The organism is Delftia sp. PX-1 (assembly GCF_055797465.1).
In genome coordinates, this window is the sequence record NZ_CP184763.1 from 1001661 (window position 1) to 1057123 (window position 55463).

Here is a 55463-nt window from a genome sequence, read left to right on the forward strand (position 1 = left end):
TAGAGGCATTCCACAACCCCGCCTCAAACCCCAGGCCGAGCGAAGCGACGGCCCGCACCCACTCCCCGTATGAACGCGCCTGCGGCGTGATGGTTGCGGGGTTGCAGTCCTGCCGAAGGACAGGACTGCTTCGTCATCCGGCTCGCTGCGGTCGGCCGCCGGGCCGAAACCCGGCTCTCGCCCGCAGGGCGGGCATGCCCTCACAAGCCATAAAAAGCCCCCATCCAAAACACACCCAGACACACCTCTGTCATTCATTTCCCACACGTCTCCGTGTTTTCCCCAATCCCACCCCGAACCATCAGTCCTAAACTCACGCTTGTTTCAAGAAAAAAGTGTCATTTCAAATTTGAAACAGACACAAACCCCCTTCGATTGAGGTACGCCATGAACACCACGCCCTCCACAGGCCAGCTTGCCGGCCGCCGCATCCTCGTCACAGGCTCGGCGCGCGGCCTGGGCTTTGCGTTCGCCAAGGCCTTTTGCGAGCAGGGCGCGCGCGTCGCCATGGCCGATCTGCGCGAGGAGCTGCTGGCCGAGTCCGTGGCCCGGCTGCGTGCGCAGGGCTTCGAGGCCCATGGCTTCGGGCTGGATGCCGGCAATCCGGAGTCGATAGAGCGCTGCGCGCAGCAGGCCGTGCAGGCGCTGGGCGGGCTGGACGGCCTGGTGAACAACGCGGCCGTGACCGATTCGGGCGGCAAGGGCATGGACGACATCGATCTGGACAAGTGGGACCAGGTGATGAACGTGAACGTGCGCGGCGTGTGGCTGATGACGCGCGCCTGCCGCGCCGCGCTGCGCGACAGCGGCCGGGGCGCCATCGTCAACCTGGCGTCCGACACCGCGATGTGGGGCGCCCCCAACCTGATGGCCTATGTGGCCAGCAAGGGCGCGGTGATGGCCATGACGCGTTCCATGGCGCGCGAGCTGGGCGCCGACGGCATCACCATCAACGCCGTGGCGCCGGGCCTGGTGCTGGTGGAGGCCACGGAATACGTGCCCGAGCACCGCCACCGCCTGTACATCGACCAGCGCGCGTTGCAGCGCGAGCAGCGGCCCGAGGATGTGTCGGGCGCCGTGGCCTATGCGCTGTCCGATGGCGCGCGCTTCGTGACGGGGCAGGTGCTGCCCGTCAACGGCGGCTTCGTCATGAATTGAAGGGGTTTCGCCATGACCGACACCCCCTCTTCCGGGAATGCCGAGAGCGCCGAGAGCGCGGACAACGGCGCCGACAAGTACATGGTGCCCGCGCTGGAGCGCGGCCTGCGCCTGCTGCAGGAGTTCGGGCGCGGCAATGCCACGCTGGGCGCGCCCGAGCTGGCCCGCCGCCTGCAGCTGCCGCGCGCCACGGTGTTCCGCATGCTCAACACGCTGGAGGCCATGGGCTTTCTGCAGCGTGCCGAGGGCAGCAATGACTACCGGCTGGGCCTGTCCGTGCTGCGCCTGGGCTTCGAGTTCCTGTCGTCCATGGACCTGACCGAGCTGGGCCAGCCCGTGATCGCGCGGCTGTGCGGCGAGATCCGCTATCCCTGCAACATCGTGGTGCGCGATGGCCGCTCCATCGTCTATGTGGCCAAGGTCACGCCGCCCACGCCGCTGACCAGTTCGGTGCGCGTGGGCACGCGCCTGCCCGCCCATGCCACGGCCCTGGGCCGCGTGCTGCTGGCCGACCTGTCCCTGCCCGAGCTGCGCGCGCTCTACCCCGAGGACCACCTGGAAGCGCACACGCCCAAGACGCCGCGCACGGTGCTGGACCTGTTCAACCTGGTCGAGGCCGACCGCGAGCGCGGCCATGTGTTCAGCGAAGGCTTCTACGAAAGCTCCATCTGCACCATCGCCGCCCCCGTGCGCGACCACAGCGGCCGCGTGGTGGCGGCGCTGGGCACGACGGTCCCCGCGCCCCATGTGGAGGAGGGCCGTGCCGAGACCCTGATCGCCGGCGTCTGCGACGCGGCGGCCGAGCTGTCCGAGCTGCTGAACTACCGCCCGCAAACGCAGACGGCACAGCTGCTTTCCCTCAATTCCCGGCGCGCAGGAGGCGGCCATGTTTGATTCCCAACTCAAGGACACCACGGCCGTCGTCACCGGCGGCTCTTCGGGCATTGGCCTGGCCACGGTCGATCTGCTGCTGTCGCAGGGCGCGCGTGTCGCCCTGTGCGGGCGCAGCGCCGAACGCCTGGAGCAGGCTGTGCAGCAGCTGCGCGGACGCCATCCCGAGGCCCGCCTGTTCGCCCAGGCCTGCGACGTGCTCGACGCCGCCCAGGTGCAGCAGTTCGCGCGTGACAGTGAGGCTGCGCTGGGTCCGGCCTCCATCCTCGTGAACAACGCGGGCCAGGGCCGGGTCTCGACGTTTGCCAGCACCGACGATGCGGCCTGGACCGAGGAGCTGCACCTGAAGTTCTTCTCGGTGCTGCATCCCACGCGCGCCTTTTTGCCGCAGCTCGAGCGCACGGCTGAGCCGGCCATCGTCTGCGTCAATTCGCTGCTGGCCTCGCAGCCCGAGCCGCACATGGTGGCCACCTCGGCCGCGCGCGCCGGCCTCAAGAACCTGGTGCGCTCCATGGCCACCGAGTTCGCGCCCAAGGGCGTGCGCGTCAACGGCATCCTGGTCGGCCTGATCGAGTCCGGCCAGTGGCGCCGCCGCTTCGAGGCGCGCGAGGACCGCAGCCAGGACTGGAACGCCTGGAGCGCCGACCTCGCCCGCAAGAAGTCCATTCCGCTGGGCCGCCTGGGCTCGCCCGACGAGGCCGCGCGCGCCATCTTCTATCTCGCCACGCCCCTGTCCTCCTACACGACCGGCAGCCACATCGACGTCTCCGGTGGTCTTGCACGGCAAGCGTAGTGCTCCAGCCCCTTCACCCGATTCAAAGCAGAACATGACTTCTTCCGCATCCAAAATCACCGTCGGCGCCGTTGTGGCCCAGTTCCTCGAACACTGCGGCGTGCAGGCCGCGTTCGGGGTGATCTCCATCCACAACATGCCCATCCTGGACGCGATGCATGCGCGCGGCAGGGTCCGCTTCGTGATGGCGCGCGGCGAGGCCGGCGCCGGCAACATGGCCGATGCCTGCGCGCGTTCCACCTCCAGCCTGGGCGTGTGCATCACCAGCACCGGCCCGGCCGCCGGCAACATTGCGGGCAGCCTGGTGGAGGCCTATACGGCCGGCACGCCGCTGCTGCACATCACGGGCCAGATCGAGACGCAGTACCTGGACCAGAAGCTGTCGTACATCCACGAGGCGCCCGACCAGCTGACCATGCTGGGCGCCGTGTCCAAGGCGGCGTTCCGCGTGCGCAGCGCCGAGACCTGCCTGTCCACCCTGAAGGCCGCCGTGCAGGCCGCCATGACCGCGCCGACCGGCCCGGTGAGCGTGGAGATTCCCATCGACATCCAGCAGACCGTGATCGACATGCCGGCCGACCTGTCGCCGCTGCCGGTGGCCGTGCTGGCTCCCAGCGAGGCATCGCTGGATGCGCTGGCCGACACGCTGGCCAAGGCACGCCGCCCGCTGCTGTGGCTGGGTGGCGGCGCACGCCACGCAGTCGCTGCCGTGCAGCGCCTGAAGGCGCTGGGCTTCGGCATCGTCAGCACGGGCCAGGGCCGCGGCATCGTGGCCGAGGACGATCCGGCCTCGCTGGGCGCCTACAACATCCAAAAGCCCGTGGAGGCCTTCTACCAGCGCTGCGACGCCATGCTGGCCGTAGGCACGCGCCTGCGCAGCAACGAGACGCTGAAGTACGAACTGAAGCTGCCGCGCCCGCTGCTGCGCATCGATGTGGACGCCGCCCAGCAGGGCCGCTGCTATGCCGATGACGGCTTTGTCTGCGGCGACTCGGCCCTGGCGCTTACGGGCCTGGCCGACCGGCTGGAGGCGCGCGGCTACAAGGCCGACCCCGAGCTGCTGGCCGACCTGCGCCAGGTGCACGACGAGGCCGTGGCCACCATGCGCGACGGCCTGGGCCCGTACAGCGTGCTGGTGCAGGAGCTGCAAAAGGCCGTGGGCCGCAACTTCAACTGGGTGCGCGACGTGACCGTCTCCAACAGCACCTGGGGCAACCGCGAGCTGCGCTTTTTCGAGCCCAACGCGGGTGTGCACGCCACGGGCGGCGGCATCGGCATGGGCATGCCCATGGCCATCGGCGCGGCCGTGGGCGCGGCGGTCAGCGGCTCGGGCCGCAAGACGCTGGGCCTGGCGGGCGATGGCGGCTTCATCCTGAACCTGGGCGAGCTGGCCACGCTGGTGCAGGAAGAGTGCGACACCCTGATCGTGCTGATGAACGACCAGCGCTACGGCGTGATCCAGAACATCCAGGACGCCTCCTACGGCGGCCGCCGCTGCTATGTGGAGCTGCACACGCCCGACTACGCGCAGCTGTGCGCCTCCATCCAGCTGCCCCATGCCCGCGTGCAAGACCTCAAAGAGCTGCCGGCGGTGCTGCAGTCGGCCTGGACGAAGAAGGGCCCCTTCCTGCTGGAGATCGACATGCGTGCCATCGGCAATTTCAAGGCCACGTTCTCTGGCCCGCCCGTGAACAAGCTGGACCAGATCCCGGCCACCAGCACGGCGTCCAAGGCCGCCTGAGGCGGCTGGATTCGAACGAACGAGAGAGGCTCACCATGTCGAACCTGGAACTGCTCCCCATCAATATCGCCGGCGAATGGCGCCTGGGCGGCGGTGGCGAATCCACCACGCTCTATCCCGCCACCGGCGAAGTGGTGGGCCGCCTGCGCGCGCCCAGCCTGGAGGATGTGGAAGAGGCCATCCAGAAGGCCGACCACGCCTTCCGCACCAGCGGCTGGGCCCAGAAAAAGCCCCATGAGCGCGCGGCCGTGCTGCACCGCGTGGCCCAGCTGATCCGCGAGCGCGCCGAGCCCCTGGCCCAGCTGCAGCGCCTGGACAACGGCAAGCCCATCAAGGAAACACGCATGCTGGTGGCCAGCGCCGCCGCCACCTTCCAGTTCTTTGCAGCGGCCTGCGAGACCATGGAGGAAACCATCACGCCCTCGCGCGGCGACTTCATGACCATGAGCGTGTACGAGCCCATGGGCGTGGTGGCGGCCATCACGCCGTGGAACTCGCCGATCGCCAGCGAGGCGCAAAAGCTGGCGCCCGCGCTGGCCGCCGGCAACGCCGTGGTCGTCAAGCCCGCCGAGGCCACGCCGCTGCTGGCGCTGGAGCTGGCGAAGATCTGCGAAGAGGCCGGCGTGCCCAAGGGCCTGGTCAGCGTGCTGCCGGGCCGGGGCTCGGTGATCGGCGACGCCATCACCAAGCATCCGCTGGTCAAGCGCGTGTCGTTCACGGGCGGCACGTCCACGGGCAAGCACATCGCCCACATCGCGGCCGACAAGATGATGCCGGTCTCGCTGGAGCTGGGCGGCAAGTCGGCCACCATGGTGCTGGCCGATGCCGACATCGACCATGCCGTCAACGGCGTGCTCTACGGCATCTTCAGCTCCTCGGGCGAGTCGTGCATCGCGGGCTCGCGCCTGTTCGTGGCGCGCAGCCTGCATGCCGAATTCATGCAGCGCCTGACGGCCAAGGCCGCTGCGCTGCAGGTGGGCGACCCGGCCGACGAGCGCACGCAGATGGGGCCGCTGATCACCGCCAAGCACCGCGAATCCATAGAGAGCTATGTGGCCCTGGGCCTGTCCGAGGGCGGCCGGCTGCTCACGGGCGGCCAGCGGCCCGAGGGCGCGCAGTTCGAGCGCGGCTACTACTACCGCCCCACCATCATCGACGGCGTGAAGAACGACTGGCAGATCTGCCAGCAGGAAATCTTCGGCCCCGTGCTCGTGGCCATGCCCTTCGACAACGAGGACGACCTGCTCGCCCAGGCCAACGACAGCGTCTACGCGCTGGCCGCCGGCATCTGGACGCGCGACTACAAGAGCGCCTGGCGCATTGGCCGCGCCGTGCAGGCCGGCACCGTCTGGATCAACACCTACAAGCAGTTCTCCATCTCCACGCCCTTCGGCGGCTGGCGCGACAGCGGCCTGGGCCGCGAGAAGGGACGGCTGGGCATACAGCAGTACATGGAGCAAAAGAGCATGTACTGGGGCTTGAACGACCAGCCTTTGGCCTGGGCGAACTGAAAGGGAATCGACATGAGCGTACTGGGCATAGACGAAATCACCTACGGCGCGGACGACCTGGCCACCTGCCGCCGCTTCTTCCTGGACTGGGGCCTGGCGCTGGTGCAGGAAGCGGACGACCGGCTGGTGTTCGAGACCCTCAACGGCTGCCGCGTGATCGTGGCCGCCGTGGACCATCCCGATCTGCCGCCCGCCATCGAGGCCGGCCCCACGCTGCGCGAGGTGGTCTGGGGTGTGGAAAGCGAGGCGGACCTTGCGCTGTACGCCAGCCGCATTGCCGCGCTGCCGGGCTTCACACAGGGCCAGGGGCGCATAGGCTGCACCGACCCCAACGGCCTGTCCGTGCGCCTGCAGGTCACGCAAAAGCGTGATGTGGATGTGCAAGGCGCCGCCTACAACACCTGGAACCGCAAGGACCGCGTCAACCAGGCCAGCCCGGCCTACGAACGCGCCCAGCCCATCGAGGTCGGCCATGTGGTGTTCTTCGTCAAGGACGTGCAGGCCTGCGAGCGCTTCTACGTGGACAACTTCGGCTTCGCGGCCTCGGACCGCTACCCCGAGCGCGGTGCCTTCCTGCGCTGCGCGCCCGACGGCGGCCACCACGACATCTTCCTGCTGCAGCGCCCCGCCAAGGACGCGGGCCTGAACCACGTGGCCTTCACGGTGCGCGACATCCACGAGGTCTTCGGCGGCGGCATGCACATCTCGCGCTGCGGCTGGGACACCCAGCTGGGCCCGGGCCGCCATCCCGTGTCCTCGGCCTATTTCTGGTACTTCCGCAATCCGGCCGGCGCCCTGGTCGAGTACTACGCCGACGAGGACCAGCTCACCGCCGACTGGCAGCCCCGCGAGTTCGAGCCCGGCCCCACGGTGTTTGCAGAATGGGCCATCGATGGCGGCATCGACGGCAACACCCGGCGCCAAAAGGGCGTGGGTACCAGCGACGGGAAATTCATCACCGACAAGCGGCATTGAGACCGCGCCTGACGGCCTACCCCCACAACCCAACCACCCCACGGCCCCCCACCATGAACAAGACACGTCGCCAGGTTTCTCTTGCCGCTGCATTCCTGGCTGCAGCCACGCTGTCCGGCACCGCGATGGCCCAGGCCTATCCGGCCAAGCCCATCACCATCATCGTGGCCTATCCGGCCGGTGGCGACACCGATGCCATGGCGCGCCTGTATGCCGAGAAGCTGTCCACGCGCCTGGGCCAGCCCGTGCTGGTGGACAACCGCCCCGGCGCCAGCGGCACCATCGGCAGCGTGCATGTGGCCAAGGCCTCGCCGGACGGCTACACGCTGCTGCTGGCGCCCAATACCTTCGCCATCGCGCAGTTCGTGCTCAAGACGGCCTCGGGCTCCAGCTACGACGTGCTGCACGGCTTCACGCCCATCGTGCAGACCAGCGTGCAGCCCATGTTCGTGGCCACCAACCAGGCCTCGGGCATCAAGGACATGAAGACCCTGATCGCCCAGGGCAAGCGCGACGGCCTGACCTACGCCAGCCCCGGCAGCGGCTCGCCCATGCACATCCTGGGCGAGATGTTCAACCGCGCCGCCGGCACGCGCATCGCCCACATCCCCTACAAGGGCGTGGCGCCTGCCGTCAACGACCTGATCGGCGGCCATGTGCCCACGACCTTCATGACCTGGGGACCGATCGCGCCCTACGTCGGCGGCAAGGTCGCCGCCCTGGCCGTGGCCGACAGCCAGCGCAGCGCGCTGGCCCCCAATGTGCCCACCCTGGCCGAGCTGGGCGTCAAGGATGTGGAAGTGTCCGCATGGCAGGGCCTGTTCGGCCCCAAGGGCATGTCGCCCGAGACCGTGAAGCTGCTGAACACGCACCTCAACGAGATCCTGAAGATGCCCGACGTGGTCTCCAAGATGGCCACCTTCGGCGCGCTGCCCGCAGGCGGCGAGCCCGCGCGCCTGGAAAAGACGAATGCCGCCGATTTCAATCGCTTCGGCAAGCTCATCAAAGACCTGGATATCAGGGCTGATTGAGCACCCCCCACACAAGACAGTTTTCGAAGGAGAGAACCATGGCCGCTGATCGCTATCTCGAGCCGCACCAGGCGCGCGAACGTGCCCCCACCCTGATGGAAGACCTGCTGGGCGATTCCATCGAACGCGCCTTCGGCGAAGGCGTGCAGACCCTGCCCGAACTGGTGGCCTACCTCAACCGCAGCGGCCCCTCCGGCGAGAACGGCGAGGCCTGGACCGAAGACAGCTTCCAGGCGCTGATGGCGCGGCTGGGCTATTGATACCGAGCAGGACTGGAGAGCCCCATGAACGTACAAACCATCACCATCGATCCGGTGGACGGCCTGCTCAACAAAGGCCTGAAGAACCTCTGGTACGCGGTCTGCCCCTCGGACTTCGTGAAGACCCAGCCCGTGTCCGTGCGCCGCTTCGGCCGCAAGATCGCGCTGTGGCGCGATGCCGCCGGCCAGGTCCACGCGCTGGAAGACCATTGCCCGCACCGCGGCGCGCCGCTGTCGCAGGGCGTGATCCTGGGCGACCGCCTGGCCTGCCCCTACCACGGCGTGGAAGTGCGCTGCGACGGCACCGTGACCAAGGTGCCCGGCAGCCCCGGCTGCAAGCTCGAAGGCTCGCGCGCGGCGCTGGCCTTCCATGCGCGCGAGGCGCATGGCGCCATCTTTCTCTACAACAGCGACAAGGCCGTTGAAGAGGCGCCCGAGTTCACGCTGCCCGAGGAGCTGACCTCGCCCGAGTACTCCAACTTCCTGTGCTATGCCGAGTGGCGCAGCGACTACCGCTATGCGCTGGACAACGTCATGGACCCCATGCACGGCACCTTCCTGCACAAGCAGTCGCACTCCATGGCCGAGGGTGACAGCAAGGCCACGTTCCAGGTGCGCGAGACCGATGACGGCTTCGTCTTCGAGAAGGTGGGCCAGCGCGGCGTGAACTTCGACTGGACCGAGTGGGGCAGCACGGGCGTGCACTGGATGCGCCTGGAAATCCCCTATCCCAAGACCGGCGGCCCCGGCGGCAACTTCGCCATCGTGGCCTGCGTCACGCCCATCAGCGCCGACCTGTGCTCCGTGTTCTTCTGGCGCTGCCGCAAGGTGCAGGGCTGGATGCGCGACACCTGGCGCTTCCTGTACCGCAACCGCCTGGAGGCGCGCCACTGGGCCGTGCTGGAGCAGGACCGGATCATGATGGAGCAGATGGAGCTGGACGCCAACGAGCGCGAGAACCTCTACCAGCACGACATCGGCCTGGTGCGCCTGCGCCGCCACCTGCGCCGCCTGGCCCAGGAGCAGATCGACGAAGGCGCCGCATCATGAGCACCAACCTCCAGGCCTTCGTGCACACGCTGCGCTTCGAGGCCCAGGACACCATCAGCGTGGACCTGCGGCCCGTGGCGGGCGGGGAGCTTCCCGCCTTCACGCCGGGCTCGCACATCGATCTGCACCTGCCCAACGGCCTGGTGCGCAGCTACTCGCTGAGCAACCCCAGCGAGGAGCGCCACCGCTACGTGGTCGGCGTGCTGCGCGACCGCGCCAGCCGCGGCGGCTCGCGCTGCGTGCACGAGTCGCTGCGCGTGGGCATGCCCATCACCATCTCCGAGCCGCGCAACCATTTCGCGCTGGACGAAAGCGCCGCGCACACCGTGCTGGTGGCCGGCGGCATCGGCATCACGCCGCTGCTGTGCATGGCACGCCGCCTCAAGGGCCAGGGCCGCTCGTTCGAGATGCTGTACTTCGCCCGCGAGCGCAAGGGCGCGGCCTTCCTGGAAGAGCTGCAGGCGCTGGGCATGCCGCTGCACCTGCACTTCGACAGCGAGGCCGGCGGCCCGCCCGACCTGCGCGCGCTGCTGGCCCAACGCCAGCCCGACGCGGGCACGCACCACTACGCCTGCGGCCCCACGCCCATGCTGGACGCCTTCGAGAAGTTCTGCGCCGAGCTGGGCCACGCCAACGCCCACATCGAGCGCTTCACGCCCGTGGAGGTCAAGGCCGCCGACGATGCGCGCAGCAACTACACGGTGGAGCTCAAGCGCAGCGGCCGCTTCATCGAGATCACGCCCGAGAAGTCGCTGCTCGACACCCTGCTGGATGCCGGCATCCAGATGGACCACAGCTGCTGCGAAGGTGTCTGCGGCTCCTGCGAGACGCGCGTGCTCGAAGGCATTCCGGACCACCGCGACTCGGTGCTCAGCCCCAAGGAAAAGGCCAGCAACAAAGTGATGATGGTCTGCGTTTCCGGCTGCAAGAGCGAACGTTTAGTGCTCGATATCTGAGCAGGCAATCAGACCTGCACGGCAACAACCCACCACCCCCAAGCCCCCCAAGTCACCACCCCAGAGGAGACAACCCCATGAAAACCATCCATACGCCCATGCTGGGCGTGGCGCTAGCCTGCCTGGCGTCCTTGCCCGGTGCCGCTTCGGCGCAGTCCAAGGTCGAGATCTTCGGCGTCGTCGATGTCGGCGTCACGCACCTGAACGGCTCCGGCCCGTCCAAGACCGGCCTGTCCACGGGCGGCGCCAACATCAGCCGCCTCGGCTTTCGCGGCACGGAAGAGCTGGGCGGCGGCCTGCGCGCTGGCTTCTGGCTGGAGGCGGGCATGGACGTGGACAGCGGCTCGGGCAAGGCCAGCGGTGGCGGCCTGAGCTTCAACCGCCGCTCCACCGTGAGCCTGTCGGGCGACTTCGGCGAAGTGCGCCTGGGCCGCGATGACTCGGCCACCTTCCTGAGCACGCTGATCTTCGACCCCTTCCTCACCAACGGCGTGGGCGGCACCATGGGCTTCACCATGCTGGGCATTCCCGGCACGGGCACGGCCACGGGCGGCGCGCCCATCCAGATCAGCAACGCGGTCAGCTACTTCCTGCCGCAGAACCTGGGCGGCTTCTACGGCCAGGTGCAGGTGGCCATGGGCGAGCAGGCGCGCAGCGCGCCCAACAAGAACCAGGGCGACTACCGCGGCCTGCGCTTCGGCTACCGCCAGGGCCCCTTCAACGGCGCGCTGGCCACGGGCAAGTTCTATGGCGACAGCGATGCGACCAACCTCACGGCCAGCAACGTGGGCCTGAGCTGGGACTTCGGCGTGGCCAAGCCCATGCTGCTGTGGGCCAGCGAAAAGCGCGGCGCCCTCAAGGTCACCGCCCTGCAGCTGGGCGTGACCGCGCCCGTGGGCATGGGCGAGTTCAAGGCCTCCTACGGCCACTACAACACCGACGGCAGCAATGCCGACTGGAACAAGATCAGCGTGGGCTACGGGCACAACCTGTCCAAGCGCACCCAGGTCTACGGCACGGTGGCCTTCCTCAAGAACAAGGACGGCGCGGCCAAGTCCATCGGCGTGCAGGGCCTGTCGGCCCCGGGCACCACGCTGGGCGGCCGCTCCTCCGGCTTCGAGGTGGGCGTGCGCCACTTCTTCTGATACAGCCCATCGGGCGATAGAGACTTGCCATGAAAGATATGCGTGCGGCCCGCTGGTGGGGGGTGATCAGCCTCTTCATCATCGTCGCCATCTCCTATGTGGACCGGATCAACCTTTCGATCCTCATCCTCGACCAGGGATTTCTGGACCACATCGGGCTGACGCACGACGACCGCACGCGCCAGGGCCTGCTGGCCACGGCCTTCATGGTGGGCTACGGCGTTTCTTCCTTCGTGTTGACGCCGTTTTGCGCGGCGCTCTTCGGCGTGCGCCGGAGCCTGGTGGTCGGCCTGCTGCTGTGGGGCGCCGTGTCCTTTCTGTCCCCGGCCATGAACAGCTATGGCCTGCTGCTGGCCTCGCGCATCCTGCTGGGCATCTCCGAAGGACCGCTGTACTCGCTGGCGGGCAGCTACATCAAGGCGCATTTCCAGAGCCACGAGAACGGCTTGCCCAACTCTTTCGTGAACATGGGCACGGGACTGGGGCTGGCGGTGGGCTATCCGCTGATCGGCTACCTGGTGGCCGGCCATGACTGGCAGACCTCGTTCCACGTGCTGGGCCTGATCAATGTGGCCATCGGCATTCCGCTGGTGCTGGCCTTCATCCGCATGCCCCGCGTGGACACCGGCATGCCGCGCCCGCGCTCGCTGGGCGAGGCGGTGGGCCAGGTCGGGCAGATCGTGCGCGGCGCCATGCACACGCGCTATCTGGTGCTGGTGGCCGTGCTGTCGGCGGCCTTCTTCTCCTACCTCTGGGGCAGCAGCAACTGGCTGCCGGCCTATCTGGAGTCGCGCGGCTTTTCGCTGCGCGAGATGGGCTGGCTGGCCTCGCTGCCCCAGTACGCCACGGTGCTGGCCGTGCTGGTCGGCGGCATCGTCATCGACCGCCTGCCGCGCCGCCAGGTGCCGCTGATCTTCGTCGGCGGCAGCCTGGGCCTGGCGCTGGCCATATGGCTGGCCATCCACATGGAAGACCGCTACGCGGCGGCCTACTGCCTGATCGCCGCCAACTTCTGCTGGGGCCTGATGAGCCCGGCCATTCCCAGCACCGTGCAGTACTGCGCGCGGCCCGAGCATGTGGCCAGCGCCTACGGCGTCGTCAACGGCACGGCGACCCTGGTGGCGGGCTTCATGCCCGCGCTCATGGGGGCCGTCATCGGCTGGACATCGCATTCGGCCGGTGGCGGTTTCGTTGCCGGCTTCGGCCTGCTGGTGGGCACGCAGCTGGTGGTCATGGTCTGCGGCCTGGTGCTTTGGCTGCGCGAGCGCGGCCAGGGCACCCACGGTGCCAGCGATGCCCGTGATACGTCCGCGCGCACGGCCTGACCTGCACTACAGCGCGCCCGCTGCGGCGCACTGCTCCAGAAACGTCACCAGGGCCTGCACGCGCGCCGTGCGGCCCTTGCGCGTGGGCACCAGCAGGGTGACGGGTGCGCTGCCGAAATGCCAGTCGGGCAGCACGCGCACCAGCCGGCCCTCGGCAATGGCCGGTGCCATGTCCCATTGCGAACGCAGCACCAGGCCCAGGCCCTGTTCGGCCCAGTGGCGGGCCACGCCGCCATCGTTGGTCACATAGGACGGCGTCACACGCAGGGTCTGGCCGTCCACGGCACGCCGGCTGGCGGCGGGGCGCAGGTGCCACAGCGTCACATCCTCCTCGTTCTCGCGGATGCAGATGCAGGCGTGCTCCAGCAATTCGCGCGGCGTGGCGGGCGTGCCATGGCGGCGCAGGTAGTCGGGGCTGGCGCACAGCCAGCGGTCGTTGGCAGCCAGCTCGCGCGCCACCCAGGAGGAGTCGCGCACCGTGCCGATGTGGACCACGGCATCGGCATCGTGGCGGTCGGGGAAAGGCGTTTCGCGCAGGTCCAGCTGCAGTTTCAGTTGCGGGTGCTGGCGCGTGAAGGGCACCAGGGCCGGGGCCAGCCGGCTGCGCCCGTAGCCAAAGGGCGCGGCCAAGCGCAGCGTGCCGCCCAGCTGGCGGGCATCGCCGTGCAGCGAGTCGCGCAGCTCCTCGATCTGGCCCAGCAGCCGCACGGCCTCGCGGGCAAAGCGCTCGCCCTCGGGTGTCAGCGCCAGGCGCCGCGCGCTGCGGTTGGCCAGGGACAGGCCCAGTTCGGCCTCCAGTCGGCGCAGGCGCATGGACAGTGCAGGCGGTGTCACGTCAAGCGCACGGGCCGCCGCGCTCAGCGAGCTTTCGCGTAGCAAGGCGGCGGCAAGCTGCAGGTCTTCGATGGCAATCATTCAATTTGCCTTAACGATTGATGACGGCGGATTTAACCACGACCATGGTCTTGGTCCGTACAGTGCCAAGGCATGAACACCCCATACCCCACCTCTGCCGCATGGCCCCGGGCCGTGCTCTTCGACCTGCTGACCGCCTTGCTGGACTCCTGGACCGTCTGGAATGCGGCCGCCGGCAGCGAGGCTGCCGGGCGCGACTGGCGCGCCGAATACCTGCGCCTGACCTATGGCTGCGGCGCCTACCAGCCCTATGAGGACCTGGTGCGCACGGCGGCCCGCAACCGGGGCCTGCCCGAGGCGGTGGCCGACAGGCTGGAGGCGCAATGGGAGCAGCTGCAGCCCTGGGATGGCGCACGCGAGCTGCTGGCCGCCCTGCGCCCGCACTGCCGCCTGGCCGTGGTGACCAATTGCTCCGAGCGCCTGGGTCAACGTGCCGCCGCGCTGCTGGGCGTGGATTGGGATGTGGTGGTGACCTCGGAAGCAGCAGGCTTCTACAAGCCCGACCCCCGGCCCTACCAGCTGGCGCTGGACCGGCTGGGGCTGCCTGCGGGCCAGGCCGCCTTCGTGGCCGGATCGGGCTATGACCTGTTCGGCACCTCGGCCGTGGGCCTGCGTACCTTCTGGCACAACCGCGTGGGCCTGTCGCGGCCCACGGGCGCGCCGCAGGCCGAGGCCGAAGCACCCACGCTGGCGCCGGCACTGCCCTGGCTCAGGGACTTTTCCCCGCAGCAGGGCTGAACCCCGAGGGTGCAGCCGGTGCTGTGCCCGCCGTCCTTTCCTGTCCACCCTTGTGAGGAGCCTGCCATGCAGCTGCGTCCAGCCCTGCCGTTGTCCCTTGTGTCCGCATTCCCGGTCCTGTCCATCGTCTGTGCCATGGCGTGGAGCCAGGGAGCCCTGGCGCAGGCCGGCGCTGCCTTTCCGGCCAGGCCGGTCACGCTGGTCGTGCCGTTTCCCCCGGGAGGCCCCAGCGATGCGCTGGCCCGTGCCGTGGCTCAGAAGATGGGGGAGCATCTGGGCCAACCCCTGGTGATCGAGAACCTGGGTGGCGCCAATGGAACCATCGGCCTGAACCAGGCGCGCAAGGCTGCCGCCGACGGCTACACCCTGTCCTTTGGCGGCATAGGCACGCATGTGGTCAATGTGGCCTTGTACCGCAAGCTGCCCTATGACCCCGTGGCCGACTTCGCCCCAGTGGGACCTGCGGGCGCGGCGCCCATGCTGCTGCTGGCGCGTGCCAATCTGCCGGCCTCCGACCTGCGCCAGTTCGCCGAGTGGCTCAAGCGCAACCAGGCCGCAGCCTCCTATGGCAGCGCCGGCGTGGGCTCGATATCGCACTATGGGTGCGTGCTGCTGCTGTCGGCGCTGGGCCAAAGCCCCACCCATGTTCCCTATCGCGGGATCGCGCCTGCCATGAACGATCTCATGGGCGGACAGACCGATTTCATGTGCGACCAGACGACGACGGCGCTGCCGCAGATCGCGGGCGGCCGCATCAAGGCGATTGCGGTGCTGGGAACACAGCGCCTGGCTCAGCTGCCGGGCACGGCGGCCAGCGCCGAGGCAGGCCACCCCCTGCAGGCGCGCTCATGGAACGCGATCTTCGCACCACGCGGCACGCCGCCGGCGGTGCTCGCGCGGCTGACGCGGTCGCTGCAGCACGCCATGGGCGATGCGGGCCTGCGCGCACAGATGGCTGCGCTGGGGGTGGAGCTGCCGTCGCCCGAGCAGGCCGTGCCGGCCACGGTCTCCGCCTTGATCGAACAGGGACTGCGCAACGACGTGCCTGCCCTCAAGGCCAAAGGCCAATACCTGGATTGACGATGGAGAGAGAAACACCATGCAAGACACACTTCTGACCCTGGACACGCCCGCTGCCGTGATCGACCTCGCACGCATGCAGCGCAACATCCACCGCATGCAGCAGCGCATGGACGCGCAGGGCGTGCGCCTGCGCCCCCATGTGAAGACCAGCAAGAGCGTGCCCGTGGCCGCCGCGCAGCGCGCGGCCGGGGCCTCGGGCATCACGGTCTCCACCCTGAAGGAGGCCGAGCAGTTCTTTGCCGCTGGCACCACCGACATCCTCTATGCAGTCAGCATGGCGCCGCACCGCCTGCCGCAGGCCCTGCAACTGCGCCGGCGCGGCTGCGATCTCAAGCTCATCGTGGACAGCGTGGCGGCGGCCCAGGCCATTGCCGCGTTCGGCCGCGAACAGGGCGAGGCCTTCGAGGTATGGATAGAGATCGACACCGACGGCCACCGCTCCGGCGTGGGCGCCGAAGATGCGCCGCTGCTGCTGGCCATTGGCCGCACGCTGCACGACGGCGGCATGCGCCTGGGCGGCGTGCTCACGCATGCCGGCTCCAGCTACGAGCTGGACACGCCCGAGGCGCTGCAGGCGCTGGCCGAGCGCGAGCGCGCCGGCTGCGTGCAGGCCGCCGAAGCCCTGCGCGCGGCCGGCCTGCCGTGCCCCGTGGTCAGCGTGGGCTCCACGCCCACCGCGCTGGCGGCATGCCGGCTGGACGGCGTGACCGAGGTGCGCGCAGGCGTCTATGTGTTCTTCGACCTGGTGATGCGCAACATCGGCGTGTGCACGGCCGAGGACGTGGCGCTGTCGGTGCTGGCCACCGTGATCGGCCACCAGGCCGACAAGGGCTGGGCCATCGTGGACGCAGGCTGGATGGCCATGAGCCGCGACCGGGGCACGGCGAAACAGCGGCAGGACTTCGGCTACGGCCAGGTCTGCGACCTGCATGGCGAGGTGATGCCGGGCTTCGTGCTGACCGGCGCCAACCAGGAGCACGGCATCCTGGCGCGCGCTGATGGCGCGATAGAGGCCGACATCGCGGCCCGCTTTCCCCTGGGCACGCGGCTGCGCATCCTGCCCAACCATGCCTGCGCCACGGGCGCGCAGTTCCCGGCCTACCAGGCGCTGGGGGCAGATGGCTCGGTGCAAACCTGGGAGCGGCTCCATGGCTGGTGAAAACGGGATCGATCTGCGCCATGCATCGCCGAACCTGCCTGCGCCGGGCGGCCACTACAGCCACACGGCCACGGGCCAGGGGCTGGTCTTCGTGTCAGGGCAGCTGCCCATACGGCCCGACGGCACGCGCCTGGTGGACGCCAGCTTTGAGGACCAGGCGCGCCAGGCGCTGGCCAATCTGGCGGCGGCGCTGGAGCTGGCCGGCAGCGGCGTGCCCCGCCTGCTGCAGGTGCGCGTGTACCTGGACGACATGGCGCACTGGCCGGCCTTCGACCGCCTCTATGCCGACTGGGCCGGCGCACACCGGCCCGCGCGCGCCGTGGTGCCCACCGGGGCGCTGCATTTCGGGTTGAAGGTGGAAATCGAGGCCGTGGCGCTGGCCTGAAGAAAGCCCGGCCCGAGGGGGCCGGCTGCCGCTACTTCAGCCAGCCGCGCTTGCGGAAATACAGCATGGGCCCGACGGCGCTGAGCACCATGAGCGCGATGACGTAGACGTAGCCGAACTCCCACTCCAGCTCGGGCATGAAGCGGAAGTTCATGCCGTAGACGCTGGCGATCAGCGTGGGCGGCAGCAGGGCCACGCTGGCCACCGAGAAGATCTTGATGATCTTGTTCTGGTTGATGTTGATGAAGCCGACGGTGGCATCCATCAGGAAGTTGATCTTGTCGAAGAGGAAGGCCGTGTGGCTGTCCAGCGATTCGATGTCGCGCAGGATCTGGCGCGCTTCCTCGAACTGCTCGGCATTGAGCATCTTGGAACGCATCATGAAGCTGACGGCGCGGCGCGTGTCCATGACGTTGCGGCGGATGCGGCCGTTCAGGTCTTCCTGGCGCGCGATGGCGCCCAGCACTTCGCGGGCCACGTCGTCGGTCACGTCGCCGGACAGCACCATCTTGCTGGCCTTCTCCAGGTCGTCGTAGATGCCTTCGAGCGTATCGGCCGAGTACTCGGCGTCGGCGTCGAACAGCTTGAGCAGCACGTCCTTGGCCTCGTCGATCAGGCCCGGCGCGCGGCGCGCGCGCATGCGCAGCAGCCGGAAGACCGGCACGTCCTCGTCATGGATGGAGAACAGCACGCCGCAGCTGCGCAGGTTCTTGTTGTGCTCGTTGACGATGAAGGCCACGCGCACGGAGCGGGGATCCTCGTCATCGTCGATCAGGAAGTCGCTGCGGATGTGCAGCTCGCCGTTGTCTTCTTCGTAGAAGCGGGCCGATTCCTCGATGTCGTCGTCCATCGCATCTTCGGGGATGGACAACTCGTAGTGCTGCTTGATCCAGCGCTTTTCCTCGACCGTGGGCGACTCCAGGTCCACCCAGATCGGCTTGAAGCGGGACAGCTCCTCCAGCGACTCGATCTCTTCTTGAACCAGGCGGCCATTGGCCAGCGTAAAGATGTTGAGCATAGGCTCACTCCAGGTGTTCTTCTCAGGCGTGCGGGGTATCGGGGGTGCTTTCAACCCCACAGGCCAACCGGGAGTTGAAAGCTACCAACTGGGGTAGGTTTCCACGGAGCTTTCTCCAAGATGCAAAGCATCGGATTATGCAGCGTTGCGCTGCAGCATGCGGGCCGGCCGCGCTATTCGGAAGCGGCTCCAGGGGGCATCTGGCGGCCTGTCACAAAAGCCTGGGCATGGCACAGGTCGGCCCAGGCGCCGGCCTTGGCCTGGGGGGCGCGCAGCAGATAGTTGGGGTCGTAGCTGACCACGGCCGGCACACCGGCGATGCGGTGCGGCTCGGCGCGCAGGCGGCCCAGGGCCTCCTGGCGCCCCAGCACGGCGCGCGCCGTGGCCAGGCCCAGCACCAGCACGCAGGCCGGGCGCAGATCGCGCAGCAGTGCCTCCAGCGACGGTTGCAGGGCCGGGACCTCGGGCGCCTCCTGGCCTTCGGCCGGAGGCTGCACGCGGTGCAGGGCGGCGCTGTACAGGCGCGGATGGTCCTGCAGGTTCAGCGCGCGCAGCATGTTGTCCAGCAGCCGGGCCGCGTCGCCTTCCAGCGCGGTGCGCGCGCAGTCGGGGCCGGGGCGCCGGGCGGGCGGCAGCGGCAGGGAGTTGGCCGGCGGCTCCAGCAGGATCAGCCAGCCGCCTTCGCCGCCATCACCGGCCGGCGGCGTTGCCGCATACACGGGACGCACGAGGCCCAGCCGCCAGCCCAGGCCCGGTGCGCCGGCCACGGGCTGCTGCACGTAGCGGCGCGGCGGGCGTTCGCGTTCGGGGATGACGGGTGCGGGAGAGGCGTGCACGGGTGCGGGAGGCGGTGGCGCCTGGACCGGCGCCTGAACAGGCACCTGAACGCGTACGGGCGTTGGCGCGGCGACAGGCGACGATGCAGCAGGCGCCGGTGCATCAGGCGCCGGGAGGGGCGCCTCCTGCACGGGCGGCGGAACGGGGCGGGCCACCAGCGGATCCACCAGGGGCGCCGCTGCAGGCGCATCGGCGGGCGCAGCCAGGGCCTCGGACAGCACGGCGGGCGCGGTCTCGGGTTCGGGCAGCCAGACAGTGATGCCCATGGCATGCAGCATGGCCCGCTGGCGGGTGTCTAGATTCAGGGCCATAGCTTGAGGCTCATGAGCACGGCATGCTCGCGCGGGCCGTCGTGCATGGGGTAGTAGTTCTTGCGCAGGCCCACCTCCTGGTAGCCATGCGCGGCGTAGATGCTGCGTGCGCGGACATTGCTCTCGCGCACTTCCAGCCAGATCCATTGGGCCTGGCGCTGGCGCGACCACAGGGCCAGGGCGTCCAGCAGGATGCGGGCCCAGCCCTGGCGCTGGCGCGCCGGGGCCACGGTGATGTTGAGCAGGTGCACCTCGTCGAGCACGATCATGGCGACGAAGTAGCCGACCAGCCCGCCCTGGGCATCCACCAGCAGCTGGGTTTCATAGCCGGCCGCCATGGCGTCGATGAAGTTGCCGCGCGTCCAGGGATGGGAATAGGCCTGCTGCTCCACGGGCAGCAGCGTGTCCAGCCACAGCACGTTCAGCGGCTCGAAGCGCACGCTGTCCCGCTCCGACGCCAAGGCGTCGGTCAGGGGCGGCAGCGGCCGCGAGGGCTGTGGCGTGTGCGTGCTCATGCCTGGGCAGGAGGGGTCTCTGTGGTCTGCACGGGTGAAGCAAGCGCGGCTGCCGCCTTGGCAGCCTCGCGCTCGGCCGTGGTCTGCGCGACTTTATCGCGGATGTAGCGCGGCAGGGCCTGGTCGGCCGGCAGGGCGCGGTCGGCCGCCAGCATCGCAGGGGCCAGGCGCAGCATGGCGGCGGCCGTGGGCAGCGCAGCCACATGGCTGGCCTGGGGCGCCAGGCGCTCGCCATAGGCGGCCAGGGCGTTGCCGGCCACCACGGTGCCGGGCGGCAGCTGCAGGGCCTCGGGCGCGCACAGGCCGAAGTCGCCGCTTTGCTCGCCGATGTCGTTCCAGCGGCCATCGGCCCAGTGGTAGGCGGCGTGGTAGACCTCGTTCATGCGCGCATCGATCACGGCGATGAGGTCGGTGCAGCCGTATTGCATGCGCGCCTGCTCGGCCACGGCCAGCAGGCTGTCCATGGGCAGCACGGGCACGCGGGCGGCAAAGGCCAGGCCCTGGGCCACGGAGCACGCCGTGCGCAGGCCCGTGAACGAGCCCGGACCCCGGCCGAAGACGATGGCCCGCAGCTCGGCGAACTCCAGTCCGGCCTGGGCCATGAGGGCCAGGATGGCGGGGATCAGCTCGGTCGAGGTCTGCGGGCCGCCGGGGCCGCTGTGTTCCCAGACGGCATCGCCGCGCTGCACGGCGATGGAGAGGGTGTCGGTACTGGTGTCTAGGGCAAGAAGATTCATGGCGTGGGGCAGGCGGCGGTGCCGCAGCAAGCCCTGGATTATCGGTGCCCCGCCCGGCCCGCGCGCGGCATGGCCGCAATGACCGGCGTAGACTTGCCGGCCATGTTGCATCTTTCGCTGTCTTCTTTCCTTATTTCCTCGATTTCCTCCGCCTTCTCACTCGGAACGCCGCGTTCACACCGGGGCCTGGCAGCCGCGCTGCTGGCGGCGGCTGCCCTGCCCGGCATGGCCATTGCCCAGGCCGATGCGCCCACGTCACCGGCGGCCCTTGCCACCAAGACTGCGCGCGAAAGCCGGCTGCCGCCTCCCGTGGAAGCCGCCCTGGCGCGCGCCAAGCTGCCGCGCGAGGCGGTCTCCGCCCTGGTGGTGGAGGTCGATGGCCGGGCCGCTCCGCGCCTGGACTGGCAAAGCCATGTGGCCATGAACCCGGCCTCGGTGATGAAGCTGGTCACCACCTATGCGGCGCTGGACCAGCTGGGTCCTGCCCATGTCTGGCGCACGCCCGTCTTCCTGGGCGGGCCGGTGCAGGACGGCGTGCTGCGCGGGCCGCTGTACATCCAGGGCCAGGGCGATCCCAAGCTCGTGATGGAGCGGCTGTGGCTGATGCTGCGCCGCCTGCAGGGCATGGGCATCAAGGTCATCGTGGGCGACATCGTGCTGGACCGCAGCGCGTTCTCCGTCCCCGCCCACGATCCCTCCACCTTCGACAACGAGCCCTGGCGCCCCTACAACGTGGCGCCCGACGCCCTGCTGGTCAACTACAAGGCCGTGACGGTCGGCTTTGTGCCCGACGCCGCGGCGGGCGTGGCGCGGCTGCAATACGACCCGCCGCTGGCCGGAATCCAGCAACAGGAAACCGTGCCCCTGGCGCCGGCAGGCAGCGAGTGCGGCGACTGGCGCGCCCGGCTGCAACTGGACATGGCCGACCCGTTGCGCATCGCCTTTGCCGGCACGCTCCCGGCCAGCTGCGGCGACAAGAGCTGGTCGCTGGCGCCGGCCCAGCCCGAGGCCTTCGCGGCGCGCGCCATCGAGGGCATGTGGCGCGAGCTGGGCGGCAAGCTCACGGGCACCGTGCGCGACGGCCGCGTGCCGGCCGGCCTGCAGCCGGCCTTCCAGAGCGAATCGCCCTCGCTGGCCGAGGTGGTGCGGGACATCAACAAATACAGCAACAACGTCATGGCCCAGCAGTTGTTCCTGACCATGGGCATGCAGCGCACCGGCGTGGCCAGCTTCGAGGCCTCGCGCCAGGCGCTGGGCCAGTGGTGGCAGGCGCGCTGGGGTGCGGCCGAGCAGCCCGTGGCCGACAACGGCGCGGGCCTGAGCCGCGAGGCGCGCATCACGGCCTCCGGCCTGGGCCGCATGCTGCAGCAGGCCTGGGCCTCGCCCGTGATGCCGGAGTTCGTGGCCTCCATGCCCATCGTCGGCGTCGATGGCACGCTGCGCCGCAGCCTCAGCCGCGTCCAGGGCATGGCGCACCTGAAGACCGGCACGCTGCGCGATGCCTCGGCCCTGGCCGGCTATGTGGATGGCGCCAGCGGCCGCCGATACGTGCTGGTGGCCATGGCCAACCACGCCAATGCGGCCGCCGCGCGCGCGGCCTGGGATGCGCTGGTGGACTGGACGGCGCACGACCGCTGATACGCCGCCTGCGCTCCTGTTCCAGGGCCTGCTTTTGCAGGCCCTTTCCGTTGTGTTTCCGCCTCCTGCCCGGCAAGGGCCTTGTCCTGCCTGCGGGCGCCAGACCGGTATTTATCGTCTATTCGCCCGCGTGCGAAATGCCCGGTCGGCCCGCGATTCCTATCGGTACTTGCCCGGTGTCGCCAAGGTGCGACTGTCGCTACGATGGCAATCACCAAAAAAAGCACGGTCGTGCTATTCACAACACTTCACGGAGATCACACCTTGGCAAATCGTTATCGAATCCTCGCGGCCTCCCTGGCCACGGCCGGCCTGCTGGCCGCTTGCGGTGGCGGCAGCGGCGCCGACACCACCCCCCGTGCCAAGATCACCTCCGTCAAGGTGATGGGCGACAGCCTCTCCGACAGCGGCACCTTCGGCTACAAGTTCACCGTGCAGAACGCCACGCTGACAGGCGCCGGCTCCAACCAGGTCTGGGCCGAGCGCGTGGCGGGCCTGTACAACATCTCCCTGTGCCCGCGCTTCAACGGCACGGCCTTCACGCCCAACACCTCGTGCAACAACTACGCCGTGGGCGGCGGCCGCATCAACTACACCAGCGCGCCCACGGCGCCCATCTCCATCACGCAGCAGATCCTGCTGGCCGGCGCGGCTGGCTTCACGGCCGATGACCTGGCCGTGATCGACGGCGGCGCCAATGACGCGGCCGACGTGATCGGCGCCTTCCTGGCCGCTTCCAGGGACCAGGGCGCCAACTTCAAGGCACTGCTGTCCACCAAGATCGACGCGGCCACGCTGGGTGCGCTGCTGCAGCAGGGCCAGGCCGGCATGGCCCAGGCCGGCGGCCTGTACATGCAGAACCTGGCCAAGGGCTATGTGTCCACCATCCAGGCGAATGTGCTGGGCAAGGGCGCCACGCGCGTGGCCATCCTCAACGTGCCGGCCATCACGCTGACGCCGCGCTTCCAGCTGGTACTGCAGTCGGTGGCCCAGCAGCAGGGCTCGGCCGCCGCCGCCCAGCTGGAGACCGTGTTCGACGGCTGGGTCAAGGCCTTCAACCAGCAGGTTGCCACCGGCTTCGCGGGCGAGAGCCGCGTGGCCATCATCGATTTCTACAGCGAGTTCCGCCAGCAGATGGCCGACCCCGCCCAGTACGCCTACACCAACGTGAAAAAGGCGGCCTGCCCTGCCACCGGCGTGGGCGCCGACGGCCTGCCCACCTACAGCTTCCCGACCTGCACCGAGGCCGCGCTGTCCGCCTCCATTCCCGTGGGCGAGACCAGCGCCAACTGGTGGAAGAGCTATGCCTTTGCCGACAGCTTCCACCCCACGCCCTATGGCCATCAGCAGATGAGCCAGCTGGCCTCCCGCACCCTGGCCCGTGCCGGCTGGCTGTGATCGCAGTCATGCAGCACGAGGAGACACATCCATGAAGACATTCCTGCGCATCACTGCCGCCGTGGCCATGGCCACGGCCTGCATGGCCGCCACCGCCCAGTCCGCCGGCACCTGGAGCGTGCGCCTGGGCGCCACGCGCATCGATCCCCAGACCAGCAGCGGCTGGCTGAGCACACCCAGCTTCCCCGACACCCGCGTGGACGTGAAGGCCAACAGCCAGCTCACGGGCGGCGTGACCTACATGGTCACCAACAACTGGGCCATCGACGTGCCCATGGGCCTGCCGTTCAAGCATGACTTCGTGGGCAATGGCGCCATCTCCGGCACGGGCAAGCTGGGCCGCACCAAGGTGCTGCCCGCCACCGTGTTCGCGCAGTACCGCTTCGGCGAGGCCAACTCCGCCTTCCGCCCCTACCTGGGCCTGGGCGTGACCTATGCCAAGTTCTTCGGCGAGCGCACCACGGCCTCCCTCAACGGCCTGACCGGCGGCACGCTGGCCAACCCGACCACGGCCTCGGTGGACAGCAAATGGGGCCTGACGCCCCAGATCGGCTTCGTCTACAACTTCAACGAGCGCTGGTTCCTGGACGTGGCCTACTACAAGAGCTTCCTGAAGACCACGGCGCACCTGTCCTCGGGCCAGAGCGTGTCGCTCAAGCTCAATCCGAACGTCTACGCCATCGGCATCGGATACCGCTTCTGACAGGTCGCAGTCCCCAAAGAAAAACCAGCCCGCGGGCTGGTTTTTTCATGGAGGGGGACTGCGCCTACTTGGCCGTGGGCATCACGAATTCCGCGCCCTTGGGCGTGCTCTCGGGCCAGCGCTGCATGATGCTCTTTTGGCGGGTATAGAAGCGCACGCCTTCCTCGCCATAGGCGTGCATGTCGCCGAACAGGCTGCGCTTCCAGCCGCCGAAGCCGTGCCAGGCCATGGGAACGGGAATCGGCACGTTGATGCCGACCATGCCGACCTCGATGCGGCGGCCGAACTCGCGCGCCACATTGCCGTCGCGCGTGAAGCAGGCCACGCCGTTGCCGAACTCATGGTCGTTGACCAGCTGCACGGCCTCGGCGAAGTCCTTGGCGCGCACCACGGCCAGCACGGGGCCGAAGATCTCTTCCTTGTAGATGCGCATGTCGGGCGTGACATGGTCGAACAGCGTGCCGCCCAGCCAGAAGCCGCCCGAGGTGTCCGTGCCTGTGGAGGAGCCGGCCGCCTTGCCGTCGAAGCCCCGGCCATCGACCAGCAACTGCGCGCCTTCCTTGACGCCCAGGTCGATGTAGCCGCTGATGCGCTCGTGCGCGGCGCGCGTCACGATGGGGCCCATTTCCGCGGCCAGGTCCTCGCCGTCCAGCACCTTCAGCGCCTTGGTGCGCTCGATCAGGCGCGGCAGCAGCTGGTCGGCCACGTCGCCCACGAGCACAGCCACGCTGATGGCCATGCAGCGCTCGCCGGCCGAGCCGTAGCCGGCGCCGATCAGCGCGTCCACGGCCTGCTCGATATCGGCATCGGGCATGACCACCATGTGGTTCTTGGCGCCGCCCAGGGCCTGCACGCGCTTGCCGTGGCGCGCGCCCGTCTCGTAGATGTAGTTGGCAATGGGCGTGGAGCCCACGAAGCTCACGGCCTTCACGTCGGGATGCTCGATCAGCGCGTCCACCGCCTCCTTGTCGCCCTGCACCACGTTGAACACGCCGTCAGGCAAGCCCGCCTGCTTGAGCAGGTCGGCGATCAGAAGCGACGGTGTGGGATCGATGGGGCTGGGCTTGAGCACGAAGGTATTGCCCGCCGCAATGGCCACCGGGAACATCCACATCGGCACCATCACCGGGAAATTGAAGGGCGTGATGCCCGTGACCACGCCCAGGGGCTGGCGCAGCGTCCAGTTGTCGATGCCGGTGGAGACCTGGTCGGTGAAATCGCCCTTGAGCAGCTGCGGAATGCCGCAGGCGAATTCCACGATGTCGATGCCGCGGCTGACTTCGCCCTGCGCATCGGTGAAGACCTTGCCGTGCTCGGCCGTGATCGCATGGGCCAGCTCGTCCTTGTGCTGGTTGAGCAACTCCAGGAAGCGCAGCAGCACGCGTGCACGGCGGATGGGCGGCGTATCGGCCCACTTCGGGAAGGCCGCCTTGGCCGCCGCCACGGCGGCATCGACATCGGCGCGCGAGGCCAGGGCCACGCGGCCCGTGACCTGGCCGGTGGCCGGGTTGGTCACGTCCTGCCCGCGGTCGCTGGCACCTGCCGTGCGCTGGCCGTTGACGTAGTGGACGATGGAAGCGAAGGAGGTGTTTGCGGTGTTCATGCCAGGCAGTCTAGAAGTGCGCTTTCTGCCTGCCTAGGCGCTGCGCTTGAATTGATTGTTCAATTTGCTGAACAATCCATGCATGGCAAATGAAAAACCCGATGCCAAGGCCGAGGCCTTGTGGAGCCACCTGCACTGGCTGGTCGTGCTGGAGCAGCAGGGCAGCTTCACCTCGGCCGCCGCGCGCCTGGGCGTGAGCAAGGCGGCCATGAGCCAGCGCGTGGCCGAACTGGAGCGTGCAGCCGGCATCGCCCTGGTCACCCGCACCACGCGCAGCGTGCGCCTGACCGAAGCGGGCCAGCGCCTGGCGGACGACACGCGCGGTGCCTTCGAGCACATTGCCCACAGCTTCTCCGGCGTGCGCGACCTGGCTGCCGCACCGCGCGGCCTGCTGCGCGTGACGGCGCCGCTGGCCTTTTCGCGCCAGCAACTCATGCCGCGCCTGCCGGCCTTCCTGCGCGCCCATCCGCAGATCCGGCTGGAGCTGGACCTGTCGGACCAGATACGCTCGCTGGCGCTGGAAGGGTTTGATCTGGCCATACGCCACGTCACGGCGCCGCCCGAAACCCATGTGGCCTGGGCGCTGGCGCCCACGCGCTCGCTGCTCGTGGCCAGCGCGGACTACCTGGCCGCGCACGGCACCCCGTCCACGCCGCAGGACCTGGCCGCGCACCACTGCCTGCACTATCCGCGCACCCAGGGTGCCCCGGCCTGGAGCTTCGTTCCCCGCGACGCCGGCGTGGACGGCGTGCGCGTCGTCGTTCCCGTGACCGGCGGCTTTGCCGCCAACAACAGCGAAATCCTGCGCGACGCGGCACTGGCCGGCCTGGGCATCGCCCTGGTTCCGGACTTCAGCGCGCAATCGGGCCTGGCCTCCGGCCACCTGAGCGAAGTCCTGCCCGGCTGGCGGCCCGTCGACGCCTTCGGCGAACAGCTGTTCGCCATCCGCCCCTACGCCAGCCACGTGCCGCGCGCGGTGGCGGTGTTCGTGGAGTTCCTGCGGGCGTCGTTTGCGGCGGGGTTCATTCGGTGAAAGCCAGGCAGCAATAGGAACGAGCGGGTTTTGCACTACTTTCAGAGCAGTCCTATTTCCTTGTGCTGATTCGACGCTTAAAGTGCAGCGGTTGCTGAGAAATCAGTATATTCCTTTTCAACTGCGGACTGTTCTGCCTGGAATCAAGAAAGCCGAGCCATGAACCAACGCATGCTTGCTGCCCTGTGCATTGCCGCGCTCTATACCAGTTCATTAGCAGAGAATGTGCCGAAGTTTCAAAGAATCGTTGTCAACTTCAATCTTTCGGAAAAACTGGCTGCATGCTATCCGGAGCTTGCTACGCTGCAGGCATATGACTCACTTCCATTTCCGCAAGCATCCGAGCAGGTGGCGCGTATTGCATCTCTATCGAGAAACGTCACACCGTTGATTTTTCCTCCTGACAGGAAAATATTCGCTCCAAATAAATACGCAATCCATAGCATTTCCTGCGCCGATGGGTTTTCCGGCATCTGCCACTATTTGAGTGTGATGCCTACGCTTGGATTACCTCAATATCGAATGTACGGTCCATTGAATATGTCATGCACCCCCGTTATTGACCTGCAGACGGGTCTCGAGTGAGCGCTGCTTGCAGACCCCTGAGTGCGGGTCTGCGCATTGTGGCCAGCGTGCTTGCCCCTCAGGCCTTGATCCCCAGCTTATCCACCAATTGCTTGAACACCGCGTTGTCGCGGTCGATCACGGCCTTGAATTCGGGCTGGTCCAGGTAGCCCTCGCCCATGTTCTGCTTGGCCATGGTTTCGCGCAGGACGGGGTCCTTGAGGGTCTGGGTCATGGCCTTGCGCAGGGTCTGGACTACGGCGTCGGGCGTGTTGCGGGGCACGGCCAGGCCGCGCCAGCCGCCGATGAGCAGGTCGATGCCGCGCTCCTTGAGCGTGGGCACGGCTTCCCAGCCGGCCTGTATGCGCTGCTCGGCCATGATGGCCAGCGGGCGGATCTTGCCGGCCGCCACATAGGTGGCCACCTCCACGGGCGTGACGGCCACGGCCTCGATGTGGCCGCCCAGCAGGTCGAGCACGGCGGGGTTGGCGCCGCGGTAGGGCGCGTGGTTGAACTTCACGCCCGCCTTGTCCTGCAGCGCGGCGGCGGCCAGGTGGCCCAGCGAGCCCGGGCCGGCATTGCCGATGCGCACCGCTGCCTCGTCCTTGCGCGCGGCGGCGATCAGTTCCTCGATGCTGCGATAGGGCGAGTCGGCACGCACGGCGATGGTGGCGGGGTCGGCGTTCAGGCGGGCCACGGGCAGCAGGGCGTCGGAGCTGATCTTGGTCAGCCCCATGTGCGGGATCATGGTCAGCTCGACGGTGATGATGCCGATCTTGTAGCCGTCCGGCCGGGCATTGGCCAGTTCGGTCCAGCCCACGGCGCCGCTGGCGCCTGCGCGGTTGAGCACGATCAGGTCCTGCGGCAGGTGCTTGCGCGCCACCTCGGCCAGCGCGCGTGCCAGCACGTCGGTGCCGCCGCCTGCAGCGAAGGGCACGATGAGTTCGATGGGGCGCTGGGGCCAGGCGCCGGCAGGCGCTTGTGCCACGGCGGGCAGGACGGGCGCTGCGGCCAGGGCGCCGAGTGAGCGGATGAAATGGCGGCGGGATGCGGTGGTCATGTTGTCTCCGGAATCTGTTCTAAGTGTCTTTTGTCGCTGCTGCGCTTCAATCCATTTTGATCTGGGCCGCCTTGATCACGCCGCTCCACAGCGCCTGTTCCGAGCGCACGAAGCCTGCGAACTGCTGCGGCGTCATCTCCATGGGCTGTATGCCGATCTCTTCGAGCTTGGCACGCGTCTCGGGGTGGCGCAGGGCGGTGGCCAGGCTCCTGTTCAGGCGCTCAGTGAGTGCAGGGCTCAGGTGGGCGGGGCCGACGAAGCCCTGCCAGGCATAGGCTTCGAAACCGGGCACGCCGGCCTCGGCCATGGTGGGTACGTCGGGCAGGATGGGCAGGCGCTGGGGCGTGGCCACGGCCAGCACGCGCAGCTTGCCCGCGCGGATGGCCGAGATGCTGGGCGGCAGGTCCACGAACATGGACTGGATCTGGCCGGCCATGAGGTCCTGCAGCGCCGGGGCCGAGCCCTTGTAGGCCACGTGCAGGATCTGGGTGCCCGTGCGCTGCTTGAACAGCTCCAGCGCCACGTGCAGCGGCGAGCCCGGCCCCGACGAGGCCGAGGAGATGCCGCCCGGCTCCTTGCGCGCCATGGCCAGGAATTCCTGCACGTTCTTCGCAGGGAAGGACGGATGCACGGCCAGCACCAGCGGCATGCGGCCCAGGCCGCCGATGTAGCTGAAATCCTTGCCCGCGTCATAGCTCAGGCGCGCATACATGGCGGGGTTGAAGGCCAGCGTGCCCGAGTCGGCCGTGCCCAGCGTGTAGCCATCGGCCGGGGCGCGTGCGATCAGCGTGGCGCCGATGATGCTGGCCGCGCCGGGACGGTTGTCCACGACCACGGGCTGGCCCAGGTCCTTGCCCATCTGCACGGCCAGCTGGCGCGCGATCACGTCGGTGGTGCCGCCCGGCGCATAGGGCACCACCCATTTGACGGGCTGGGTGGGCCAGGCTGGCGCACCCTGGGAGGAGGGGGCTGGGGTGGATTGCGCCTGGGCGGTGCCCATGCCCAGCGTCAGCAGGGCGCAGGAAAGCCAGGCCTGGCGGTGCAGGACCATTGGGTTGAACAGCATTTTTTGTCTCCGGTGGTTTTTATGGGGATCTGTTGCGCCGTGCGTCAGCGCGGCCGCAGCATCCATTCGTGCGCGGGATCGTTGCGAAAGGCCCAGCGCCGCTCGGGCCCGGCCATGGTGTTGAGGTAGTAGAGGTCGTAGCCGTGCGGGGCCACGCAGGGGTGGTAGCCGCGCGGCACCATCACGGTGTCGCGGTGCTCCACGGCCATGGCTTCGTCGATGCTGCGGTCATCGGTGTAGACGCGCTGGAAGGCAAAGCCCTGGCTGGGGTTGAGCAGGTGGAAGTAGGTTTCCTCCAGCACGGTCTCGGCGTCCGGCGCGGCGGGGTCGGCGCTGTCGTGCTTGTGCGGCGGGTAGCTGGACGAGTTGCCCGCCGGCGTGATGACCTCGACCACCAGCAGGGACTCGGCCGCCTCGGTCTCGGGCAGGATGTCGCAGACATGGCGCGTGTTGCTGCCCTGGCCTCGCACGCTGCGGCGCATGCTTTCGGGCGCGATCACGCGCGTGGCATGGCGGCCCGTGGCGGGTGCGGCGCTCAAGGCAACGTCGGCCGGGCTGCGCGCCGTGATGCGCAGGCTTTGGCCGGGCGGCACGTACACGGCCGTGGGCGCACTCTCCTCGAACACGCTGGCGCGGCTGCCCAGGGCGCTGAACGCCTGGCTGCCGACCTGCACGTCCACCTGGCCGGTGAGCACGGTGATGCAGTATTCGAGCGGTCCCGTGGACAACTCCTCCTGCTCGCCTGCCTGCAGCCTCAGGGCCTTGAAGTGGATGTGCTTCCAGCCCGCACTGGCCGGCGTGATGTCGGTGACGATGCGGCCGGGCGCGGCCTTGACGAGCAGGCTCATGCTGCAGCTCCTTCGGTGATGTCCTGGCGCGCGTCCACGCGGCTGGCATCCCAGCCGGCGATCAGCGCACGGAAGTTGGCGGCGACGGCATCGCGCAGGCCGGCATCGTCCAGCTCGTTGCGCAGCCACTGCAGGGCCGGGCCGGCCCAGACGCTGCGGCCGATCATGAAACCCTTGACCACGGGCGCCCGCGCCTGGGCAAAGCCCTGCACCAGTTGCTCCACGGGCTGGGACAGGCCCAGGATCACGGCGCCCCGGCACCACGGGTCGCGATCGTTCACCAGGGCGTCCAGTGCCTCCCAGTTCTCGCGCGCCATGGTGCCGACCTTCCACCATTCGGGCCTGAGGCCCAGGTCGTAGAAATGGCGTATGGCGCGCAGCACGGCCTCGCCCCGGTCGTCGGGCGCCAGCGTGTCCTTTGGCGGGATCACTTCCAGCAGCAGCTCATGGCCGCTGGCGCGCGTGGCGGTCCAGACCTGCTGCAGCCAGGCATCCTGCTCGGCGCGCAGTGCGGGCGTGTCGTCGGGGTGGTAGAAGACCAGGCATTTGACGGTATGGCTTTGCGGCCAGTGCAGCAGCTCGGAAGCCAGCGAGTCCGTGCCGTCGAAGCGCAGCGGGCGCGAGCCCGGCAGCTCGATGGGCCGGCCTATCCACCAGCCGCGTCCCGTGGCGTCGTGCAGCGCAGCCTCGCCCAGGTCGTGCCGGCCGTCGATCAGCATGCCCATGCGGCCCGCATTGCCCGGGTCGCGCTCGACCTGGGCGACCACCTCGTTGATCAGCCGCTTGAGCGGGCGCAGCCGCGCGGGCGCTGCGCCGGCCTCGCGCGCCAGATCGTCGAACTGGCTGCGGTGGTCATAGGCCAGCACGCACAGCGCGGGCCACTGCGGCCGCGCGCGGCTGACGCGGTGCAGGTGGGACAGCTCGGGGTCCTGGTCGGGACGCGGATGGCGGTGGCCCGAGAACCAGTGCGCCAGCTCGGCCTGCGTGGGCATGGCCGGCGCGCAGCCATGGCGCGAGACCACGATGGCGCCGCAGGCGTTGGCAATCGCCGCAGATTCGGCCAGGCTCTTGCCGCGCAGCAGTCCCGACAGAAGGCCGGAGGCAAAGGCATCGCCCGCGCCCAGCACATTGAGCACTTCCACGCGTTCGCCCGGCACCGTGGGCGCCTGGTCGATGGCATCGGGCACCGCGCCTTCGATCAGCGAGCAGCCCAGCGGCCCGCGCTTGACCACGAAGACGGCGCGGCTGCATTCGCGCACGCGGCGCAGGCTGGCGATCAGGTCACCCTCCACGCCGCCGGCGATCAGCCATTCCTCCTCGGTGCCGATGATGAGTTCGAACGGGCCCAGCTCGGCCTGCAGCCTGCGGCTGACCTCGGCGCTGGCGACATAGCGTGTCTCGCCGTCGCCCCGTCCGGTCAGGCCCCACAGCACGGGCCGGTAGTCGATGTCCAGCACGCGCACCAGTCCGTGGCGGCCCGCGATCTCCAGCGCCCTGCGGCTGGCGGCCAGCACGCCGGGCGCGCTCAGGTGGGTGCCCGTGATGGCCAGGCAGCGGCAGCGGGCCAGGAATTCCTCGCTGATGGCTGCGGCGTCCAGCGCCATGTCGGCGCAGTCCTCGCGGGCGAACAGCAGGGGGAAGGTCTCCTGGTCCTTGATGCCCAGCAGCACCATGCCGGTCAGGCGCCGGGCATCGACCTGCACCTGGCTGGTGTCGCAGCCCTCGCGCTGCAGCGTCTCGACCAGGAAGCGGCCGTTGTGCTCATTGCCCACGCGCGAAATCATGGCCGAGCGCAGCCCCAGGCGCGCCGTGCCGAAGGCCATGTTGCCGGAGGAGCCGCCCAGGTACTTGGCAAAGCTGCCGGCCTCTTCCAGGCTGCAGCCTATCTGCTGCGCGTACAGGTCCACGGCCAGACGGCCCAGGCAGGCCACGTCCAGCGGACGGTCGGAGGGAAAGATCAGCATGCTCATGGTCATAGGCCCGTGCGTTGCGAGGGGCCCGGGGCGTGCGGGCCTCCCCATAATCGTTGCGTTCGTGCGATCATAGATCGAAATAGAAAATATTTTCCACAAATATGAAAAATAGAAAAACACTGGCCGATGCGGGCGCCACTGCGGCCTGCGGCCCTTACGCCGACCGCGCTGCCTTCCTGGACGTGCTGCGCCAGGGCTTCGAGGCACTGAGCCGCCAGCTCAAGGCCATAGGCCGGCATGTGGAGATGCAGGGCGACCGCCTGGCCTTCGACGGCATCCAGGCCACGGCCGAACAGTGCGGTGTGCAGCCTTCTGCCGTGGTGCGCTTTGCCAAGCATTTCGGGTTCTCGGGGTACTCGGAACTGCAGGCGCTGTTCCGCGCCGATGCGGCGCGCCAGCTCTCGGCCCAGCATGACTACCAGGACCGCATCCGGGGCCTGATCGCCTCGGGCAACGAGCCACGCAGCAGCGCGCGCCTGGCGCACGAGGTCATCGAAGGCAGCATCGAAAGCCTGCAGGCCCTGCAGCGCGGCCTGCCGCCCGAGCAGTTCGAGGCGGCGGTGGACCTCATGCTGGATGCCCCCTCGCTGTGGCTGGCCGCCTCGCGCCGGGCCTTCCCCGTGGGCGCCTACCTGGCCTATGCGCTGCAGCACACCGAAAAGCCCGTGCACTGGCTGCACGGCCTGGGCGCCATGCAAAAGGGCGAGCTGCGCGCGCTGTCGCCCGGCGACGTGATGCTGGCCGTCTCCTTCGAGCCCTATGCGCCCGAAACGCTGGAGGTGGTGGACGCGGCCCTGGCACGCGGCGCGCGCCTGCTGGCGCTGACCGACAGCCAGCTCAGCCCCCTGGCATCCCGCGCCACCGTCACCCTGCTGGCCCAGGACGCAGCCACCTTCGGCTTTCGCTCCCTGACCAGCACGCTCACCCTGGCGCAGTCGCTGTTCCTGGCGCTGGCCTACCGGATGGAGCTGGCGTACGAGCCGTCCCGCAAGCCTTAGAAGAGGGTGTAGGTGTTATCCGGCCGCCGCCGCGCGCAGCAGCCGGTCGCGCACGCCTTCCCAGTCCGGCGTGTCGGGCGGGGTCTCGATCCAGATCAGCTGGGCGCCGACTTCATCGAAGTCGCGCAGGGCGCCGAACAGCTCGCGCGCGGTGGCGGCGGCGTCGGCGGGCATGGCGCGCAGCGTGACGGCGTGCGAGGCGGTGCGCAGTGGTGCGCGGTGGTAGACGGCCAGGTTCCTGGCGTCGGCGCCCAGCACGTCCAGCCCGGCCTGCAGCTGCCTTGCATCCATGAGCCGGACCTTGGCGTTGGGCGCGTAGTGGGCCAGCAGCGTGCCGGAGGCGCGTGGCGTGTTCTCCAGCAGCTCGTCCTTGGACAGGGGGCGCTGGCCGCAGGCGCGCTCGATGTCGTCGCGCGTGATGGCGCCGGGGCGCAGCAGCACGGGCACGCCGCGCGTGCAGTCCACGATGGTCGATTCAATCCCCACTTCGCAGGCGCCGCCGTCCAGCACCAGCAGCGTGTCGCCGAACTCGCCGGCCACATGGGCCGCCGTGGTGGGGCTGACGCGGCCGAACTTGTTGGCGCTGGGCGCCGACACGCCCCAGACGGGCGGCTGCAGCTGCTGGCAGGCGGCCAGCACGGCATGGGCGACGGGATGGGAGGGGCAGCGCAGGCCCACGCTGTCCTGGCCGCCGGTCGAGGCCCGGGCGGCTTGGGGCAGGCGCGGCAGGATGAGGGTCAGCGGGCCGGGCCAGAAGGCGTCGATCAACTGCTGCGCGAACAGCGGCACTTCGCGTGCGTAGCGCGTGATGGCGCCGCTGTCGGCCACATGCACGATGAGCGGATGGTTGGGCGGCCTGCCTTTGGCGGTGAAGATCTGCGCGACGGCCGCGTCGTTGTCGGCGTCGGCCGCGAGGCCGTAGACGGTTTCCGTGGGCAGGCCCAGCAGTTCGCCGCGCTGCAGCGCCTGTGCGGCGGCCTGGACAGAGGCCGCCAGCGTTCCATCAAGAATCATCGCGCGGGCCTTCAGAACGGCTCTATACCCAGGATGGCAGCGGCCTGCAGGGCGGTGGAGCGCACGGCCTCGGGCGTGGGGCCGGTGACGTTCAGGTGGCCCATCTTGCGGCCGCGCTTGGCGTCGTGCTTGCCGTACAGGTGCAGGTGGCAGCCGGGCAGGGCCAGGACCTGGTCCCAGGCCGGCGCCTTGGCCTGTTCGCCGTCCTTGAACCACAGGTCGCCCAGCAGGTTCAGCATGATGGACGGGCTGTGCTGGCGCGGCTGCGTCAGCGGCAGGCCGGTCATGCAGCGCACCTGCAGCTCGAACTGCGAGACATCGCAGGCGTTCTGGCTGTAGTGGCCGCTGTTGTGCGGGCGCGGCGCGATCTCGTTGACCACGAGCATGCCGTCCTGCAGCACGAAGAATTCGACGCAGAGCACGCCCACGTAGTCCAGGCCGTCGGCCACGGAACGTGCGGCGGCCAGCGCCTGCTCGACCTGGGCCTGGGGCAGGTTGCCTTCGTAGACCTCGGTGACGGAGAGGATGCCCTCGCGGTGCAGGTTGCGCTGCACGGGCAGGTTGACCATGGAGCCGTCACGGCCGCGCGCCACGATGACCGAGCATTCATGGGCCAGCGGCAGCATTTTTTCCAGCACGCAGGCCACGCGGCCCAGTTGCTCCCAGGCGGTGGCCAGCTCGGCGGCGTTCTTCACGCGCACCTGGCCCTTGCCGTCGTAGCCCATGCGCGCGGTCTTGAGGATGCCGGGCAGCAGGCTGGCGTGCACGGCGGCCAGCTGGGCCGGCGTCTCGATCACCGCGTAGGGCGCGCAGGGCACGCCGCAGCGCACGAAGTGGGCCTTCTCCTGGGCGCGGTCCTGGGCAATGGCCACGGACGAGCCGGCCGGCGAGACCGGCCGCTGGGCGGCCAGCAGGTTCAGCGCCGCGGCGGGCACGTTCTCGAATTCGGTGGTGACGGCGGCCGACAGGCGCGCCAGCTCGGCCAGACCCTGCGGGTCCTCGTAGGCGGTGCGTATGTGGTGGTGGCTTACCAGGCCCGCGGGGCTGGTCGGGTCGGCGTCGAGCACGGCCGTGAAATAGCCCATGGCCTGGGCCGACTGCACGAACATGCGGCCGAGCTGGCCGCCGCCCAGAACGCCCAGGGTGGCGCCGGGCAGGATCACTTCAGCGGCGCTCATGCGGCCACCGAGGGAAGCGTCATGGCACGCGCGGCGGCGGTCTGCTCGGCGCGGAAGGCTTCGAGCTTCGCCCGCAGGGCCGGGTCCTCATTGGCCAGCAGGGCCACGGCGAACAGGGCCGCATTGGCTGCGCCGGCCGCGCCGATGGCAAAGGTGGCCACGGGCACGCCCTTGGGCATCTGCACGATGGAGTGCAGCGAGTCCACGCCCTGCAGGTGGCGGCTGGCCACCGGCACGCCGAGCACGGGCACCACGGTCTTGGCGGCGATCATGCCGGGCAGGTGTGCGGCGCCGCCGGCGCCCGCGATGATGGCCTTCAGGCCCCGGCCTGCGGCGGCCTCGGCATAGGCGAACATGTCGTCGGGCATGCGGTGGGCCGAGACGACCTGGGCTTCATGGGCGATGCCAAATTGCTGAAGAATGGCAACTGCGTGCTGCATGGTCTCCCAGTCGCTGCTGGAGCCCATGACCACACCGATCTGGATGGAGTTCATGTCGTGAGGGCGCCTGCGGCCCGGCCTAGTGGAACCCGCGATTTTACTTTTTTAGTCCGGATCGGCCCGCATCCCCCTGCAAATCACCGCACAGCCGTGTGCTGCTCGCGCGCAAAACCCAGCACACGCTGGCGAAACACATGGGCCAGCCAGGCCAGGGCCATCGCCACCTGCACGGCCAGCGACAGCCACATGCCGCTGGTGACGGGCTTGGTCAGGCCGGCTGCCAGCGGCTGGGCCAGCATGGCGGCATCGGCCCCGGCAAGGCCAAAGGCCAGCAGCGGCAGCACGATGTTGACCAGCAGCCAGGTGACGGCGAACGCGGCCAGCGGCGACTTGATGCGCCCGGCCAGCAGGGAAAAGCCCGTGGCCAGCGCGGCATCACGCAGCAACTGCGCCGTTGCCAGTGCCGCCAACTGGGCTGTACCGGGCAGGATGGGCTGGCCGCCTGCGGGCCACAGCAGCCACAGCGCACAGGCCAGCACGGCCAGCAGCCAGCTCACAGGCCACAGCGGCAGGGCCTCGAGCGCGCCACGCCAGCGCCCCTGCAACACGCACCACTGCACCTGTCGCCAGCTGCGCAGGCCCTCGTCCATGCCGTGCAGGCAGACATAGGCCGTGCCCGCCAGCGCCAGCCCGGTGGTCCAAGCGAAGAAAGAGGCCGGGCCGGGGCCCTGCAACTGCATTGCATCGAGGTGCATGCCGCCAAAGGCCAGGCCCGCCACGCACAGGCCCAGCGGCCAGGCCCAGGGCAGGGTGCGCACATCCAGCCGCGTGCACAGCAGCCGCCACAGGGCCAGCAGGCCCAGCCCCAGCGCGATGGCGCCGAACAGGTAGATGGCGCCGCGCCCGTGCAGCGGTAAGGACCACCACAGCACAGGGCGGCCTTCCTCGCGGCCCAGCTGCTCGGTCAACCGGCCCAGGATGGGGCCGGGCAGCACCATCACGAACAGCAGCGGCACCAGCACGAAGCGGATGCGGCGCGCGGGCTGCTCCTTCGGCCCCCAGCCCATGAGCACGGAGTGCATGCTCCAGGCCTGCAGGGCCAGGCCCCACAGCGCGGCCTGCAGCACGGCGTGCACGCCCCAGGCCAGCCCGCCCGGCTGGCCTGCCGAGGTGGCCAGCACGGCCAGCGCGCACCACAGCATGTACAGCCAGGCCGGCAGCGGGGCGCCCAGCAGCTTGCCCCAGGCCATTTGCCAGGGCGTCAGGGCCGACAGGCGCTGCCAGTCCCAGGTGTGCTGGTGCGCTTCCTCGTTGAGGCCGCGCCCGGCCAGCACGCTGCCCAGGCCGGCCGCGGCGATCCACATGCCGACCAGGGCGGCGATCAGCAGCGTGTGCAAGCGGCGGTCGGGCTGGACCAGGGCCATTGGCGTGGCCAGCAGCAAGGCGGTGAGCAGCAGGCTCCAGCCCAGCTGGGACGGCCGCCAGTTGAGCCAGAGCTGGCGCTGGAATTCGGGGTTGTGCGTCATGGCTGCTCCGCAGGGGTGGGGGTTGCTGCGTTCTGCAGGCCGCGCGCATAGCGGTCCTGCAGGCGCTCGCGCATCGGGGCCAGGCTCGCCACGGGCAGGCCGGTGCCGACCAGGCGGGCCAGCAGATCGGCGCGCTCGCGCGGCAGGGTGGGCAGCCACAGCTGCAGATGCACCAGGCCCTGGTCATCGGGCGGCGGCACAGGGGTGTCGGGAAGGACCAGATGCAGCTGCCGTGCCAGCGACCCGGCCGAGGCACCCGGGGGCGGCGCCAGCTCCAGCGCGTACAGTGCCAGCGGGGCATCGTCGCCGGCGGCAGGTGCCTTGATGCCGCCGTGCAGGGCCTCGTGGCTTTCCACGCGGCCGCCGCGCAGGCTCAGGATGTGGGTGCAGTACTCGTCCAGTTCGCTGAGGATGTGGCTGGAGACGATCAGGGTCATGCCCTGGGCCTGCAGCGCACGCATCAGCCGGGACAGGCTGGCGCGTGCCTCGGGGTCCAGGCCGCTGGCCGGCTCGTCCAGCAGCAGCACGCGCGGCTGGTGGACGATGGCCTGGCCGATGGCCACGCGCTGGCGCTGGCCGCGAGACAGCTCGGTGGGCAGGCGCTCCAGCAGATCGGCCAGGCCCAGCTGCCCGGCCACGTGCGCCACGCGCTGCGGCGCCTCGGACGGGGGCACGCCCATGGACAGGGCTGCGTACTGCAGGCAGCGCCGCACGCTCAGGCGGTCATAGAGGCCGAAGAAATCCGACAGATAGCCCAGGTGCCGGTGCACTTCGCGGGGCTGCTCCTGCACGGCAATGCCATGCACCTCTACCTGGCCCGACAGCGGCTGGTCCAGCCCGGCGATGCAGCGCATCAGCGTGGATTTTCCGGCGCCGTTGGGCCCTACCAGGGCCGTGACGGTGCCTGCGGCGATATGGACGCTGACGCCGTCCAGCGCGCGGTGGCCCGGGTACTCGAACACCAGCTGCGAAACCTTGATCAAGGCGAGCCCTCCCTCATTGTGTTGATGGCAGGCCGCAATGGCGGCTCAGCGCGCCAATATAGCCCAGCGCTGCCGCGCCTCGTCCCCGGCCGGGCGGCTTGAAATGCACGCAGCCGGCTCCCAACTGGGGTGGTTGCCGTCCATGGCGCCCACGCCATGGAATTGCTGGAGAATCACACGGTCCGCATCGGAGGCATCCGGCCGCCGAACTCCGAACCGCCACAGTTCGCGCGCCCTGGCCGCGCGCCTTGCCACAGGGTCTGATCACATGATTGATGTCACCATTGAGAATTTCGAAGCCGAAGTCGTCGCCGCCTCCATGCAGGTGCCGGTGCTCGTCGACTTCTGGGCGCCCTGGTGCGGCCCGTGCAAGACGCTGGGCCCCATCCTGGAAAAGCTGGAAGTGGCCTACGAAGGCCGCTTCAAGCTGGTCAAGATCGATTCCGACCGGGAGCAGCAGTTGGCCGGCATGTTCGGCATCCGCTCCATCCCGACCTGCATCCTGATGATGGGCGGCCGGCCCGTGGACGGCTTCATGGGCGCCCAGCCCGAAGGCAAGCTGCGCGAGTTCCTGGACAAGCACCTGCCCTCCGAAGGCGAGCTGGCGGCCGAGGCCGAAGCCGACGAGGCCCATCAGCTGCTGGAAGCCGGCGACACGCAGGCCGCCCTGCAAAAGCTGGCCGATGCGCTGGCCGCCGACCCGGCCAACGACGATGCGCGCTTCGACTACGTGCGCCTGCTGATCGCCACGGGCGGCTACGAAGAGGCCGGCGCCCTGCTGACCGAGCCGCTCAAGCGCATTCCCCAGCCCACGCGCTTCGAGGCGCTCAACCAATGGCTGCAGTGCATGCTTTTCGTGCACAACGACGATCGCGGCAACTGGGAGTTTGCCCAGTTCGATGCCGTCATCGCACAGAACAAGCGCGACTTCGACACCCGCTTCGGCAAGGCCCAGGCCCTGGCCGCCGAAGGCCAGTGGGCAGCCAGCATGGACGAGCTGCTGGAAATCATCATGCGCGACAAGGAATGGAACGGCCAGGCCGCGCGCAAGCTCTATGTGGGCATCCTGGAGCTGCTCACACCCCCGAAGCCCAAGAAGCAGGACGCCATCCCCGGCAAGAGCAGCGGCGGCATCGAGCTGCTGGGCAAGGGCGCGGCCGAGCAGGACGAGGCCACGCAGCTGGTCAACGGCTACCGCCGCAAGCTCAGCATGGCGCTGAACTGAGTCCGGCCGCACGCCAGTGAAGAGACGGGGAGCCTTGCGGCTCCCTTTTTTCATGGCGAGGGCTCAGGGTGCAACCGGCTCCTCGGCCGCATGCGCGCGGTGCAGCAACTGCACGAAGCCGGGCGCATCCGGCAGATGCACATCGGCCAGGCGCCTGACCGCAATGCCGGGGGACCATGAATTCATCACCACGGCGCCGGCCATGTCGGGCAGGTCGGCCAGGGTCAGAACGGCCTCGCGCTGCGCCACGCCCATGCGCTGCAGCTGGCGGCGCAGCATGGACTCGGTCGTGCCCGGCAGCACCTGGGCGCGCGGCCAGACCACGGCATCTCCATCCCAGAAGGCCAGGTTCCAGATGGTGGCCTCGCCAATACGGCCGTGGCGATCTGCAAAGGCGGCATCGTCAACGCCCTGGGCTACGGCGCGACGCAGCAGATGCGTCTTCGCCACCTCGCCCACATGCTTGAGGTGGGGCAGCATGCGTTCATGCTCGAACAGCGCCAGGCTCAAGGGCCCGGCAGGGCCCGAGGCGGGTGCCGAGGTCCGCACCAGCATGCGCAGCCGCGCATCGGCGGCCGTGAATTCACCGGCAGGCGAGTACACCGTGGCGGTCAGCGACACATCCTGCGGGCCGTTGGCAAGCGCCGCCCGCAGCTGGGCCTGGACATGGTCATCTGACAAGGCCTGGCCGTACAGCTCCAGCGAGGCCTGGCGCAGACGCTGCAGATGCAGGTCCAGCCCGCGCAGCCGGCCGCCGCGCACCTGCATGGCCGTGAAATGGGCATGGCCTGCAAAGGCCAGGGCGGCGAGTTCGGCCGCCGTAGCGGGCTGCCCATCGATAAGGCTGGTGAAGAAAGAGGCGGTTTCCATGGATTCATCCATCAACAAATTTTCTTGATTGTTCGATGGCGGTTCCAAAAGAGGAAGCAAGTAGTATTCGATGCTCCATCAAGAAAAATTTGAAGATCCATGCGCCAGCTTCCACCGGGCACACGCGCCCTGCGCAGCTTCGAGGCCGCAGGGCGCCACCTGAACTTCACGCGTGCGGCCGACGAACTGGGACTGACCCCGGCGGCGGTCAGCCACCAGATCAAGGAGATGGAGGAACAGCTGGGCCTCGTCCTCTTCACGCGCAACAGCCGCAGCATGCAGCTCACGCCCGCAGGCAGCGTGCTGCTGGAGGCCACGGCCGAGGCGCTGGGCCTGCTGCGGCGCGCCACCGCCCGGGCGCGCCAGCTGGCCCGGGGCGAGACGCGGCTGCGCCTGTCGCTGGGCGCGCGCTTTGCCACGCAGTGGCTGCTGCTCCGGCTGCCGCGCTTTCGCGCCGCGCATCCGCAGATCGAACTGAGCTTCGACATCAGCGACGAGGTGCGCGACTTCGACGCCGATGACATCGACGCCGCCATCCGCTTCGGCACCGGCCGTGATCCGCACACCCTGGCGGTGCGCCTGTTCGACGCCAGGGTCATCCCCGTCTGCAGCCCGGCCCTGCTGCAGTCCGGCCCGCCGCTGGCCAGCCCCGCCGACCTGCTGGGCCACACGCTGTGCCACGTGGACTGCATGGTGGACGGCCAGGTCTGGCCGAACTGGCCGATGTGGATGGCAGCGGCCGGCGTGGAGGGCCTGGACGCAGGCCGCTGCATCGCATTCACCGACTCCAGCCATGTCGTGCAGGCCGTGCTGGACGGCGGCGCCGTGGGCCTGGTCGAGCAGGACCTGGTGGCCGAAGACCTGGCCCGCGGCCGCCTGGTGCGCCTGTTCGACATCGCCGTGGGCCTGGGCCCGGCCTATGCCTACCACCTGCTCTACCCCCGGCGCAGCCAGGGCCAGCCGGCCATCGAGGCCCTGCGTGCGTGGGTGCTGCAGGAGGCCGGGCTGGCAGGAGACGGGCTGCTGCCCGCCTGAGCCTGCGATTCAGGTGTTCGCAGGCTTGATCCTCTGGAACTGGAACCAGCCCTGGTTGAGAAACACGGGCAGCAGCGGCACCAGATAAAAGACGATGGCGTCCAGGAAAGGTGACCCCGCGGCCTCCTTGTGCGGCGCACCGCCAAGGAGTGCGTGGATCGCAGCGGGATCGCGCCAGTACATCCCGGCCCAGATCAGCCACAGGCCCAGCATCGCCAAGCCGAGCCAGCCGCGCCAGGCGGACTTCGGCTGGTCGGGTATCAGGGCGGTCGCTGCGTTGTCGAAGCAGAGACTGCTGAACAGGGATACAGCGGCCATGGCACAGGCCGTCAGAGGGATCTGCCACGCACGATATTCGGGGACGATGGCCACCATCGACATGCAAAGTACAGCAGCCAAGAAATGGGGGGATTGTTCCGAGCCCAGCACCATCAGCCGGTAGGGCAGTGCGATTGTGCGGCGCAGCAATGCCAGCGAGAGTACGAGTATTTCCTGCAGGCTCGAACTGCGCCGCTGCTGCTTGCGCAGAACGACCGACTGCCTGAATCCATGCCATGCCTGCTCCATGCGGTCACCGTGCAGCGTGTACGCGATGGCACAGACCAGAAACCAGGTTGCGCCGACCAGGGCTCCGGTCCAGGGCGTGCCCTTGAACCATGGCAGGGCCTGCACGGCCAGGGCGCACCACAGCAGCAGAGGCGGCAAGGCCTTGCCAGCCGGGCTGGCGGGCAGCAGCGCCAGCCAGTAGGCAACCAGCACCAGCATCACGGCCACGAAGAGCAGCGGCGTGCTGTCCACCGAGGTGAAGAGCACGGGCCACATGCGGGCCTCCCATATGCCGAAAATGGCCGTCGCCGTCACCATGAGCGCCACGGCAGTCCAGACCATCGCCAGCATCCTGTTGCGGCTGAGTCGCCCCTTCCACAGTGCCGCGTGCTGGGCGTGCTTGACGTGCAGCACCCCGCGGTAGGCGTAGCCGGCCATCACGAACGTGCCATACCCGATGAGGAGCACCGCCATGAGTCGGACCCACCAGGGCTCATGGGCATATTCGCTCCAGGACATCAGCACGGACGAGAGAAAGACCACCAGGGCAGTCCGGAAGGCGCAGCCCATTTCCATGGCGTGGTCGGCAAGTGAATGCAGCGGCGGCTTCGGGACGCCGAGCGCATAGCGCTGCCCCGGGCTGAGTTCGTTCCATAGGCGGGCAAACCGGCTGGGGGCGAGCATCGCCAGCAGGTAGATGCGCCACTTTGCAAGCTGCTGCACCAGTTGCCCGAACAGCGCGATTTGGCCGTAGTACTGCCTGAAGGCAGGATCGGGGTAGAAACGGGATTCCAGTTGGTCCAGTTGCTCCCGCAAGGCGGTGGCGCGGGCATGCCCCATCCATTGCCAGGCGCGGAAATCCGTCTCCCAGGCGAAATACTCCGACAGGGCGCGCGCAAATGCCGGCGGAAGCTCGGGCACCTCGATCACCAACTGCGCAAACCAGTTGCAGGCGTCAGGACGCTGTGACAGGGGCAGCTTGTCCAGCTCCCGCCGCAGATTGGGCCAGCCGTTCAGCAGTGCATCAGGCCCTGCCTGTTTGAGGTAGTTGAGCGTTTCGTGCGCCAGATCCCTGGGCGGGATGAAGGCGGCTTCCTGTGCCTGGGGTTCTGCTGCGTCCGTGTTGCCGGGCAGAGGTTGAGTCCCGGGGCCCGGGACCGGCTCCGACAGCGGTGCAGGCTCTTGTTCCTGCTGCGCAGACCTGGCACTGGGTACCTGCTCAACTGCAGCCATGCTCGGCATCTGCGTATCGCCTGTGGCCGGTCGCCTGGCGTGCTGCAGGGCCAGGTCATAGGCCTCGCGCAGTGATTGATAGGCGGCCGCATCGTCATCGGGCCGCGTGTGCTTGAGCCTGGATGCGTAGGCCTTCTTGATGGCCGGCAGGTCGGTCGTGGCTTCAATGCCCAGTACTTGCCAGAAGCTCATAGCACGAAGCCCTTGTCGATGCTGTCCAGGTACTTCCTGAACTCGCCGCGCCACTGGCGGATTTGCTGCTCGTCCTGGCTGTCGAGAATGGCTTCGAAACGCGCCAGCGCGTGACCTATGTCCTGTCGCGCAGGGCCCAGCCTGTCTTCGTACAGCCGCTTGGCCCGGGCGACCAGATAAGCGTTTTCCTGTTTGTCGCGCGGATGGATCTTGAGTGCGCGCAGCTTGAGCAGGGCCTCCTGGATCTGCTCGTCGCTCAGGACATGATCGCTGCGCTTGATCAGCGTGCTGGTGGTCTGGCCGGTTGCCGGAATATGCCCTTCCACTTCGAGCAGACCATTGACGTCATAGGTGAAGCGGATATTGATGCTGATCTCGCCGCGTCCCTTCGCCGGTATCTCGACCTCCAGATCGCCGAGTTTCAGGTTCTCTGTGCCAATGGGTGACTCGCCCTGGCGCACGTCGATGACGATGCGCGTCTGTCCATCCTGAACGGTGCTGTAGGTCTGGACACGCGATACCGGCACCGGCGTATTGCGTTCGATGATGGGTGAAAAGCGGTCGCTGTAATGCCGTCCATCGATATTTTCCGAACTCACGACTCCCAGCGAATAAGGCATCACATCGGTCAACACGATTTCGCTGAGTGCGGCATTGCGTGATTTGAGGCCGGCCTGAATGGCTGCGCCGTGTGCAATCGTTTCATCGGGATGGATGGTGCGCAGCGGCAGTCGGCCGAACAGGCGCGTGACCAACTGGCGGACCATGGGCATGCGGCTGGCGCCCCCGACCAGTACCACTTCATCCAGATTGGCGATGTCCAATTGCGCATCGAGCATGGCGCGTTCCAGCGGCCTGCGCAGTCGCTGCAGCAGGTCTGCGCAGCGGTTTTCATAGTCGGCACGGCTGAGCGTCAATGCATGCGGCGTCTCCTGGTAGGTAAACCGCATTTCAGTCGACTCGCTCTCGCTGAGGTCGCGTTTGGCCTGTTCAGCGGCATGCCAGAGCCCCCCGTCCGAAGACAGGGTCTCCCGCGGAACGCTGCGCAGGGCAGGCGTCTGCTCAATGAACCAATCCACCAATACCTGCGCGAAGTCCTCGCCGCCCAGGCGCGTGTCCCCGGCGCTGGCGCGCACTTCCACCACGCCTTCGAAGTACTCGAGCACGGAAACGTCAAAGGTGCCGCCGCCCAGATCGAACACCAGAAAGGTCGAGTGATCCGGCCTTTCCTGCAGGCCATAGGCGAGGCCGGCTGCCGTGGGCTCGTTGAGCAGCCGTTCCACCTTGATACCTGCCAATTGGCCAGCCGCCTGCGTGGCTTTGCGCTGCACATCGTTGAAATAGGCCGGCACGGTAATGACTGCCTCGGTCACGGGTTCGCCCAGATAGGCTTGCGCATCCGCCACCAGTGCGCCAATGACCAGCGCGCTCAACTCCTCGGCGCGCAGACGCTTGGGCCCCAGCACAACCGTGTGGTCCGTGCCCATCCAGCGTTTGAACGCCATGGCCGATTGTTGGGGATGCGTGGTAACACGTTCCCGGGCCGCCAGGCCCACCAGAATGGCACCATCGTCCGAAATGCTGATGGCCGACGGAGTCAGGAAATGGCCCAGCGAATTGGGTATGAGTTCGGTCTTGCCATCGCGATAAATGCTGATCAGGCTATTGGTGGTGCCCAGATCGATTCCAACTAGCATTGCACTCCCTCTCAATGATGTGGGGAGGCATTTTGTCCGATGTCATAGGCCCCGACTATGGGATTTCGAGGGCTGGGCTGCCGCGATCAAAGAGTGTCGGCAAATCGCATCAACCCGCGCACCACGGCCTGCACGGCCGGGTCTTGTTGCGAGGCGCTGCGGCAGGCCAGGCCCAGCGGGCGTGTCAGGGCGGGACTCAGCCCGCGCTGCTGAAGGGTGCGGCTGACGGCGTCCATGGGCTCCTCGCGTGGCAGGACGGTGGGGCCGTGGCCTGCGGCGACCAGGGCGCGTATGCCTTCGGGATAACTCATCTCCATGCGCGGCTGGGGCAGCAGGCCGGCCTGGGCAAACCATTGCGACAGCAGGCGGTGCATCTGGGTGCCGGCGGCAAAGCCTATCCAGGGCTGGACGTTGAGCCATTCGGGCGTGATCTGGTCGGGCAGCGGCATCTGCGGCGGCGCGAACAGCTCCATGGGGTCGTTGCGCCAGGCCAGGACCTCGAGCCCCGCAGCCACGGGCTGGGGCAGGCCGACCAGGGCCAGGTCCAGGCTGCCGGCCGCCAGGCGCTGCATGGCCTGGGCCGAGCTCACGACTTCCAGGCGCAGCTCCACGCTCGGTGCGTGCTCGGCCAGCCATTGCAGCAGTTCGGGCAGCAGCAGGGGGCTGACGCCGGCCGAGGCGCCTATGCGCACGCTGGCGCCAAAGCCCTCGGCACGCTTGCGCACCTGGCGCAGCAGGGATTCGCTGTCTGCCAGCAGGCGGCGTCCGCCTTCGGCCAGCAGTTCGCCCGCAGGCGTCAGCTGCGCCTGGCGCTTGCCGCGCACCAGCAGCGGTGTGTCCAGGCGCGCTTCCAGCTCCTGGATGTGCAGGCTGACGGCAGGCGGCGACAGGTGCAGGGCCTGGGCGGCGGCGGCCAGGGTACCCAGGTCGGCCACGGCCACCAGGGTCTGGAGCTGGTCGAGGTTCAGGCGTCGCATCAGGTTTCCTGAAGATAAGGTTCCGAAGATTCGACTTTATCTAATCTGGGTGCGAATCCATCATCCCGTCCCGTATCAGGAACGAGGCCATGGAATGGAATTGAGCAATGCGGTGCTGGCCGCGGCCCTGGGGGCCGCGCTGATGAATGCGGGATGGAACAGCGCCATCAAGGTGGGCGGCGACAAGATGGTCGCCATGGCGCTGACCACGGGGCTGGCCAGCCTGTGGTCGCTGCTGGTGCTGCCCTGGCTGGACTGGCGTGCGGCGGCGCTGTGGGACGCATCGGTGTGGTGGTGGCTGGCGGCCTCGGTGGCCGTGCACACCGTCTACCACTTCGTGCTGCCGCGCGCCTACCAGCATGGCGAGTTCGGCGTGGTCTACCCGGTGGCGCGGGGCAGTGCGCCGCTGTTCGTCACGCTGGGCGCGGCGCTGCTGGCCGGTGAGTGGCCGGGCGCGACCGGGCTGGCCGGCGTGCTGTGCCTGTCGCTGGGCGTGCTGGCGCTGTCGTTGCACAGCGGCGCGGCCAGCGGTTATGGCGGCAGCGGCTATGCGCTGGCCACGGGCGCCATGATTGCCTGCTACACGGTCATCGACGGGCTGGGTGCGCGCGCATCCGGTTCCGCGCTGCTCTATGCGGCCCTGCTCACGCTGGGCGATGGCCTGGCCACGGTGCTGATCGTTGCCTGGCGGCGCGGTCCTGCCGTGCTGCGCGCCGATGCACGCACCTGGCGCCTGTGCGCCCTGGCCGCCGCCATGCAGCTGAGCGCCAGCTGGATGGCGACCTGGGCGCTGTCGCAGGCGCCCATGGGGCTTGTGTCTGCACTGCGTGAAAGCAGCGTGCTGTTTGCAGGCTGGATTGCCGCCTGGCTGATGCGCGAGCGCCTGGGCCGCGTGCGCATGCTGGCCTCGGCCCTGGTGTTCGGCGGCATCGTGCTGGTGCGCTGGGGCGGTTGATCCGCCCGGCGCCAACGGCGGCTGCGTGCTCAGCCGTGGCTGATGCGCGTGCCCAGCAGGGACAGGAACTGTGCGATCCAGGCCGGATGGGCCGGCCAGGCGGGGGCGCTGACCAGGTTGCCTTCGGTGTGCGCCTGGTCCACGCCGATGTCGGCGTAGGTGCCGCCGGCCAGTTCGACCTCGGCACGGCAGGCCGGGTAGGCCGAGCAGGTGCGGCCCTTGAGCACGCCGGCGCCGGCCAGCAGCTGGGCGCCATGGCAGACGGCGGCCACGGGCTTGTTGTTGTCGAAGAAGTGGCGCACGGCGGCGCGCACGGCATCGTAGTTGCGCAGGTATTCGGGGCCGCGTCCGCCGGGGATCACCAGGGCGTCGTACTGCTCGGGCTTGATGTCGGCGAAGCTGGCGTTGAGCGTGAAGTTGTGGCCGGGCTTTTCGCTGTAGGTCTGGGCGCCCTCGAAATCATGGATGGCCGTCTTGATGTGGTCCCCCGCCTTCTTGTCGGGGCAGACCGCGTGCACCGTGTGTCCCACGGCCTGCAGGGCCTGGAACGGGACCATGGTTTCGTAGTCCTCGCAGTAGTCTCCGCAGATCATCAGAATCTTCTTGCCGGCCATGTGCTTGCTCCTTCGAAAAAAGTCAGAGGGAACAAGCATTGTGGCAGTGTCGGTGACGCCGGCGTGACCGGCTGCAGAAACGGGCCCGCGCAATGAAAAAGAGAGCCGAAGCTCTCTTTTGCGGGGACAGGCAGGCGGCAGCTCAGGCCGTCAGGCGCTGCAGCGCTTCGCGGTACTTGGCGGCCGTCTTCTCGGTCACCTCCTGGGGCAGGCGGGGCGCCGGGGCGCTCTTGTCCCAGGGCTTGCCGTTGACCTGGGCCTGCTCCAGCCAGTCGCGCACGAACTGCTTGTCGTAGCTGGGCGGGTTCTCGCCCTTGGCCAGCGCCTGGGCATAGCCTTCCACGGGCCAGTAGCGCGAGCTGTCGGGCGTGAGCACCTCGTCCATCAGCACCAGTTCGCCGTTTTCGTCCAGGCCGAATTCGAACTTGGTGTCGGCAATGATCATGCCCTTTTCGAGGGCGATGGCCGCAGCTTCCTTGTAGATGCGGATGGCTGTATCGCGGATCTGGGAGGCCAGCTTCTCGCCGACCATCTCCACCGTGCGCTCGTAGGTGATGTTCTCGTCATGGTCGCCCATCTCGGCCTTGGCGGCCGGCGTGTAGATGGGCTCGGGCAGCTTGGCGGCGTTGGTCAGGCCTTCGGGCAGGGGAACGCCGCAGACCGAGCGCGATTCCTGGTATTCCTTCCACCCGCTGCCGGCCAGGTAGCCGCGCACCACGGCCTCGATCAGCACGGGCTTGAGGCGCTTGACCAGCATGGAGCGGCCCGTGACCTGGGGCACTTCGGCGGGCGTGACCACGGATTCGGGCGCTTCGCCGGTCAGGTGGTTGGGGCAGATGTGGCCGAGCTTGTCGAACCAGAACAGCGCCATCTGCGTCAGCAGCTCGCCCTTGCCGGGGATGGGCTCGCCCATGATCACGTCAAAGGCCGAGAGGCGGTCCGAGGCCACCATCAGGATGCGGTCATCGCCCACGGCATAGTTGTCGCGCACCTTGCCGCGCGCGAGCAGCGGCAGCGAGGCAATGTTGGAAGTGTGCAGGGCGGAGGGACGGGACTGGGTGGTCATGTGAGGCAAGGGGCAATCTGGCAAAGAGGCTGCAGGGGCCGGAGGGCTGCAAGCGGCACGCGCAGGAGCGCGATTCTACCCAACGGCGCCTCACGGTGACGGACGGCCTGTGGCCACCCCCACCCCAGGGGCGCAGCCTGGCAAACCCGCCGATTGTGCGCCCAATCGCATGGCGCGCAAAACCCGCCTCCAAGGCCCTGCACCGTCCTGCGCTATCGGCTTGCGGCGTTGCTTTTGACCCGACCCGGGCGCATAGTGGATTCGCAAGCAAACGAATGCGCATTCCGGCCTGCAAGCACCTGTCCCGGCGGATCGTCCCCCGGTGGACCGGGCTGTTTCCATCCAGAGCAAGGAGTGTTTAGATATGAATCTGACGATTAGTGGGCATCACCTGGAGGTCACTCCCTCGCTGCGCAGTTACGTCATGGCCAAGCTCGAACGCATTCTTCGACACTTTGACCAGGTGGTGGATGTCAAGGTCTTGCTGACCGTTCATAACCAGAAGGAGAAGGAAAAGCGCCAACGTGCCGGTTGCACGCTGCGCGTCAAGGGCCAGGATCTCTTTGTCGAAACCTCTCACTTCGACCTTTATGCCGCCGTTGACGCGCTGGCTGACAAGCTGGACCGCCTCGTGGTGCGCTACAAGACCCGCCAGCAGGGCAGCCGCTACGGCACGGCCAAGCGGCTCGATGATGCTGGACTGACCCTGGCGTCAGTCGGGTGACAGGTAAGGCGCCGGCCCTGTGCGGGCGCTTACAATACCTGCGTTTTTGTGGCTGATGTGCCACGCACGACCACCGCCCTTCGGGGCGGTTTTTGATGGGGGTCAGGGTTTCCCCACGGTTTCCGGCACTGCGGTGCATAATTGTTTCCCGAACCATGAACCGTCTTGCCTCCATCCTGCCCGCCGCTCAAGTGCTCGTGAGCGTCGACGTCACCAGCAAAAAGCGCGCTTTCGAAGAAGCAGGTCTGCTATTCGAGAGCCTGCATGGCCTGTCCCGCGCACTCATCACCGACAGCCTCTTCGCGCGTGAACGCCTGGGCTCGACGGGGCTGGGCCATGGCGTGGCCATTCCCCACGGTCGCATCAAGGGGCTGACCGCTCCGATGGCAGCCGTGTTCCAGCTGGACCATCCCATTGGCTTCGATGCGCCCGATGAGCAGCCCGTAGGCCTGCTGATCTTTTTGCTGGTGCCCGAAGCGGCGACGCAAAAGCATCTGGAAATCCTTTCTGAAATCGCCGAACTGCTCAGCGACAGCCAGCTGCGCGAGCGGCTGAAGTCCTGCGGCGATGCGGCCCGGCTGCATGGAATGATTGCCGGCTGGCAGTCTTCCGCCGCTCCGCTGGTCTAGACTTTCGTCTTCCCCTTTTCACGGGCCTTGCCATGAGACCCAGTGCCATCAGCGCCGACGTCCTTTTCGAGGAGTTCCGCTCCAGCCTGCGCTGGGAGTGGGTGGCGGGCCTGGGGGCCTCGGAGCGCCGTTTCGACGAGATGGCCGTGCGCTCGGCGCGCTCGGGCGCCGATCTCGTCGGCTACCTGAACTACATCCATCCCTACCGGCTGCAGGTGCTGGGCGAGCGTGAGATCGCCTATCTGACCAACGCCACGCCGCAGGACTGCCAGCGCCGCGTGGCACGCATCGTCACGCTGGAGCCGCCCGTGCTGGTGCTGGCCGATGGCCAGACGGCGCCCGAGGCGCTGCTGTCCATGTGCGAGCGCGCCCACATTCCCATGTTCGCCACGCGCGAGCAGTCGGCCTTCGTGATCGATGTGCTGCGCGCCTACCTGGCCAAGCATTTCGCCGACCGCACGACCATGCATGGCGTGTTCATGGACATCCTGGGCATGGGCGTGCTGATCACGGGCGAGTCGGGCCTGGGCAAGAGCGAGCTGGGGCTGGAGCTGGTGACGCGCGGCAACGGCCTGGTGGCCGACGATGCCGTGGACCTGTACCGCATCAACCAGACCACGATCGAGGGCAAGTGCCCCGAGCTGCTGCAGAACCTGCTGGAGGTGCGCGGCATCGGCCTGCTCGATATCCGCGCCATCTTTGGCGAGACGGCCGTGCGCCGCAAGATGCGTCTCAAGCTCATCGTGCATCTGGTGCGCAAGGAAACCATGGAGCGCGAATACGAGCGGCTGCCAGCCGAGCCGCTGACGCAGGACGTGCTCGGCGTGCCCGTGCGCAAGGTGGTGATCCAGGTGGTGGCGGGCCGCAACATCGCCGTGCTGGTGGAGGCGGCCGTGCGCAATGCCATCTTGCAGCTGCGCGGCATCGACACCTACCAGGAATTCGTGCAGCGCCACCGCCGCGCCATGGAACGCGGCGACACCTTCTAGCGGTCTGCGCCGTCGTGGCGTCCGGCTGCCTGTTGCCGGCGGCCTGTTGCCTGGCCCCCACTGTTTTCCCCGGGATTGTTTGCGGACCGTGCGCCCATGTTTGCGCGCGGTGCGTTGTCGTTGTTTTCTCAAATAAGAATAATTCTCATTTTCTATAATTCGGGCAGATGCCGTATCCGGCCTGTGTCCCGACGGGCTGCGGGCCTGGATGCGGCGCATTTTCTTCCGCCTTGAAAGCCCTCCCGGATGTCCTCTCGTTCCCGCACCGGCCTGCCGCGCGCAGGCGCTGTCAGCCCCTTCGCCCCCGTTTCACCGTTCCACGGCCTGGGCACCATCGCCCGTGTCTGCGCCATGGTTGCCGCTGCCGCTTTGCCCGCCGCCTCCTGGGCGGCCGACGCCGAACTGGGCGAGATCACGGTGCGCAGCACCACCGATCCCCAGGCACTGCCCACCGTGGCGCCGGGCGGCCAGGTGGCCAAGGGCGCGGGCCTGGGCGTGCTGGGCCAGCGCGATGTGATGGATACGCCGTTCAACATCACCTCCTACACGGCCGAAGGCATTGCCGACCAGCACGCGACCACGCTGATGTCGGTGCTGGAAAACGACCCCTCCGTGCGCTTCACCACCAACACCGGCCACGCCTACGAGAACTTCACCATCCGCGGCCTGGGTGTGAATGCCTCGGAACTGGGCTTCAACGGCCTGTACGGCCTGGCGCCCGATGGCCATGTGCCCACCGAGATGATCGAGCGCGTGGAAGTGCTCAAGGGCCCGGGTGCGCTGCTGAGCGGCATGACGCCGGGCGGCGCCGTGGGCGGCACCATCAACCTGGTGACCAAGCGTCCGCTGGCCCGGGACCTCACGCGCGTGACCACCATGTTCAGCAGCTCCTCGCAGCTGGGCCTGCAGGCCGATGTGTCGCGCCGCTTCGGCCCGGAACGCCGCCTGGGCATACGCATCAACGGCAGCACCTCGGGCGGCGATACCGAGATCGACGGCCAGAACCGCCGCCATGGCCTGGGCGCACTGGCGCTCGACTACCAGGGCGACGGTTTCACGCTGGGCCTGGATGCCTACAGCTACCGCTCCAACATCCGTGACGGCAGCCCGATGATGGTCAGCATGCAGAACCTCAAGCAGGTGATTGCAGCGCCCGACGCCAAGACCAATCTCTTCCCGGGCATACGTGCCCAGCAGCAAAGCGATGCGCTGATGCTGCGCGGCTCGGTGGACCTGGGGGCGGACTGGACGCTGTTCGGCTCGGTGGGCAGCGGCAAGCATTCCTATGACGGCATGCTCAACGGCACGCGCGTGGTGCTGCGCGCCCAGGGCGACGGCTCGGCCGTGGGCCAGACCTACAACCAGTACGGCTACACCGACAGCATGGCGGCCGAGTTCGGCGTGCGCGGGCGCCTGCGCACGGGTAGCGTGAACCATCTGCTGGTCGCCTCCGTGAACTGGATGAACCAGAAGGGCGGCCGCGCGGCCGTGGCCACCAGCGCCAGCTACATCACCAACATCTACGACCCTGCGCCCATCACGCTGGCCGGCCCCTACGGCGCCATCAAGCAGGAGCGCGACGACGTGCTCAGCAGCCTGGCCCTGGCCGACACGCTGAGCTGGGGTGGCGACACCGTACAGCTCACCGTGGGCGCGCGCCTGCAGCGCGTGAACCAGAAGATGGCGCGCTATGACGAACATGCCATCTCGCCCGCGCTGGGCCTGGTGGTCAAGCCCTGGGGCGATGCGGTCTCGCTGTACGCCAACCATGTGCAGGGCCTGAGCGCGGGCTCCATCGTCGGCGCCACCTACGCCAATGCCGGCGAAGTGTTCGCGCCCTACAAGACCAAGCAGTTCGAGATCGGCGCCAAGTGGCGCACGGGTGATTTCACGCAGACGGTCTCGCTGTTCCAGATCGAGCGGCCTTCGTCCGTGGTGGAGGCCGCGACCAACCGCCTGCTGATGGATGGCGAGCAGCGCAACCGGGGCCTGGAGTGGAATGTGTTCGGCGAGCCGCTGCGCGGCACGCGCGTGCTGGGCGGCCTGGCCTATACGCAGGCCATCCAGAGCAAGACCCAGGGCGGCGCGCGCGACGGCTACGGCGTCTACGGCGTGCCGCGCTGGACGGCCAACCTGGGCGGCGAGTGGGATGTGCCCGCGCTGCCGGGCGCCACGCTCACCGGCCGCCTGATCTACACGGGCGCGCAATGGGTGAATTCGGCCAACACGCTGAAGATGCCCAGCTGGACCCGCGTGGACGTGGGCGCACGCTATGCCACCCGCATCGCGGCCAAACCCGTCACCTTCCGCGCCACGGTGGAGAACCTGTTCGACAAGTCCTACTGGGCCGGCAGTTTCAACGACAACTTCGCCACCACGGGCGGCCCGCGCACGGTGCGTGTCTCGGCCACGGTGGACTTCTGACGCCATGGCGCAAGCTGCACGACAAGGCCTGTGCGTGGCCGCCTCGCTGCTGTGCCTGCTGGGCGCAGCCGTCCATGCCGCTGAAGACATGACGGCAACCGCATCGCGGCAGGCCCTGGCCGCACGGTCGGGCACGCTGGCGCCGGGCCAGGCGGCCACAGGGGTTCTGGCTGCCGGTGGGCGCGAGTCCTGGCGCGTCGATCTGCCCGCCGGCCATGTGGTCCAGGGTGAATTCGAGGGGCAGGGCGTGGCCCTGGACCTGGAGGATGTCCAGGGCCGGCACCTGCGCCGCCTGGCCAGGCCTGATGGCGGCGCCCAGTCGCTGATGTGGGTCACGGAGGGAGCCGGACGGCAGCGGCTGGTGGCCAGGCGTGTGGCCCTGGCTGACCCCGGTTCCGGCGGTGAGGCGCAAGAAGCGGGGCGCTTCGCGCTGCGGCTGACCTCCAGCCTGGCGCCTGCCGGCAACAAGGCCTCGGCCACCTCCGAGCCTCCGGCACTGCAAAGCCCGCGGCTGCGGGCTCTGGCGCAGGCAATCCAGCGCGGCGCGGGTGCTGGTGTGGCTGCCGACGCCTTCTGGCGGCGCGTGCAGGAGGAAGGAACACCCATGGTCGAGCCCCTGTCCGAGGGGCACTCCCTGGTCACCTTCCTGTGGCGCGGCCAGCCGCGTGCGGGCATGCAGGGCGTGCGCCTGTTCGGCAGCCCGGCCGGCAACCATGATCCGCTGCAGCATCTGCCCGGCAGCGATGTCTGGTGGGCCAGCTTCCGCATGGCGGACAACGCCAGGCTCAGCTACCGGCTGGCGCCCGATGTGCCGCTGATCGAAGGCTCGGCCATGGAGCAGCGCCGCGCCCTGCTGGCCACGGCGCAGCGCGATCCGCTCAATCCCAAGACCTTCCCGCAGCCGCCCGAGGGCGGCTTCATCGATGTCTTCCAGGGCGCCTCCGTGCTGGAGCTGCCCAAGGCCCCACCCCAGCCCTGGACGGCGCCGCGCGCGGGCGTGGCGCAAGGACAACTGGTGCAGCACCGCCTGCGAAGCCGCGTGCTGGGCAACAGCCGCGATGTCTGGACCTACCTTCCCGCAGGCGGCCAGGCGCCCGAGGCGCTGCTGGTGCTGTTCGACGGCAATGCCTATGCAAAGCAGGTGTCCACGCCCACCCTCATCGACAACCTCATGGCCGACGGCCTGATCCCGCCCACGGCCGTGGTCCTGGTGGACAACGCCAGCCCGCAGGCACGCGGCAGGGAATTGCCGCCCAACACCGCCTTCGCGCGCTTTCTGGATGAGGAGCTGATGCCCTGGGTGGGGGAGCAGGGCCTGGGCCAGCCTGCGGCGCGCACGGTGATCGGCGGCTCCAGCTTCGGCGGCCTGGCCTCGGCCTATGCGGGCCTGGTCAATGCGCGCTGGTTCGGCAATGTGCTGAGCATGTCGGGATCGTTCTGGTGGTCGCCGGCCGGCGAGGTGCCGGGCTGGGTGCAGCGCCGCTATGCCCAGGAGCCGCGCCAGCCCGTGCGTTTCTATCTGGATGCAGGCCGCTACGAGCGTGCACGCGGCGGGCAGGACGGCATCCTGGAAACCAACCGCCACCTGGCCGACGTGCTGCGCGCCAAGGGCTACGAGGTCACGCAGGCCGAGCATGAAACCAGCCATGACTACCTGCAATGGCAGGGATCGCTGGCCTGCGGCCTGGTGGCCCTGCTCAACCCCGGGCGCTTTGCCCAGGGCCTGCC

51 protein-coding genes (1 of these 51 only partly in view) are annotated in these 55463 nt (G+C 68.6%); 30 read left to right on the forward strand and 21 right to left on the reverse strand.

Going from position 1 to position 55463, the window contains the following annotated elements:
- Positions 1–387 precede the first annotated feature (387 nt).
- From ACN20X_RS04660 to ACN20X_RS04715, 12 genes are all read left to right on the forward strand, one after another.
- Entirely contained in the window at positions 388–1158 is a 771-nt protein-coding gene (locus ACN20X_RS04660) for an SDR family oxidoreductase (protein ID WP_012202888.1), read from the forward strand.
- Positions 1159–1170: 12 nt separating this feature from the next.
- Positions 1171–2052, forward strand: coding sequence for an IclR family transcriptional regulator (locus tag ACN20X_RS04665; RefSeq protein WP_473210327.1), 882 nt, complete (start codon positions 1171–1173; stop codon positions 2050–2052).
- The gene (locus tag ACN20X_RS04670; protein WP_047217882.1) at positions 2045–2842 is read left to right on the forward strand and encodes an SDR family oxidoreductase; all 798 of its coding nucleotides are present in this window, start codon (positions 2045–2047) and stop codon (positions 2840–2842) included. Before ACN20X_RS04665 ends, ACN20X_RS04670 begins: the two co-directional genes overlap by 8 nt.
- Before the next feature lie 34 nt (positions 2843–2876).
- A complete protein-coding gene (locus ACN20X_RS04675) occupies positions 2877–4583 on the forward strand; it encodes a thiamine pyrophosphate-binding protein (protein WP_047217883.1) in 1707 nt (568 codons plus the stop codon).
- 35 nt (positions 4584–4618) lie between these two features.
- Positions 4619–6094 (forward strand): aldehyde dehydrogenase, encoded by a 1476-nt coding sequence (locus ACN20X_RS04680; protein WP_047217884.1) that lies wholly within the window; start codon positions 4619–4621, stop codon positions 6092–6094.
- Positions 6095–6106: 12 nt separating this feature from the next.
- Positions 6107–7069 carry a VOC family protein gene (locus tag ACN20X_RS04685; protein ID WP_047217885.1) on the forward strand — a complete coding sequence of 321 codons (963 nt, stop codon included), beginning with the start codon at positions 6107–6109 and terminating at the stop codon, positions 7067–7069.
- Between the two features lie 53 nt (positions 7070–7122).
- Positions 7123–8100, forward strand: coding sequence for a Bug family tripartite tricarboxylate transporter substrate binding protein (locus ACN20X_RS04690; RefSeq protein WP_016449102.1), 978 nt, complete (start codon positions 7123–7125; stop codon positions 8098–8100).
- A 38-nt stretch (positions 8101–8138) separates the two neighbouring features.
- Positions 8139–8360 (forward strand): recombinase-like helix-turn-helix domain-containing protein, encoded by a 222-nt coding sequence (locus ACN20X_RS04695; RefSeq protein ID WP_016452043.1) that lies wholly within the window; start codon positions 8139–8141, stop codon positions 8358–8360.
- Between the two features lie 24 nt (positions 8361–8384).
- A complete protein-coding gene (locus ACN20X_RS04700; protein ID WP_473210328.1) occupies positions 8385–9410 on the forward strand; it encodes a Rieske 2Fe-2S domain-containing protein in 1026 nt (341 codons plus the stop codon).
- Entirely contained in the window at positions 9407–10366 is a 960-nt protein-coding gene (locus tag ACN20X_RS04705; protein WP_016449105.1) for a PDR/VanB family oxidoreductase, read from the forward strand. The genes ACN20X_RS04700 and ACN20X_RS04705 overlap by 4 nt, the downstream gene beginning before the upstream one ends.
- Positions 10367–10443: 77 nt before the next feature.
- Positions 10444–11511: a porin gene (locus tag ACN20X_RS04710; RefSeq protein ID WP_013804504.1), complete on the forward strand. Its 1068-nt coding sequence runs from the start codon at positions 10444–10446 to the stop codon at positions 11509–11511.
- A 29-nt stretch (positions 11512–11540) separates the two neighbouring features.
- Positions 11541–12836, forward strand: a complete 1296-nt coding sequence (locus tag ACN20X_RS04715; RefSeq protein WP_016449106.1) for an MFS transporter — start codon at positions 11541–11543, stop codon at positions 12834–12836.
- Positions 12837–12842: 6 nt separating this feature from the next.
- Here ACN20X_RS04715 and ACN20X_RS04720 read toward each other — a convergent pair whose 3' ends face one another.
- A complete protein-coding gene (locus ACN20X_RS04720) occupies positions 12843–13751 on the reverse strand; it encodes a LysR family transcriptional regulator (RefSeq protein WP_034363435.1) in 909 nt (302 codons plus the stop codon).
- 72 nt (positions 13752–13823) lie between these two features.
- On the opposite strand from ACN20X_RS04720, the gene ACN20X_RS04725 reads away from it, so the two are divergent.
- The 4 genes from ACN20X_RS04725 (at position 13824) to ACN20X_RS04740 (ending at position 17116) form a co-directional block, all read left to right on the forward strand.
- Complete coding sequence (locus ACN20X_RS04725; protein ID WP_034363438.1) at positions 13824–14489, forward strand: HAD family hydrolase; 666 nt, start codon at positions 13824–13826, stop codon at positions 14487–14489.
- A 66-nt stretch (positions 14490–14555) separates the two neighbouring features.
- Complete coding sequence (locus ACN20X_RS04730; protein WP_012202902.1) at positions 14556–15569, forward strand: tripartite tricarboxylate transporter substrate binding protein BugD; 1014 nt, start codon at positions 14556–14558, stop codon at positions 15567–15569.
- A gap of 19 nt (positions 15570–15588) precedes the next feature.
- Entirely contained in the window at positions 15589–16731 is a 1143-nt protein-coding gene (locus ACN20X_RS04735) for a DSD1 family PLP-dependent enzyme (protein WP_016452040.1), read from the forward strand.
- A complete protein-coding gene (locus ACN20X_RS04740) occupies positions 16721–17116 on the forward strand; it encodes a RidA family protein (protein ID WP_252652317.1) in 396 nt (131 codons plus the stop codon). Before ACN20X_RS04735 ends, ACN20X_RS04740 begins: the two co-directional genes overlap by 11 nt.
- Positions 17117–17147: 31 nt before the next feature.
- On the opposite strand, the gene corA is transcribed toward ACN20X_RS04740, so the two are convergent.
- The 4 genes from corA to tsaB all read right to left on the reverse strand — a co-directional run bounded on the left by corA (position 17148) and on the right by tsaB (position 20534).
- On the reverse strand, positions 17148–18134 hold the full coding sequence (gene corA / locus ACN20X_RS04745; RefSeq protein ID WP_016449112.1) for a magnesium/cobalt transporter CorA: 987 nt from the start codon (positions 18132–18134) through the stop codon (positions 17148–17150).
- A gap of 173 nt (positions 18135–18307) precedes the next feature.
- Complete coding sequence (locus ACN20X_RS04750; RefSeq protein WP_473210329.1) at positions 18308–19282, reverse strand: uracil-DNA glycosylase family protein; 975 nt, start codon at positions 19280–19282, stop codon at positions 18308–18310.
- Complete coding sequence (gene rimI / locus ACN20X_RS04755) at positions 19273–19797, reverse strand: ribosomal protein S18-alanine N-acetyltransferase (protein WP_016449114.1); 525 nt, start codon at positions 19795–19797, stop codon at positions 19273–19275. Before rimI ends, ACN20X_RS04750 begins: the two co-directional genes overlap by 10 nt.
- Positions 19794–20534 carry a tRNA (adenosine(37)-N6)-threonylcarbamoyltransferase complex dimerization subunit type 1 TsaB gene (gene tsaB, locus ACN20X_RS04760; RefSeq protein ID WP_016449115.1) on the reverse strand — a complete coding sequence of 247 codons (741 nt, stop codon included), beginning with the start codon at positions 20532–20534 and terminating at the stop codon, positions 19794–19796. The genes rimI and tsaB overlap by 4 nt, the downstream gene beginning before the upstream one ends.
- A 225-nt stretch (positions 20535–20759) precedes the next feature.
- Here tsaB and dacB point away from each other — a divergent pair, with 225 nt between their 5' ends.
- The 3 genes from dacB (at position 20760) to ACN20X_RS04775 (ending at position 24273) form a co-directional block, all read left to right on the forward strand.
- Positions 20760–22172 carry a D-alanyl-D-alanine carboxypeptidase/D-alanyl-D-alanine endopeptidase gene (gene dacB, locus ACN20X_RS04765; RefSeq protein WP_473210802.1) on the forward strand — a complete coding sequence of 471 codons (1413 nt, stop codon included), beginning with the start codon at positions 20760–20762 and terminating at the stop codon, positions 22170–22172.
- Between the two features lie 264 nt (positions 22173–22436).
- Positions 22437–23570, forward strand: coding sequence for an SGNH/GDSL hydrolase family protein (locus ACN20X_RS04770; RefSeq protein ID WP_047217891.1), 1134 nt, complete (start codon positions 22437–22439; stop codon positions 23568–23570).
- Between the two features lie 31 nt (positions 23571–23601).
- Positions 23602–24273 carry an OmpW/AlkL family protein gene (locus ACN20X_RS04775; RefSeq protein WP_016449118.1) on the forward strand — a complete coding sequence of 224 codons (672 nt, stop codon included), beginning with the start codon at positions 23602–23604 and terminating at the stop codon, positions 24271–24273.
- 64 nt (positions 24274–24337) lie between these two features.
- Here ACN20X_RS04775 and ACN20X_RS04780 read toward each other — a convergent pair whose 3' ends face one another.
- Positions 24338–25876 (reverse strand): CoA-acylating methylmalonate-semialdehyde dehydrogenase, encoded by a 1539-nt coding sequence (locus ACN20X_RS04780; RefSeq protein ID WP_016449119.1) that lies wholly within the window; start codon positions 25874–25876, stop codon positions 24338–24340.
- Positions 25877–25958: 82 nt separating this feature from the next.
- On the opposite strand from ACN20X_RS04780, the gene ACN20X_RS04785 reads away from it, so the two are divergent.
- Positions 25959–26909 carry a LysR family transcriptional regulator gene (locus ACN20X_RS04785; protein WP_133073069.1) on the forward strand — a complete coding sequence of 317 codons (951 nt, stop codon included), beginning with the start codon at positions 25959–25961 and terminating at the stop codon, positions 26907–26909.
- Between the two features lie 159 nt (positions 26910–27068).
- A complete protein-coding gene (locus ACN20X_RS04790; RefSeq protein ID WP_126311156.1) occupies positions 27069–27494 on the forward strand; it encodes a hypothetical protein in 426 nt (141 codons plus the stop codon).
- A 58-nt stretch (positions 27495–27552) separates the two neighbouring features.
- Here the strand turns inward: ACN20X_RS04790 and ACN20X_RS04795 are convergent, their stop codons facing one another.
- The 4 genes from ACN20X_RS04795 to ACN20X_RS04810 are packed head-to-tail and all read right to left on the reverse strand — an operon-like array spanning position 27553 to position 32417.
- On the reverse strand, positions 27553–28533 hold the full coding sequence (locus ACN20X_RS04795) for a tripartite tricarboxylate transporter substrate binding protein (protein ID WP_133073070.1): 981 nt from the start codon (positions 28531–28533) through the stop codon (positions 27553–27555).
- Between the two features lie 46 nt (positions 28534–28579).
- Complete coding sequence (locus tag ACN20X_RS04800) at positions 28580–29599, reverse strand: Bug family tripartite tricarboxylate transporter substrate binding protein (protein WP_026062026.1); 1020 nt, start codon at positions 29597–29599, stop codon at positions 28580–28582.
- A 44-nt stretch (positions 29600–29643) separates the two neighbouring features.
- The gene (gene iolB / locus ACN20X_RS04805; RefSeq protein ID WP_017404006.1) at positions 29644–30447 is read right to left on the reverse strand and encodes a 5-deoxy-glucuronate isomerase; all 804 of its coding nucleotides are present in this window, start codon (positions 30445–30447) and stop codon (positions 29644–29646) included.
- The gene (locus tag ACN20X_RS04810; protein WP_473210330.1) at positions 30444–32417 is read right to left on the reverse strand and encodes a bifunctional 5-dehydro-2-deoxygluconokinase/5-dehydro-2-deoxyphosphogluconate aldolase; all 1974 of its coding nucleotides are present in this window, start codon (positions 32415–32417) and stop codon (positions 30444–30446) included. Before ACN20X_RS04810 ends, iolB begins: the two co-directional genes overlap by 4 nt.
- Positions 32418–32521: 104 nt before the next feature.
- Between ACN20X_RS04810 and ACN20X_RS04815 the strand changes: the two genes are divergently transcribed.
- Positions 32522–33418, forward strand: a complete 897-nt coding sequence (locus ACN20X_RS04815; RefSeq protein ID WP_154836041.1) for a MurR/RpiR family transcriptional regulator — start codon at positions 32522–32524, stop codon at positions 33416–33418.
- A gap of 15 nt (positions 33419–33433) precedes the next feature.
- Here ACN20X_RS04815 and ACN20X_RS04820 read toward each other — a convergent pair whose 3' ends face one another.
- The 5 genes from ACN20X_RS04820 to ACN20X_RS04840 form a co-directional block, all read right to left on the reverse strand.
- Positions 33434–34432 (reverse strand): L-threonylcarbamoyladenylate synthase, encoded by a 999-nt coding sequence (locus ACN20X_RS04820; RefSeq protein WP_473210331.1) that lies wholly within the window; start codon positions 34430–34432, stop codon positions 33434–33436.
- Positions 34433–34443: 11 nt separating this feature from the next.
- Positions 34444–35610, reverse strand: a complete 1167-nt coding sequence (locus ACN20X_RS04825; protein WP_016449128.1) for a 5-(carboxyamino)imidazole ribonucleotide synthase — start codon at positions 35608–35610, stop codon at positions 34444–34446.
- A complete protein-coding gene (purE, locus tag ACN20X_RS04830; RefSeq protein ID WP_016449129.1) occupies positions 35607–36104 on the reverse strand; it encodes a 5-(carboxyamino)imidazole ribonucleotide mutase in 498 nt (165 codons plus the stop codon). Before purE ends, ACN20X_RS04825 begins: the two co-directional genes overlap by 4 nt.
- Positions 36105–36187: 83 nt before the next feature.
- Positions 36188–37576 (reverse strand): hypothetical protein, encoded by a 1389-nt coding sequence (locus ACN20X_RS04835; RefSeq protein WP_473210332.1) that lies wholly within the window; start codon positions 37574–37576, stop codon positions 36188–36190.
- Complete coding sequence (locus ACN20X_RS04840) at positions 37573–38559, reverse strand: ABC transporter ATP-binding protein (protein ID WP_473210333.1); 987 nt, start codon at positions 38557–38559, stop codon at positions 37573–37575. The genes ACN20X_RS04835 and ACN20X_RS04840 overlap by 4 nt, the downstream gene beginning before the upstream one ends.
- Before the next feature lie 268 nt (positions 38560–38827).
- On the opposite strand from ACN20X_RS04840, the gene trxA reads away from it, so the two are divergent.
- Positions 38828–39784 carry a thioredoxin gene (trxA, locus tag ACN20X_RS04845; RefSeq protein ID WP_473210334.1) on the forward strand — a complete coding sequence of 319 codons (957 nt, stop codon included), beginning with the start codon at positions 38828–38830 and terminating at the stop codon, positions 39782–39784.
- Between the two features lie 63 nt (positions 39785–39847).
- On the opposite strand, the gene ACN20X_RS04850 is transcribed toward trxA, so the two are convergent.
- Positions 39848–40654, reverse strand: coding sequence for an aminotransferase class IV family protein (locus tag ACN20X_RS04850; RefSeq protein WP_473210335.1), 807 nt, complete (start codon positions 40652–40654; stop codon positions 39848–39850).
- Positions 40655–40753: 99 nt separating this feature from the next.
- Here ACN20X_RS04850 and ACN20X_RS04855 point away from each other — a divergent pair, with 99 nt between their 5' ends.
- Positions 40754–41689: a LysR substrate-binding domain-containing protein gene (locus ACN20X_RS04855; protein ID WP_279493567.1), complete on the forward strand. Its 936-nt coding sequence runs from the start codon at positions 40754–40756 to the stop codon at positions 41687–41689.
- Positions 41690–41698: 9 nt separating this feature from the next.
- On the opposite strand, the gene ACN20X_RS04860 is transcribed toward ACN20X_RS04855, so the two are convergent.
- The 3 genes from ACN20X_RS04860 to ACN20X_RS04870 form a co-directional block, all read right to left on the reverse strand.
- Positions 41699–43714 (reverse strand): J domain-containing protein, encoded by a 2016-nt coding sequence (locus ACN20X_RS04860; RefSeq protein ID WP_473210336.1) that lies wholly within the window; start codon positions 43712–43714, stop codon positions 41699–41701.
- Complete coding sequence (locus ACN20X_RS04865; protein WP_016449136.1) at positions 43657–45357, reverse strand: molecular chaperone HscC; 1701 nt, start codon at positions 45355–45357, stop codon at positions 43657–43659. Before ACN20X_RS04865 ends, ACN20X_RS04860 begins: the two co-directional genes overlap by 58 nt.
- 86 nt (positions 45358–45443) lie before the next feature.
- Entirely contained in the window at positions 45444–46334 is an 891-nt protein-coding gene (locus tag ACN20X_RS04870) for a LysR family transcriptional regulator (RefSeq protein ID WP_279493566.1), read from the reverse strand.
- 94 nt (positions 46335–46428) lie between these two features.
- On the opposite strand from ACN20X_RS04870, the gene ACN20X_RS04875 reads away from it, so the two are divergent.
- Positions 46429–47289 (forward strand): DMT family transporter, encoded by an 861-nt coding sequence (locus ACN20X_RS04875; RefSeq protein WP_016452021.1) that lies wholly within the window; start codon positions 46429–46431, stop codon positions 47287–47289.
- Between the two features lie 29 nt (positions 47290–47318).
- On the opposite strand, the gene ACN20X_RS04880 is transcribed toward ACN20X_RS04875, so the two are convergent.
- Together ACN20X_RS04880 and ACN20X_RS04885 are read right to left on the reverse strand one after the other, a co-directional pair.
- Positions 47319–47903: a DJ-1/PfpI family protein gene (locus ACN20X_RS04880; RefSeq protein ID WP_016449139.1), complete on the reverse strand. Its 585-nt coding sequence runs from the start codon at positions 47901–47903 to the stop codon at positions 47319–47321.
- Positions 47904–48045: 142 nt separating this feature from the next.
- Positions 48046–48969, reverse strand: a complete 924-nt coding sequence (locus ACN20X_RS04885; protein WP_016449140.1) for a phosphoribosylaminoimidazolesuccinocarboxamide synthase — start codon at positions 48967–48969, stop codon at positions 48046–48048.
- Between the two features lie 364 nt (positions 48970–49333).
- Here ACN20X_RS04885 and hpf point away from each other — a divergent pair, with 364 nt between their 5' ends.
- The 5 genes from hpf to ACN20X_RS04910 form a co-directional block, all read left to right on the forward strand.
- The gene (gene hpf / locus ACN20X_RS04890) at positions 49334–49693 is read left to right on the forward strand and encodes a ribosome hibernation-promoting factor, HPF/YfiA family (protein ID WP_016449141.1); all 360 of its coding nucleotides are present in this window, start codon (positions 49334–49336) and stop codon (positions 49691–49693) included.
- Positions 49694–49848: 155 nt separating this feature from the next.
- Entirely contained in the window at positions 49849–50322 is a 474-nt protein-coding gene (locus ACN20X_RS04895) for a PTS sugar transporter subunit IIA (RefSeq protein WP_016452020.1), read from the forward strand.
- A 32-nt stretch (positions 50323–50354) separates the two neighbouring features.
- Positions 50355–51311, forward strand: coding sequence for an HPr(Ser) kinase/phosphatase (gene hprK / locus ACN20X_RS04900; protein WP_016449143.1), 957 nt, complete (start codon positions 50355–50357; stop codon positions 51309–51311).
- Between the two features lie 246 nt (positions 51312–51557).
- Entirely contained in the window at positions 51558–53735 is a 2178-nt protein-coding gene (locus ACN20X_RS04905; protein ID WP_046986946.1) for a TonB-dependent receptor, read from the forward strand.
- 4 nt (positions 53736–53739) lie between these two features.
- Positions 53740–55463, forward strand: the 5' portion of a protein-coding gene (locus tag ACN20X_RS04910) for an enterochelin esterase domain-containing protein (protein ID WP_473210337.1). It continues 43 nt past the right edge of the window; only the first 1724 of its 1767 coding nucleotides appear in the window; its start codon is at positions 53740–53742; its stop codon lies beyond the right edge, outside the window.

Coding starts and splice junctions, on each gene's coding strand:
- ACN20X_RS04695 (WP_016452043.1), top strand. CDS start 8,139: ATGGCCGCTGATCGCTATCTCGAGCCGCACCAGGCGCGCGAACGTGCC.
- ACN20X_RS04780 (WP_016449119.1), bottom strand. CDS start 25,876: ATGAACACCGCAAACACCTCCTTCGCTTCCATCGTCCACTACGTCAAC.
- ACN20X_RS04905 (WP_046986946.1), top strand. CDS start 51,558: ATGTCCTCTCGTTCCCGCACCGGCCTGCCGCGCGCAGGCGCTGTCAGC.
- ACN20X_RS04895 (WP_016452020.1), top strand. CDS start 49,849: ATGAACCGTCTTGCCTCCATCCTGCCCGCCGCTCAAGTGCTCGTGAGC.
- ACN20X_RS04775 (WP_016449118.1), top strand. CDS start 23,602: ATGAAGACATTCCTGCGCATCACTGCCGCCGTGGCCATGGCCACGGCC.
- ACN20X_RS04710 (WP_013804504.1), top strand. CDS start 10,444: ATGAAAACCATCCATACGCCCATGCTGGGCGTGGCGCTAGCCTGCCTG.
- ACN20X_RS04825 (WP_016449128.1), bottom strand. CDS start 35,610: ATGAGCGCCGCTGAAGTGATCCTGCCCGGCGCCACCCTGGGCGTTCTG.
- ACN20X_RS04740 (WP_252652317.1), top strand. CDS start 16,721: ATGGCTGGTGAAAACGGGATCGATCTGCGCCATGCATCGCCGAACCTG.
- ACN20X_RS04700 (WP_473210328.1), top strand. CDS start 8,385: ATGAACGTACAAACCATCACCATCGATCCGGTGGACGGCCTGCTCAAC.
- ACN20X_RS04875 (WP_016452021.1), top strand. CDS start 46,429: ATGGAATTGAGCAATGCGGTGCTGGCCGCGGCCCTGGGGGCCGCGCTG.
- hprK (WP_016449143.1), top strand. CDS start 50,355: ATGAGACCCAGTGCCATCAGCGCCGACGTCCTTTTCGAGGAGTTCCGC.
- ACN20X_RS04675 (WP_047217883.1), top strand. CDS start 2,877: ATGACTTCTTCCGCATCCAAAATCACCGTCGGCGCCGTTGTGGCCCAG.
- ACN20X_RS04855 (WP_279493567.1), top strand. CDS start 40,754: ATGCGCCAGCTTCCACCGGGCACACGCGCCCTGCGCAGCTTCGAGGCC.
- ACN20X_RS04835 (WP_473210332.1), bottom strand. CDS start 37,576: ATGACGCACAACCCCGAATTCCAGCGCCAGCTCTGGCTCAACTGGCGG.
- tsaB (WP_016449115.1), bottom strand. CDS start 20,534: ATGAATCTTCTTGCCCTAGACACCAGTACCGACACCCTCTCCATCGCC.
- ACN20X_RS04730 (WP_012202902.1), top strand. CDS start 14,556: ATGCAGCTGCGTCCAGCCCTGCCGTTGTCCCTTGTGTCCGCATTCCCG.
- trxA (WP_473210334.1), top strand. CDS start 38,828: ATGATTGATGTCACCATTGAGAATTTCGAAGCCGAAGTCGTCGCCGCC.
- ACN20X_RS04725 (WP_034363438.1), top strand. CDS start 13,824: ATGAACACCCCATACCCCACCTCTGCCGCATGGCCCCGGGCCGTGCTC.
- ACN20X_RS04865 (WP_016449136.1), bottom strand. CDS start 45,357: ATGCTAGTTGGAATCGATCTGGGCACCACCAATAGCCTGATCAGCATT.
- ACN20X_RS04885 (WP_016449140.1), bottom strand. CDS start 48,969: ATGACCACCCAGTCCCGTCCCTCCGCCCTGCACACTTCCAACATTGCC.
- ACN20X_RS04785 (WP_133073069.1), top strand. CDS start 25,959: ATGGCAAATGAAAAACCCGATGCCAAGGCCGAGGCCTTGTGGAGCCAC.
- ACN20X_RS04685 (WP_047217885.1), top strand. CDS start 6,107: ATGAGCGTACTGGGCATAGACGAAATCACCTACGGCGCGGACGACCTG.
- ACN20X_RS04735 (WP_016452040.1), top strand. CDS start 15,589: ATGCAAGACACACTTCTGACCCTGGACACGCCCGCTGCCGTGATCGAC.
- ACN20X_RS04790 (WP_126311156.1), top strand. CDS start 27,069: ATGAACCAACGCATGCTTGCTGCCCTGTGCATTGCCGCGCTCTATACC.
- ACN20X_RS04720 (WP_034363435.1), bottom strand. CDS start 13,751: ATGATTGCCATCGAAGACCTGCAGCTTGCCGCCGCCTTGCTACGCGAA.
- hpf (WP_016449141.1), top strand. CDS start 49,334: ATGAATCTGACGATTAGTGGGCATCACCTGGAGGTCACTCCCTCGCTG.
- iolB (WP_017404006.1), bottom strand. CDS start 30,447: ATGAGCCTGCTCGTCAAGGCCGCGCCCGGCCGCATCGTCACCGACATC.
- ACN20X_RS04670 (WP_047217882.1), top strand. CDS start 2,045: ATGTTTGATTCCCAACTCAAGGACACCACGGCCGTCGTCACCGGCGGC.
- dacB (WP_473210802.1), top strand. CDS start 20,760: ATGGCCATTGCCCAGGCCGATGCGCCCACGTCACCGGCGGCCCTTGCC.
- ACN20X_RS04870 (WP_279493566.1), bottom strand. CDS start 46,334: ATGCGACGCCTGAACCTCGACCAGCTCCAGACCCTGGTGGCCGTGGCC.
- ACN20X_RS04665 (WP_473210327.1), top strand. CDS start 1,171: ATGACCGACACCCCCTCTTCCGGGAATGCCGAGAGCGCCGAGAGCGCG.
- ACN20X_RS04820 (WP_473210331.1), bottom strand. CDS start 34,432: ATGATTCTTGATGGAACGCTGGCGGCCTCTGTCCAGGCCGCCGCACAG.
- ACN20X_RS04690 (WP_016449102.1), top strand. CDS start 7,123: ATGAACAAGACACGTCGCCAGGTTTCTCTTGCCGCTGCATTCCTGGCT.
- ACN20X_RS04880 (WP_016449139.1), bottom strand. CDS start 47,903: ATGGCCGGCAAGAAGATTCTGATGATCTGCGGAGACTACTGCGAGGAC.
- ACN20X_RS04815 (WP_154836041.1), top strand. CDS start 32,522: ATGAAAAATAGAAAAACACTGGCCGATGCGGGCGCCACTGCGGCCTGC.
- ACN20X_RS04705 (WP_016449105.1), top strand. CDS start 9,407: ATGAGCACCAACCTCCAGGCCTTCGTGCACACGCTGCGCTTCGAGGCC.
- ACN20X_RS04750 (WP_473210329.1), bottom strand. CDS start 19,282: ATGGCCCTGAATCTAGACACCCGCCAGCGGGCCATGCTGCATGCCATG.
- ACN20X_RS04795 (WP_133073070.1), bottom strand. CDS start 28,533: ATGACCACCGCATCCCGCCGCCATTTCATCCGCTCACTCGGCGCCCTG.
- corA (WP_016449112.1), bottom strand. CDS start 18,134: ATGCTCAACATCTTTACGCTGGCCAATGGCCGCCTGGTTCAAGAAGAG.
- rimI (WP_016449114.1), bottom strand. CDS start 19,797: ATGAGCACGCACACGCCACAGCCCTCGCGGCCGCTGCCGCCCCTGACC.
- ACN20X_RS04850 (WP_473210335.1), bottom strand. CDS start 40,654: ATGGAAACCGCCTCTTTCTTCACCAGCCTTATCGATGGGCAGCCCGCT.
- ACN20X_RS04680 (WP_047217884.1), top strand. CDS start 4,619: ATGTCGAACCTGGAACTGCTCCCCATCAATATCGCCGGCGAATGGCGC.
- ACN20X_RS04660 (WP_012202888.1), top strand. CDS start 388: ATGAACACCACGCCCTCCACAGGCCAGCTTGCCGGCCGCCGCATCCTC.
- ACN20X_RS04800 (WP_026062026.1), bottom strand. CDS start 29,599: ATGCTGTTCAACCCAATGGTCCTGCACCGCCAGGCCTGGCTTTCCTGC.
- purE (WP_016449129.1), bottom strand. CDS start 36,104: ATGAACTCCATCCAGATCGGTGTGGTCATGGGCTCCAGCAGCGACTGG.
- ACN20X_RS04810 (WP_473210330.1), bottom strand. CDS start 32,417: ATGAGCATGCTGATCTTTCCCTCCGACCGTCCGCTGGACGTGGCCTGC.
- ACN20X_RS04715 (WP_016449106.1), top strand. CDS start 11,541: ATGAAAGATATGCGTGCGGCCCGCTGGTGGGGGGTGATCAGCCTCTTC.